This is a genomic window from Neobacillus sp. (assembly GCF_031988165.1).
Lineage (GTDB): Bacteria > Bacillota > Bacilli > Bacillales > Cytobacillaceae > Neobacillus > Neobacillus rhizosphaerae.
Genome location: NZ_DALZYO010000029.1, coordinates 1 through 57,671, shown reverse-complemented (window position 1 = coordinate 57,671; position 57,671 = coordinate 1). Strand labels below are relative to the sequence as shown.

43 protein-coding genes and 1 pseudogene (1 of these 44 running past the window's edge) are annotated in these 57,671 nt (G+C 38.4%); 31 read left to right on the top strand and 13 right to left on the bottom strand.

The window, feature by feature from the left end; genetic code table 11:
- The 3 genes from RTR43_RS17260 to RTR43_RS17250 all read left to right on the top strand — a co-directional run.
- Window positions 1-400 carry the 3' portion of a glycosyltransferase family 4 protein gene (locus tag RTR43_RS17260; RefSeq protein ID WP_312473462.1) on the top strand. 722 nt of this gene lie to the left of the window's left edge, so the window shows 400 of its 1,122 coding nt (coding positions 723-1,122); its start codon lies off the left edge, out of view; its stop codon occupies window positions 398-400.
- Entirely contained in the window at window positions 390-1,277 is an 888-nt protein-coding gene (galU, locus tag RTR43_RS17255; protein ID WP_312473461.1) for a UTP--glucose-1-phosphate uridylyltransferase GalU, read from the top strand. The genes RTR43_RS17260 and galU overlap by 11 nt, the downstream gene beginning before the upstream one ends.
- A 499-nt stretch (window positions 1,278-1,776) precedes the next feature.
- On the top strand, window positions 1,777-2,838 hold the full coding sequence (locus tag RTR43_RS17250) for a glycosyltransferase family 4 protein (RefSeq protein WP_312473460.1): 1,062 nt from the start codon (window positions 1,777-1,779) through the stop codon (window positions 2,836-2,838).
- A gap of 133 nt (window positions 2,839-2,971) precedes the next feature.
- Here the strand turns inward: RTR43_RS17250 and RTR43_RS17245 are convergent, their stop codons facing one another.
- Window positions 2,972-4,033: an LCP family protein gene (locus RTR43_RS17245; protein WP_312473459.1), complete on the bottom strand. Its 1,062-nt coding sequence runs from the start codon at window positions 4,031-4,033 to the stop codon at window positions 2,972-2,974.
- Window positions 4,034-4,413: 380 nt separating this feature from the next.
- On the opposite strand from RTR43_RS17245, the gene RTR43_RS17240 reads away from it, so the two are divergent.
- Both RTR43_RS17240 and RTR43_RS17235 read left to right on the top strand, forming a co-directional pair.
- On the top strand, window positions 4,414-8,577 hold the full coding sequence (locus tag RTR43_RS17240) for a bifunctional 2',3'-cyclic-nucleotide 2'-phosphodiesterase/3'-nucleotidase (RefSeq protein ID WP_312473458.1): 4,164 nt from the start codon (window positions 4,414-4,416) through the stop codon (window positions 8,575-8,577).
- 147 nt (window positions 8,578-8,724) lie between these two features.
- Window positions 8,725-9,789 (top strand): glycosyltransferase family 4 protein, encoded by a 1,065-nt coding sequence (locus RTR43_RS17235; RefSeq protein ID WP_312473457.1) that lies wholly within the window; start codon window positions 8,725-8,727, stop codon window positions 9,787-9,789.
- A gap of 193 nt (window positions 9,790-9,982) precedes the next feature.
- Here the strand turns inward: RTR43_RS17235 and RTR43_RS17230 are convergent, their stop codons facing one another.
- Window positions 9,983-10,621, bottom strand: a complete 639-nt coding sequence (locus tag RTR43_RS17230) for a YigZ family protein (RefSeq protein ID WP_312473456.1) — start codon at window positions 10,619-10,621, stop codon at window positions 9,983-9,985.
- A gap of 339 nt (window positions 10,622-10,960) precedes the next feature.
- Here RTR43_RS17230 and RTR43_RS17225 point away from each other — a divergent pair, with 339 nt between their 5' ends.
- The 6 genes from RTR43_RS17225 (at window position 10,961) to RTR43_RS17200 (ending at window position 16,791) form a co-directional block, all read left to right on the top strand.
- On the top strand, window positions 10,961-12,109 hold the full coding sequence (locus RTR43_RS17225) for a sensor histidine kinase (protein WP_312473455.1): 1,149 nt from the start codon (window positions 10,961-10,963) through the stop codon (window positions 12,107-12,109).
- Window positions 12,110-12,285: 176 nt separating this feature from the next.
- Window positions 12,286-12,969 carry a response regulator transcription factor gene (locus tag RTR43_RS17220; RefSeq protein ID WP_312473454.1) on the top strand — a complete coding sequence of 228 codons (684 nt, stop codon included), beginning with the start codon at window positions 12,286-12,288 and terminating at the stop codon, window positions 12,967-12,969.
- 158 nt (window positions 12,970-13,127) lie between these two features.
- Window positions 13,128-13,979: a DegV family protein gene (locus tag RTR43_RS17215; protein WP_312473478.1), complete on the top strand. Its 852-nt coding sequence runs from the start codon at window positions 13,128-13,130 to the stop codon at window positions 13,977-13,979.
- A gap of 228 nt (window positions 13,980-14,207) precedes the next feature.
- Entirely contained in the window at window positions 14,208-14,573 is a 366-nt protein-coding gene (locus RTR43_RS17210; RefSeq protein WP_312473453.1) for a hypothetical protein, read from the top strand.
- Window positions 14,558-16,042, top strand: coding sequence for an ATP-dependent helicase ComFA (locus RTR43_RS17205; RefSeq protein WP_312473452.1), 1,485 nt, complete (start codon window positions 14,558-14,560; stop codon window positions 16,040-16,042). Before RTR43_RS17210 ends, RTR43_RS17205 begins: the two co-directional genes overlap by 16 nt.
- Window positions 16,043-16,074: 32 nt before the next feature.
- Window positions 16,075-16,791 carry a ComFC family protein gene (locus tag RTR43_RS17200; RefSeq protein WP_312473451.1) on the top strand — a complete coding sequence of 239 codons (717 nt, stop codon included), beginning with the start codon at window positions 16,075-16,077 and terminating at the stop codon, window positions 16,789-16,791.
- A 62-nt stretch (window positions 16,792-16,853) separates the two neighbouring features.
- Here the strand turns inward: RTR43_RS17200 and RTR43_RS17195 are convergent, their stop codons facing one another.
- Window positions 16,854-17,351, bottom strand: coding sequence for a spore coat protein (locus RTR43_RS17195; RefSeq protein WP_312473450.1), 498 nt, complete (start codon window positions 17,349-17,351; stop codon window positions 16,854-16,856).
- Between the two features lie 269 nt (window positions 17,352-17,620).
- Between RTR43_RS17195 and hpf the strand changes: the two genes are divergently transcribed.
- Window positions 17,621-18,169 carry a ribosome hibernation-promoting factor, HPF/YfiA family gene (gene hpf / locus RTR43_RS17190; RefSeq protein WP_248737105.1) on the top strand — a complete coding sequence of 183 codons (549 nt, stop codon included), beginning with the start codon at window positions 17,621-17,623 and terminating at the stop codon, window positions 18,167-18,169.
- A 757-nt stretch (window positions 18,170-18,926) separates the two neighbouring features.
- Here the strand turns inward: hpf and secA are convergent.
- Entirely contained in the window at window positions 18,927-21,440 is a 2,514-nt protein-coding gene (gene secA / locus RTR43_RS17185) for a preprotein translocase subunit SecA (RefSeq protein WP_312473449.1), read from the bottom strand.
- A 543-nt stretch (window positions 21,441-21,983) separates the two neighbouring features.
- Between secA and RTR43_RS17180 the strand changes: the two genes are divergently transcribed.
- The 6 genes from RTR43_RS17180 to RTR43_RS17155 all read left to right on the top strand — a co-directional run bounded on the left by RTR43_RS17180 (window position 21,984) and on the right by RTR43_RS17155 (window position 30,251).
- Entirely contained in the window at window positions 21,984-23,351 is a 1,368-nt protein-coding gene (locus RTR43_RS17180; protein WP_312473448.1) for a cytochrome c3 family protein, read from the top strand.
- A gap of 28 nt (window positions 23,352-23,379) precedes the next feature.
- Window positions 23,380-24,564 (top strand): cytochrome c3 family protein, encoded by a 1,185-nt coding sequence (locus tag RTR43_RS17175; RefSeq protein WP_312473447.1) that lies wholly within the window; start codon window positions 23,380-23,382, stop codon window positions 24,562-24,564.
- Between the two features lie 27 nt (window positions 24,565-24,591).
- Window positions 24,592-25,290: a tetratricopeptide repeat protein gene (locus tag RTR43_RS17170; RefSeq protein ID WP_312473446.1), complete on the top strand. Its 699-nt coding sequence runs from the start codon at window positions 24,592-24,594 to the stop codon at window positions 25,288-25,290.
- Window positions 25,291-25,292: 2 nt separating this feature from the next.
- On the top strand, window positions 25,293-26,264 hold the full coding sequence (locus tag RTR43_RS17165; protein WP_312473445.1) for a 6-bladed beta-propeller: 972 nt from the start codon (window positions 25,293-25,295) through the stop codon (window positions 26,262-26,264).
- Window positions 26,265-26,396: 132 nt separating this feature from the next.
- Window positions 26,397-28,019 carry a cytochrome c3 family protein gene (locus tag RTR43_RS17160; RefSeq protein ID WP_312473444.1) on the top strand — a complete coding sequence of 541 codons (1,623 nt, stop codon included), beginning with the start codon at window positions 26,397-26,399 and terminating at the stop codon, window positions 28,017-28,019.
- Between the two features lie 384 nt (window positions 28,020-28,403).
- The gene (locus RTR43_RS17155) at window positions 28,404-30,251 is read left to right on the top strand and encodes an Ig-like domain-containing protein (RefSeq protein ID WP_312473443.1); all 1,848 of its coding nucleotides are present in this window, start codon (window positions 28,404-28,406) and stop codon (window positions 30,249-30,251) included.
- A 161-nt stretch (window positions 30,252-30,412) separates the two neighbouring features.
- Here the strand turns inward: RTR43_RS17155 and RTR43_RS17150 are convergent, their stop codons facing one another.
- Both RTR43_RS17150 and RTR43_RS17145 read right to left on the bottom strand, forming a co-directional pair.
- Complete coding sequence (locus tag RTR43_RS17150) at window positions 30,413-30,931, bottom strand: hypothetical protein (protein ID WP_312473442.1); 519 nt, start codon at window positions 30,929-30,931, stop codon at window positions 30,413-30,415.
- Between the two features lie 157 nt (window positions 30,932-31,088).
- On the bottom strand, window positions 31,089-32,324 hold the full coding sequence (locus RTR43_RS17145; protein WP_312473441.1) for a YecA family protein: 1,236 nt from the start codon (window positions 32,322-32,324) through the stop codon (window positions 31,089-31,091).
- Between the two features lie 328 nt (window positions 32,325-32,652).
- Here RTR43_RS17145 and prfB point away from each other — a divergent pair.
- From prfB to cccB, 3 genes are all read left to right on the top strand, one after another.
- Window positions 32,653-33,754 (top strand): peptide chain release factor 2 gene (gene prfB, locus RTR43_RS17140; RefSeq protein WP_312473440.1). Its coding sequence is split into 2 segments (ribosomal slippage): window positions 32,653-32,724 and window positions 32,726-33,754, totalling 1,101 coding nucleotides; the frame shifts between segments, so codons are not numbered across the junction.
- 311 nt (window positions 33,755-34,065) lie between these two features.
- A complete protein-coding gene (locus RTR43_RS17135) occupies window positions 34,066-34,932 on the top strand; it encodes a YitT family protein (protein WP_312473439.1) in 867 nt (288 codons plus the stop codon).
- A 49-nt stretch (window positions 34,933-34,981) separates the two neighbouring features.
- On the top strand, window positions 34,982-35,305 hold the full coding sequence (gene cccB, locus RTR43_RS17130; protein ID WP_396954595.1) for a cytochrome c551: 324 nt from the start codon (window positions 34,982-34,984) through the stop codon (window positions 35,303-35,305).
- A gap of 143 nt (window positions 35,306-35,448) precedes the next feature.
- Here cccB and RTR43_RS17125 read toward each other — a convergent pair whose 3' ends face one another.
- Window positions 35,449-36,810, bottom strand: coding sequence for an IS1182 family transposase (locus RTR43_RS17125; protein ID WP_312473438.1), 1,362 nt, complete (start codon window positions 36,808-36,810; stop codon window positions 35,449-35,451).
- 127 nt (window positions 36,811-36,937) lie between these two features.
- Here RTR43_RS17125 and RTR43_RS17120 point away from each other — a divergent pair, with 127 nt between their 5' ends.
- From RTR43_RS17120 to RTR43_RS17095, 6 genes are all read left to right on the top strand, one after another.
- On the top strand, window positions 36,938-37,168 hold the full coding sequence (locus RTR43_RS17120) for a hypothetical protein (RefSeq protein WP_312473437.1): 231 nt from the start codon (window positions 36,938-36,940) through the stop codon (window positions 37,166-37,168).
- A 166-nt stretch (window positions 37,169-37,334) separates the two neighbouring features.
- The gene (ftsE, locus tag RTR43_RS17115) at window positions 37,335-38,021 is read left to right on the top strand and encodes a cell division ATP-binding protein FtsE (protein WP_248737093.1); all 687 of its coding nucleotides are present in this window, start codon (window positions 37,335-37,337) and stop codon (window positions 38,019-38,021) included.
- Window positions 38,011-38,904, top strand: coding sequence for a permease-like cell division protein FtsX (ftsX, locus tag RTR43_RS17110; protein ID WP_312473476.1), 894 nt, complete (start codon window positions 38,011-38,013; stop codon window positions 38,902-38,904). Before ftsE ends, ftsX begins: the two co-directional genes overlap by 11 nt.
- 142 nt (window positions 38,905-39,046) lie before the next feature.
- Window positions 39,047-40,360: a murein hydrolase activator EnvC family protein gene (locus tag RTR43_RS17105; protein ID WP_312473436.1), complete on the top strand. Its 1,314-nt coding sequence runs from the start codon at window positions 39,047-39,049 to the stop codon at window positions 40,358-40,360.
- Window positions 40,361-40,702: 342 nt separating this feature from the next.
- Window positions 40,703-42,157: a S41 family peptidase gene (locus tag RTR43_RS17100; RefSeq protein ID WP_312473435.1), complete on the top strand. Its 1,455-nt coding sequence runs from the start codon at window positions 40,703-40,705 to the stop codon at window positions 42,155-42,157.
- Between the two features lie 365 nt (window positions 42,158-42,522).
- Window positions 42,523-43,788: a PDZ domain-containing protein gene (locus RTR43_RS17095; protein WP_312473434.1), complete on the top strand. Its 1,266-nt coding sequence runs from the start codon at window positions 42,523-42,525 to the stop codon at window positions 43,786-43,788.
- 635 nt (window positions 43,789-44,423) lie between these two features.
- Here RTR43_RS17095 and RTR43_RS17090 read toward each other — a convergent pair.
- Genes RTR43_RS17090 through RTR43_RS17080 form a run of 3 tightly spaced genes read right to left on the bottom strand, consistent with a single transcriptional unit; the run spans window position 44,424 to window position 48,168 of the window.
- Window positions 44,424-45,539 (bottom strand): Ger(x)C family spore germination protein, encoded by a 1,116-nt coding sequence (locus tag RTR43_RS17090; protein ID WP_312473433.1) that lies wholly within the window; start codon window positions 45,537-45,539, stop codon window positions 44,424-44,426.
- The gene (locus RTR43_RS17085) at window positions 45,536-46,636 is read right to left on the bottom strand and encodes a GerAB/ArcD/ProY family transporter (RefSeq protein ID WP_312473432.1); all 1,101 of its coding nucleotides are present in this window, start codon (window positions 46,634-46,636) and stop codon (window positions 45,536-45,538) included. The genes RTR43_RS17090 and RTR43_RS17085 overlap by 4 nt, the downstream gene beginning before the upstream one ends.
- On the bottom strand, window positions 46,633-48,168 hold the full coding sequence (locus RTR43_RS17080) for a spore germination protein (protein WP_312473431.1): 1,536 nt from the start codon (window positions 48,166-48,168) through the stop codon (window positions 46,633-46,635). Before RTR43_RS17080 ends, RTR43_RS17085 begins: the two co-directional genes overlap by 4 nt.
- Window positions 48,169-48,496: 328 nt before the next feature.
- Between RTR43_RS17080 and RTR43_RS17075 the strand changes: the two genes are divergently transcribed.
- The 3 genes and pseudogenes from RTR43_RS17075 to RTR43_RS17065 all read left to right on the top strand — a co-directional run bounded on the left by RTR43_RS17075 (window position 48,497) and on the right by RTR43_RS17065 (window position 50,894).
- Complete coding sequence (locus RTR43_RS17075) at window positions 48,497-49,648, top strand: SLC13 family permease (RefSeq protein WP_312473430.1); 1,152 nt, start codon at window positions 48,497-48,499, stop codon at window positions 49,646-49,648.
- A gap of 246 nt (window positions 49,649-49,894) precedes the next feature.
- Window positions 49,895-50,320 carry a 3-hydroxyacyl-ACP dehydratase FabZ gene (gene fabZ, locus RTR43_RS17070; protein ID WP_312473475.1) on the top strand — a complete coding sequence of 142 codons (426 nt, stop codon included), beginning with the start codon at window positions 49,895-49,897 and terminating at the stop codon, window positions 50,318-50,320.
- 65 nt (window positions 50,321-50,385) lie between these two features.
- Window positions 50,386-50,894: pseudogene (locus RTR43_RS17065) on the top strand (lysophospholipid acyltransferase family protein).
- A 1,070-nt stretch (window positions 50,895-51,964) separates the two neighbouring features.
- Here RTR43_RS17065 and tyrS read toward each other — a convergent pair.
- From tyrS to tyrP, 3 genes are all read right to left on the bottom strand, one after another.
- Entirely contained in the window at window positions 51,965-53,230 is a 1,266-nt protein-coding gene (gene tyrS, locus RTR43_RS17060; protein WP_312473429.1) for a tyrosine--tRNA ligase, read from the bottom strand.
- A gap of 106 nt (window positions 53,231-53,336) precedes the next feature.
- Window positions 53,337-55,223: a tyrosine decarboxylase gene (gene tdc, locus RTR43_RS17055; protein ID WP_312473428.1), complete on the bottom strand. Its 1,887-nt coding sequence runs from the start codon at window positions 55,221-55,223 to the stop codon at window positions 53,337-53,339.
- A gap of 137 nt (window positions 55,224-55,360) precedes the next feature.
- Window positions 55,361-56,800 carry a tyrosine-tyramine antiporter gene (tyrP, locus tag RTR43_RS17050; protein WP_312473427.1) on the bottom strand — a complete coding sequence of 480 codons (1,440 nt, stop codon included), beginning with the start codon at window positions 56,798-56,800 and terminating at the stop codon, window positions 55,361-55,363.
- A gap of 219 nt (window positions 56,801-57,019) precedes the next feature.
- Here tyrP and RTR43_RS17045 point away from each other — a divergent pair, with 219 nt between their 5' ends.
- On the top strand, window positions 57,020-57,406 hold the full coding sequence (locus RTR43_RS17045) for a DUF3888 domain-containing protein (protein WP_312473426.1): 387 nt from the start codon (window positions 57,020-57,022) through the stop codon (window positions 57,404-57,406).
- Window positions 57,407-57,671: the final 265 nt, after the last annotated feature.

The following is a 57,671-nucleotide window of genomic DNA, read 5'->3' as shown; positions in this document are numbered from 1 at the left end:
ACAGAACGACATTGTTTATTTTCCTCTCTTGCCACAGGAAAAGTTGAGCCAAATCTATAATTGCCTTGAAGTATTTTGTTTTCCAACTACCCGTAAAGGTGAAAGCTTAGGATTGGTTGGTCTTGAAGCTATGGCCTGCGGTGTTCCTGTAATTGGCAGTAAAATAGGCGGATTATTAGACTATATTCAGGATGGGGAAAATGGTTTTCTGTTTGATGTCGGTAATGATGAAGACCTTAAACAAAAGATGATTCAATTTTTTGCACTGGATGAGAGTAAAAAGGTTCAGATGCAAAAAGCTGCCTTAGAAACAGCAGAAATGTATGAAGTTGAAAAAGTAAAGCCATTATTAATTGGAATTTTTAAAGGATATCAAAGGAGTGGTAGCCATGTCGATTAGAAAAGCGGTAATTCCTGCGGCTGGTTTGGGAACAAGATTTCTTCCAGCAACTAAGGCACAGCCTAAAGAAATGCTTCCCATCGTTGATAAGCCAACGATTCAATATATTGTGGAAGAGGCGGTTGCCTCTGGTATCGAAGACATTATTATTGTAACCGGGAGAAATAAGCGAGCGATAGAGGATCATTTTGATTTTTCGATTGAACTGGAACTTGAGTTAGCCGAAAAAGATAAACAAGACCTTTTGAGCATGGTTAAAGAGATTTCCACCATGGTAAATATCCATTATATAAGACAAAAAAAACCATTAGGACTTGGGCATGCTGTACAATGTGCCAGCAGGTTTATTGGAAACGAGCCATTTGCTGTACTATTAGGCGATGATATTGTAAAAAGTGATGTTCCATGTCTAAAACAATTAATTGATGTCCATGAACAATTTGGTTGCAGTGTCATAGGGACGAAAATAATGCCCGATGAGGACCTGCATAAATATGGGGTAATTGCTCCTAGTAATGAAGGTGTGTCAGGTAAAATTGTCGAAGTAAGGGATATGATTGAAAAGCCAAGAGAAAATGCCCCGTCAAATTTTGCCATCATGGGCAGATACATTTTAAATCCAGAAATATTCTCGTATTTGGAAAAAGTAGAAATTGGCTATGGCGGTGAAATTCAGTTAACAGATGCCCTTCGGAAAATGGCAGCCAACGAAAAGGTTTTAGCCTATGCGTTCGATGGAATTCGATATGATGTCGGAGACAAATTTGGATTCCTTCAGGCTACCATTGAATTTGCATTGGAGAGAGAAGATATTCGTCACTCATTGGTCGATTATTTAAAGCAATTAGCGAAGAAAGATTACCATCCTTTTACATAAGGGTATATTAATGCAATTAGCGAATGACAGCTACCCCCAAAAAACCGAGGGTCATTCGCTAATTAGTATATTGATGTTTTGTTTGGTAAAAGGGCAGAGTAACGCAAAAACGAATCAGTTTATCCAATATGCGTGAAAAATATACACATTTTTCACGACGTATAAAGTGAAGCTGGACTACACTCATACCACCTTTATTATGTTGGGATAATTGTTCATAATTAATCCTTCTTCATGTTTGGATTTGAAGCTGAACCTATGATTGTTTCTTGTTTATAGCTAATTTAGTAACAGTTTGATAACATTATTGTTTCAATGATTATAAGCCAAGGATTTCTATTTGCTAAAAAAAACACATGTGTTATAATCCATATGGGCAAATACGTTTTTTAAATCTATAAAAATAGTATTTTTTAACAAATAAACCTAATAGTTCATATCCCTATCTTGCCTGATTAATAGAAAGAAAGTGGCAAGAAAAATATGAGGGAGGATTACAATGATTTACATCACCCTGATTTTATGCTTTATTAGTTCAATTCTGCTTACTCCATTAGTAAAAAAACTCGCCTTTAAAATTGGGGCAACAGATAAACCCAATCATAGAAAAGTTCATCAGAAAATCATGCCCCGCCTTGGCGGACTTGCGATATATTTAAGCTTTATTATCGGTATGCTGGTTCTTCGCCCTGAAGACCCCAATGCGCTGCCAATCATCGTTGGAAGTATTATCATTATTATCACCGGAATACTAGATGATATGGTAGAGCTTTCAGCAAAAATAAAATTAATCGCTCAGATCGCAGCGGCTGCCGTTGTTGTCATTTGGGGCGGCGTCCATGTTCAATTTATCAACCTGCCCTTCGGAGGCCAAATTGAATTCGGCTATTTAAGTATCCCATTAACTATTATTTGGATTGTGGGGATTACAAATGCCATCAACCTAATCGACGGACTTGACGGCCTTGCTGCTGGAGTATCTTCCATCGCATTAATTACCATCTCTGGAATGGCAATTATCATGGGGGATGATTTCGTTACAGCTGTGGCTTCCATCGTGTTAGCAAGTACGCTTGGATTTTTGCTTTATAATTTCCACCCGGCAAAGATCTTTATGGGGGATACGGGTGCGTTATTCTTAGGCTATATGATTTCCGTACTTTCACTTCTAGGCTTTAAGAACGTTACCATGATTTCCTTTATCGTACCGGTTATTATTCTCGGTGTACCGATTTCTGACACATTCTTTGCGATTATTCGTCGAATTGTCAATAAAAAACCATTATCGGCACCAGATAAATCGCACCTGCATCACTGCCTGCTCAGACTTGGATTTACTCATCGCCAGACAGTCTTGATGATATATGCGATGGCAGCCTTCTTTGGACTTGCGGCTATCATCTTTTCACAAGCAAAGCTCCTTGGTGGCTTTTTCTTCATCGTGATCCTCTTGATCATGATTGAATTGTTTGCTGAAATGATTGGGCTTGTCGGGAAGAATTACCGTCCATTAATCAAAATGATGCGCACTTTGCTCGTCACAACAGAACGGAATAGATAATATAATGAAGAACTAGAGCTTGACCCACAGCGGTCAGGCTCTTTTTAACTCCATTTCCGTTGCAAAGGGTGCCTGACACCCTAAAGCAAATATAAAAAAGCCGCATCACGTAAAGTGCTGCGGCTCCTGTCTTTTAGTTAGTGTTTGTGGATGAATTTTCATTACTACCGGTATTAGCATGTGCAGCGTTGCTGCCAGTGTTAGTAGTAGTTGAATCGGTACCAAGATGTGCTTTTAGAATTGATTTGTTTTCTTCAAGACTTTGTTTGTCAAGCTTATAATAGTAAATTTTATTAATATAGGTATCTTCACCTTTAAGGTTTAGCGTGTCAATGGTTAAGCCACTGCCGGCGAGTCCATAATCAATCAAAGATTTCATATCGTTGAACGACATATTCGTTTCCATATTGTCTCCAACCGCTTCAATCATGTTTGCATGTTTTGAAAAGGATTGAACAGACAGAGCCTTTTTAAATATCGCTTTAATAATTTCCTGCTGTCTCATGCCACGCATAACATCTGTATCCTGATGGCGCGTTCTGGCAAGAGCAAGTGCCTGCTCACCCTTTAATGTTTGGAAACCCGGTTTTAAGCGAATGGCATTATGGTGATCTTCAGAATCTTTTTCTGAAATCGCATAAGGGACATCAACATCAATTCCACCTAAGGCATTAACGACATCAATGAAGGCATAAAAGTTCACTTTTACATAATAATCAATCGGAATATCGAGTAGTTCCTGAACGGTTTCAATCGATAATTTTGCTCCCCCGTAGGCATGAGCATGATTAATTTTTGTATAAATATCCTTTTCAGGGATATGAACATAGGAATCACGAGGAATACTCAGCAGCTTTACTGATTTTTCCTTTTTGTTTAAAGTGGCAACAAGTAAGGCGTCAGATCTGACTGCATCTCCGTACTGTTTTTCTCGACTTTTACTTGCATCGACGCCAATAAGAAGGATGGAAATGTTGTCCATATCGGGGTCAACCTGGGCGGTTCGTTTTGAAGTGGCGTTTACTGGTTTATATGATTTATTAACAACTGATTCGGCTTTTTTTAATAAAAAGGTCGCATATCCTGCACCACATAAAGCAAAGAATAATATTGGTAGGAATATCCACATGAAGATGCGTTTTTTACGGCTCTTTTTCTTTCGATTTACTAGCTGAGAGCGTTGTATTTCGGACATATAATTTCTCCTTTTATATAAATATCATTAATTGACAATTTTATTAGATAAAGACCAGCTTTCATTTTACTCCTTTTTAAGCTCTTCGTAAATTGAAATTTTGTGTCGAATATTGAAAACTACCAATTTTCCTATAATGATAGCTCCAAAAACTACCTTTCCTAAAATCCTCAACCAAATAGACGATAATCTCCATGATCTGGTTACATTAATATTGTTGAAAATAGCGAAAGATTAAGAAGATTTGGCGAATATATCAAGTAAAATAAATTAATAGAAATCTAACAATTTTTTTACAAAAAGGACTATTAATCTCTAATGAAAATTAGTAGAATTAATCTTGCAATAAAAAATATTTTGTCGAAGGGTGGTTACAAAGCGTGAAGAGAAATATCAAAAGAAGCATGAAAAGCCGAATACTTAATAGTTCTTTGGCTGCTGTGTTAGCGCTTTCAGTGGTTCCGTTGAATATTCTTCCAGGCACTGCAAAAGCAGCGGGAACAGTGGATAACACAGTAAAATTTCGCCTTTTAGAAACAACAGACCTTCACTCTAATGTGATGGACTATGATTACTATCAAGATAAACCAACGATTGAGTTTGGGCTTGATAGAACAGCCAAATTAATTGAGGCAGCTCGAAGTGAGGTACATAAGGATAACTCAATGTTGTTTGATGCAGGGGATTTAGTTCAAGGGAATCCGCTTGCTGATTATGTTGCTAAGGTAAAACCTTTGGGTGAAAATGATGTCCATCCGATCTTTAAAGCAATGAAACAATTAGACTATGATGCTGGAATTGTTGGAAACCATGAATTCAACTATGGTTTAGAATACTTAGAAACAATCTTGAAAAATGCACCTTACAAAGCTGGAGTTGGTCGGGACGGGATGTTAAACGCTAACATCTATTATACAGACCAACCAGATAAAAACTACTTTACTCCTTACAAAATCATTGATAAAAAAGTTAAGGATGAAGCAGGTAACGATCAAACCATCAAGGTTGGGGTAATTGGTTTCGCGCCGCCGCAAATCATGCAGTGGGATAAAGATAATTTGGGCGGTAAAGTAATTGCAAAGGACATCGTCCAAACTGCTAAAAAGTTTATTCCTGAAATGAGAGAAAAGGGCGCAGATCTTATCGTTGCGATCGCTCATTCTGGCTGTGATATTGCGTCTGAAGGAAAAGAAGATGCAGAAAATGCTGTTTATGAATTATCAAAAGTAGCAGGTATTGATGCATTACTATTCGGACATGCTCACGTAAACTTCCCTGGTGACGGCCAATTTAATGATAAAGCTGGTATTGACAATAAAAATGGTCATATTAATGACGTTCCGGCAATGGAAGCAGGCTTCTGGGGCAACAATCTTGGAGTAATGGATCTTCAATTACAACAAGTTGACGGAAAATGGAAAGTGACTGACTCTAAAGCAGCTTTAAGACCACTAACGGTTAAGGATAAAGATGGAAAGTTAGTTTCTACTGTCGATGGTCCTGATCAAAATATCGTGGATGCTGTGAAAACAGAACATGATGCAACATTAAAATATGTTCGTAGCGAAATTGGACAAACATCTGCTCCGATGTATAGCTATTTTGCACAAGTACAAGATGATCCAACTATTCAAATTGTTAACAATGCACAAATGGATTATGTTAAAAAGCAAATTGCTGATAAACCGGAATTAAAGAATCTCCCTGTATTATCAGCAGGTGCACCATTTAAAGCTGGCGGCAGAAGTGGCCCTGCGTATTATACGAATATTCCTGCCGGACCTCTATCCATCAAGAGTGCTAATGACTTGTATTTATATCCAAATACGTTAAAAGCAGTCGAGGTTGATGGTGCAACAGTAAGAGAATGGCTGGAAATGGCTGCGGGTCAATTTAATACAGTGGACCCTAAAAATCCAAATCCGCAAAATATCATTAATGATATTTTTCCATCCTACAATTTTGATGTAATTGATGGTGTTAAGTATCAAATTGATATTACACAGCCACCGAAGTATAACAAAGATGGTGTGGTCATCAATCCTGATTCACATCGTATTATTAAGTTAACAATGCCTGACGGATCTCCTGTAGACCCTAATCAGAAGTTTATTGTAGCAACTAACAACTACCGTGCAGGCGGGGGCGGTAACTTCCCAGGCCTTAAAGGCGGAATTGGTAAAGTTGTTGTTGATTCACCAGATGAAAGTCGTCAAGTTTTAATGGACTATATTCAAGCGCAAGGAACCGTTAACCCATCAGCGGATAAAAACTGGTCGCTTGCTCCTGTCAATAATACAGTTCAAATGATATTTAATTCTGCTCCTGAAGCAAAAACATATGCTGACCAATCAGCTAATCTGAAATCTCTTGGTACAGTAACAGACAGCGATGGTAAGTTATGGGGCAAGTATCAAATTGGTAAAGAGATTCATGCTCAATTATTAGGTATCAACGATTTCCATGGTCAGCTTGACACGTGGAAAACGAATAAAGATAAAGATGGTAATGTTACTTCAATAGTAGGTGGTATTGAATACTTAGCTGCTTATATGAAGCAAAGAAAAGCAACAAATCCAGCTAATACGCTAATGATTCAAGCAGGTGACCTTGTTGGAGCTAGCCCTCCAGTATCTGCGTTATTACAGGATGAGCCAACTATTCGTTTTATGAATGAAATTGGCATTGATGTTGGTACAATCGGTAACCATGAATTTGATGAAGGCGTTACAGAGATGAAGCGTCTAATTTACGGCGGAAGCCATGAAAAAACAAAACAATATGAAGCAAAATATGGAAAATTTACTGGTGCAGATATGAAATACACTGCAGCAAACGTAGTAGATGAGAAAACAAACGAACCTATTTTACCACCATATGTCGTTAAAGAAGTAGATGGCGTTAAAATTGGCTTTATCGGTGTTGTCACAACAAGTACACCAACAATTGTTATTCCAAGTGGTGTAGCAGGTGTTAAATTTACTGATGAAGTTACCGCTATCAATAAGTATACAAAAGAATTAAAAGATCAAGGTATTAAATCTATTGTCGTTCTTGCCCATAATGCTGGTACTTCAAAAACTGACGGAACGGGTGCAACTGGTGATGTAGTTGATATCGCTAAGAAAGTCGATCCTGAAGTTGACGTAATCTTTGGTGCCCATGACCACGCGTATTTAAACGCAAAAGTGAAGGATGCAACTGGAAAGGAAAAACTACTAGTTCAAGCTTATTCATATGGTCAAGCATTCTCTGATGTAGATTTAACTATTGACCCAGTTACGAAAGACATCGTAGCTTCACAAGCAGAAATTGTAATGACTGATCATGCTAAGATTACTCCGGATGCAAAAGTCAAAGCTCAGCTTGACGGCTATCAAGAAGATATCAAACCAATCGTTAGCAAACCGGTAGGAGAAACTGCGGTTGAATTAAGCAAAACTGCTAATGAACATGGTGAATCAGTACTTGGTAACGTGATTGCTGATGGTATGCGCACGATTATGAAAACTCAATTTGGCTTTATGAATTCCGGTGGTGTACGTAACCCACTTCCAAAAGGAATCATCACTTGGGGTGATTTATTCAAGGTTCAACCATTCGGTAACGATTTAGTGACAATGACAATCACTGGTGAACAAGTAAGAACATTATTAAATCAGCAATTCCAAGCACCGCCAAGCTATAACAAGATTATGGCCATCTCGGGTCTTAAATACACTTGGAATGATAATCTTCCATTTGGAAGCAAAGTTGTAGATATTTATCTTGAAAATGGCAAAAAAATTGATCCAAAAGCTGACTACACAATAACAGTTAACAACTTTATGGCAGACGGTGGCGATGGCTTTACCGTACTTAAATCAGGTAAAAATCGTGTAACGGGCCCTGTTGATTTAGATGCTTTTGTTGATTACTTTAAAACATTATCAAAACCATTTAGTGCAGCAATTGAAGGACGTGTTCTAAAAACAGATCAAGTTCAACAGCCAGAAGTTGGTAAGGGCTGGGTTAACAAAGATGGCAAATGGTACTTCTTTAATGAAGATGGTACTAAGAAAACTGGATGGTATAAAGAAAATAACAAGTGGTATTTCCTTGACAAAGTGAACGGGGATATGAAAGTGAACTGGGCACAAGTAGATGGCAAGTGGTACTTCTTTAATAAATCCGGTGTTATGCAAACAGGTTGGTTAAAAGATGGAAAGTCTTGGTACTACTTAGATGCTAAGAATGGCGACATGAAAGTGAACTGGGCACAAGTAAATGGCAAGTGGTACTTCTTTAATAAATCCGGTGTAATGTTAACCGGCTGGGTTAAAGACGGTAAAACTTGGTACTTTCTTCAGGGTTCCGGTGCAATGCAAACAGGTTGGGTTAAAGTGAATAACAAATGGTATTTCCTTGCAAAATCTGGTGCAATGCAAACAGGCTGGGTACAAGTGAGCGGTAAATGGTACTTCCTAAACAATGATGGAAGCATGGCCGTTAACACTAAAGTCGGAAAATACAAACTAGGTAAAGACGGAGCTTGGATTAAGTAATTCGTCGTCCAAAAAGAGGTAGTTCCTTCGGGGATTGCCTCTTTTTTCTATTGCATTATATTTTTATGGATTTTCCGATTTTTACTATTGTTTTTTTGATTTCGTTTTGGCTTTAATGGACAAACTGACTAACAAGGAGGATGTTGGATGCTTTATCTTACCTTGATAGTATGTTTTGTCGTCTCCATTCTTATTACACCACTGATAAAGAAATTTGCCTTTCTGATTGGTGCAACCGACCGTCCTAACCAGCGAAAAGTCCATCAGTTGATTATGCCAAGGCTTGGAGGCTTAGCGATATTTATTAGTTTTATGGTTGGTATCATCCTATTGAGACCTGAAAGCCAATCCTCGCTTGCGATTTTGCTTGGCTGTCTTCTCATCATCACCACGGGCTTTCTTGATGATATATTTGAATTGCCGGCAAAGTATAAGCTTCTCGGACAATTAGCGGCGGCCTGTGCGGTTGTTTTTCTAGGAGACCTGCAAATGGTGTTTATTAACCTGCCATTTGGCGGTCAACTCCAATTTGGTTTTTTAAGTGTTCCTTTTACGATACTGTGGATTGTCGGTATCACCAATGCGATTAACTTAATTGACGGCCTTGACGGTTTGGCCGCAGGCGTATCTTCGATTGCTTTAATAACGATTTCAGGGATGGCGATTATTCAGGGAAATTATTATGTTGTAGCCGTTGGATTAATAGTGCTCGCTAGTACACTCGGGTTTCTGATCTATAATTTCCACCCGGCAAAGATTTTTATGGGGGATACGGGAGCACTTTTTTTGGGATTCATTATTTCGGTCCTATCGCTCCTTGGCTTTAAAAATGTAACCTTTATTTCGTTTGTCATTCCAGTAATCATTCTCGGGGTCCCGATTTCCGACACTATTTTCGCGATTATTAGAAGAATCGTTAACAAACAGCCCTTATCGGCACCTGATAAATCACATCTGCATCACTGTATGCTGCGCATGGGTTATTCTCACCAGCAAACCGTTTTAATTATTTACGCAATGGCTGCATTCTTCGGGCTAGTAGCTGTTATTTACTCTCAGGCTAGACTTGGGGGCGCAATAGTGTTAATTGGTATCGTTATCTTGTTAATTGAAATCATTGCTGAAAAAATTGGCTTGATGGGGCATAACTATCGCCCGCTGTTAAATATTGTCCGCACCCTAAAAATCACCACAGCTAAAAACCGTTCATAATAAAAAGGGACTCAATCGATGAGACCCTTTTTATTATGTTTAGCTTCAGCGCCTGCCCTATGAGGTCTAATAACCTCAAATGTGCAGCATTTCATCTGTATCTATTTGTTCGCCGGGTCTTGATTAGGCGTTTATCTTTTATTATTTTCCCAATTGTTTTCTTTTGCAGGAGCGAATATAATCATCCTTAAGATTACCTTACATAATCTTCCTCAAGATAAACAGTTTCGCCTTTTTCCATGCTGCATTGGCCATTGGTTAGGTCGACCATCCAATCCATGAAGGCTTGGATGTGGCTTTCATTAACAAAAATTTCGACTTCAACTTTATCTAAGTAATGTATTTCTTTAATCTTATACTCAGTTGCGCGCAATTCTTTTTCAATTTTCCCAAGCCAAGTGTAATCAATTTTCACATGGACAACTTGTGAGAGTTTCCTTTCGATAATACCAATTGAGTCAAGACCTTCCGAAGTTGCTTTTCCGTAGGCGCGGATGAGTCCACCTGCACCCAATTTTATCCCGCCAAAGTAGCGGGTGACAACGACGACAGTGTCCTTCAGATTCCTTTTTTTCAAAACCTCAAGCATGGGAACACCGGCAGTGCCGCTTGGTTCACCGTCGTCATTGGCCTTTTGAATCTGATCATGTTCCCCAATGAGATAGGCAGAACAGTTATGAGTAGCATTCCAATGCTGCTTCTTGATGGCTTGAATGAATTCCTGTGCTTCTATTTCCGTCTCCGCCCTTTTAATATGGGCGATAAAGCGGGACTTTTGGATGTTAATTTCATGTTCTCCCGATTGTTTCACAGTAAAATAATGGGTCAGCATAGTAGATTCCTCCCTTAGTATGCCAATTATGACTTTTTTAGTATGATTTATGAAGCAAGTTTTATTTTAAAAAATATTTGTGTAATATACCTTTAATAAAGTAGTAAAGTTCGAATGGTATAATAGGTATAATTGGATTAAGTAAGCTTTTCTATTATTAAAAAGTGTAGTTTAATAGGAAGAAAGAGATAGAAATATTACTATCATTATACTACTATTTCTCGCATTTCCGAGATTTTAGTCCTAATTCAACTAGGATTACGTTGGTAAAATGTTACAATCCAAGGTAAAATAAGTTAAAGGCCTAAAGGGAAGGGGGCCACCCCTAGAGGAAAGATTATGAAACTTAAACATCTTAACATGAAGTCAATTGATGAAATCCGCGAAGAAATGATTGAAACTGTCACCTGTAGTAAAAGTGATATATTCCAGATTGGTGAACAATGCCGGACAAACTATGAAAGTATGACCAATGAATTAGAACAAATCAAGCAAATGATGGTCAAGCTTATTGAAGAAGGCGATCAGCTGGAAGAACAAGTGCTAGAGGCGCGGCTTATGCTGACAGAGGTCAGTATGAATTTTAAGACTTATACGGAGGGAGAAGTCCGTGAAGCCTACGAAAAAGCCCATCAGCTGCAAATGGACCTTTCCATCAACTGGCAATATAAGAAGCAGCTTTTGGATAAAAGAGATGATCTCGAACAAAGATTACTTGGGTTAAATGAAACAATTGATCGGGCAGATCAGCTTATATCACAAATTTCAGTCGTGATGAATTATTTGACGAGTGATTTAAAGCACGTCGGTGAAGTTTTAGAAAATGCTAAAGCAAAACAAGACTTCGGTTTAAAGATCATTGAAGCACAGGAAGAAGAGCGCAAGCGACTTTCAAGGGAGATTCATGATGGTCCTGCACAAATGCTTGCCAACGTCATTATGCGCTCTGATATAATCGATCGGGTATATCGGGAGCAAGGGGTGGAGGCAGCTTTTTCTGAAATCACAAGCTTTAAAAAAATGGTGCGTTCCGCCCTATACGAGGTCCGGCGAATTATTTATGACCTTCGTCCAATGGCACTTGACGATTTAGGTCTTGTCCCTACCCTCAGAAAATATTTACAAACTATCGAAGAATATCATAATCACTCAAAAATTGAGTTTGTGAATATGGGCTTAGAACAACGGCTTCCTACAAAGTATGAGGTCGCACTGTTCCGAATGATTCAGGAATCCGTCCAAAATGCCCTTAAGCATGCCAATGCCTGTGAGATCAAAGTCAAATTAGAAATAACGAATGCTGCAATTACTGTTTTAATTAAGGACAACGGCGTCGGCTTTGATATAACAAAGAAGAAACCAGAATCCTTCGGTATAATCGGGATGAGAGAGCGAGTCGAACTGCTTAATGGGGAACTCACTTTCGATTCAAAAATAGGCAAAGGAACCTCTATATTAATCAGTGTTCCATTAATTAACAAAAGTTAGCTAATAGAATTGAAATTGAATAATGACTTTGAACGATGAAAATATCGACATTTGAAGGATTTTTACGATTAAAGGGAAATATCGACATATGAGGATTATTACGATTGATGAAAATATCGACATATGAGGAATATTACGATTGAATCGAAAAAATGAAGGATTAGGAGGCGTAGCAATTGACTACCAAAATTGTCATTATTGACGATCATCAACTATTCAGGGAAGGCGTTAAGAGAATACTAGAATTTGAAAAATCGTTCCAAGTGGTGGCTGAAGGTGATGACGGCAGCGAAGCATTAGGCCTCGTGCAAGAGTACCTGCCAGATGTGGTTATTATGGACATTAATATGCCGCAAAAGAACGGTGTCGAGGCAACCCGTGAGCTTATTGAAAAATATCCAAACACAAAGATTATCATTCTATCGATTCATGATGATGAAAATTATGTTACCCATGCCTTACAAACAGGTGCAAGAGGTTACTTACTAAAAGAAATGGACGCCGACGCATTGATTGAAGCTGTCCGTGTCGTGGCAGATGGAGGTTCATATTTACATCCAAAGGTCACTCACAATTTAGTCAACGAGTATCGCAAGCTAGCCGCAGGAGTCGCCCATGGTGGCCGCGGATACTTGACGGTTGAACTTCGCCGACCGCTCCATTTATTAACGCGCCGCGAATGCGAGGTACTGCAAATGCTTGCCGATGGAAAAAGCAACCGCGGTATCGGTGAGGCTTTATTTATTAGCGAAAAAACAGTCAAAAACCACGTTAGTAACATTTTGCAAAAAATGAATGTCAACGACCGTACTCAAGCCGTGGTTGTCGCAATCAAAAATGGCTGGGTAGAAGTCCGATAATTATTTTGAAAAAATAGTGAAGAGCATGCTCAGGAGCGTGCTCTTTGTTTTTATCCTAGGAAATTAGTCATCCAAAATAATGCATTTTATTTCAATTTCATATAAAATAATATACAAATAGTTTGCTGGAGAAAAAAACAAGGATGGTAAAAACATATATGAAAACGGCAATTGTCACGGATAGCACCGCGTACATACCGAAAGAATTACGAGAACACCGGAATATACATACGATCCCGTTAAATGTTATTTTTGGAAATGAGGTCTACCAAGAAGAAAGTGATATAACGTGGAGCCAATTTTACGAAGAAGTCAGGACAAAGGAGTTGCCCACCACTTCCCAGCCGCCGATTGGCCAATTTGTCGAGTTATTTGAGTGGTTATCCAAAGAGTATGATGCCGTTATAAGTATTCACCTTTCAAGCGGCATTAGCGGTACTTACCAGGGCGCCGTTACGTCCAGCACGATGGTGGAAGGGATAAAAGTTTATCCATTTGATTCGGAAATCAGCTGTATGGTTCAAGGTTTCTATGCCTTAGAAGCAGCCAAGTGGGCATCAAAGGGTGTAGATGTTGAAGTGATTATGGCCCGCCTAGAGGAGCTGAAAAAAACAGCTCGTGCGTATTTTATGGTCGATGATTTATCGCATTTACAACGGGGCGGCCGCTTATCGAGTGCCCAAGCCTTTATCGGCAGTTTACTTCAGGTCAAACCACTTTTGCATTTTGAAAACAAGGTCATTGTCCCGTTTGAAAAAATTCGCACCCGGAAAAAAGCGATGAAGCGAATAATGGATTTATTCGGTGAAGATGTTGCAAACGGGTCTGCCTACCAAGCCGTCATTATTCACGCCAACCGTGAGGAAGAAGCGGAAGAGTGGCGAAATGAGTTAGCAGCAATGTACCCCAACGTTGAATTCTCTATCGGTTACTTCGGAGCCGTCATCGGCACCCACCTCGGCGAAGGCTCGATGGGAATGGGTTGGATGAAAAAGTTGGATGTAATATAAGCTGAATTTGTATAAGTATGCAGCCATTCCGGCCTTTAGTCGGAATGGTTTTTATTATGGCGCGATAATCATTTGTAGGCTTGGCGGAATACCCACTCAAGTAAGTGGACCTGAAAAAATATTACGTCATAAAATCTTTTTTCGACAAATAAGCAGGAATTTCTCCTTTACCTGCAGAAACTTTTCAAGGTAAGAATTTTTTAAGAAAGAAAAGGAGTGATGGACTAATTGAATATGAAAGAATTAACCCCTCCACAAAGGCTATTTTCAACTGAAATCTTAAAAAGACGCCTAACATTTGGCCATAGTCAATCTCAAGAAGTTGAAAAAGATTTAGCCAAAAAATGGGCTGGATACTGGGGCGAAATTGCACTAGCTAATTATGTAAAAGAACTGCCACAAGATAAATACCTCATCTTTCACGACCTCCCACTACAATTCATAGGTAGTTCGCTGCCAATTAACATTTTAAAGGAATACAACCTTACCACTCAAAAGATTCTTCTTAGATTAAACTTTCCATCAACAGCAAAAACCAAAAATCGTTTATATCATCTATGTCCAGAGAAGGTGACAGCGTGCGTTTTATCATAAAAGATGAAATATTAATCCCAAGTAACACATTAGGTGATTCGCTCCCAATCTCGCAAATCCCAGCCATCCCCCAGCCGCCGATCCAACCAAACTACCTGTACAATCGCGAACTCCAGCAGCTCCTCACTGGTAAACAGCTCCTCCTTGATGATATCCCATTCCCTCTAAACGAAATTCAATCACATTATGAAAATGGATATATTACTTACCGTAAAGGAATTAACCATAGTGGGAAAAAGCCATTCTGTGCCCGGTGCGGTAACAAGAATCTTCAGTGGTTTGAATTCTACCCATGCGCCCGTTGCGGGGAAACCTGCCTTTATTGCCGCAAGTGCCTCATGATGGGGAGGATTAGTGGATGTACACCGCTAATCGGCTGGAATGGTCCGGTGCCTGACACCATCCTTCCAGCAAAAGTCAGTCAATGGAAAGGGACGCTATCAAAGGGGCAAATGGAAGCCTCAAACCGGGTGGTCGATGCTATTCGAGAAAATAGGGAATTGTTAGTATGGGCTGTGTGTGGGGCTGGAAAAACAGAAGTGTTATTCGCCGGAATCGAGGCAGCGCTTGCTGCTAAAAAAAGAATTTGCATCGCCACGCCCCGAACGGATGTTGTCCTTGAACTTACACCGAGATTAAAGGCAGCGTTTCCTGAAATCACGGTTGCCTCGCTTTATGGAGGAAGCGAAGACCGCCATCTATTTGCCCCGCTGACAATTGCTACGACCCACCAGCTGCTTCGTTTTTACTATGCCTTTGATGCGTTGATTTTGGACGAGGTCGATGCATTTCCATTTACAGTCGAGGAATCACTTCAGCATGCAGCCCTCCAAGCGCGGAAACACTCCTCTGCGATGATTTATCTAACAGCCACACCGAATGAAAAATGGCAGCGAGAATGCCGTACTAATAAACGCCCTTTTACCACCATCCCGGCACGATTCCATCGTCATCCGCTTCCGGTGCCCGAATTTGTTTGGTGTGGGAACTGGCAAAAACAGCTTCAAAAAGATAAGCTTCCAGCCAATATACTTAGTTGGATAAAAGAAAGAATCCTAGCGAACAAACAAGCCTTAGTTTTCTTTCCGCATATCCCTTTGATGGAAAAATCACTGCCCATCCTGCGCCTGATTGCGCCAACTATAGAAGCGGTTCATGCTGAAGACGCTGAGCGCAAAGAGAAAGTTCAGAAAATGCGAGCAAAAGAGATTCCGCTACTGTTGACGACAACCATTCTTGAACGCGGGGTAACATTTCCTAATATCGATGTAGCCGTAATAGGTGCGGAAGATGCCATTTTTACAGAAAGCGCACTTGTGCAAATCGCCGGAAGAGCTGGGAGGAGTAAGGATCATCCAGTTGGAGTGGTGACCTTCTTTCACAATGGAAAAACCGACGAGATGTTAAAGGCAAGGAGGCAAATTATTGCAATGAATCGAGAGGGAATTAAACGAGGATTACTCGATTGATAACAGTTCAAATGATAGGAGAAAAGTAAACAATGAACCCATTCCCACAAGACCACTGTTTAATCTGTCATGAAATAATTCGCCCAACCATAGGCTGGAGAGCGATATTCTCCATAGAAACAGAACATCTCATCTGCCACCCCTGTGAAAGAAAGCTTGAAAAGATTGAAGGAGAAACGTGTAGGATTTGTTGCCGTCCCTTTCGCTTAATAGATGAAAAATATCGCAAGGGGGATTTGTGCCATGATTGCTTTCGCTGGGAGGAAGACGTCGAGTGGCAAGGGTACCTCGAAAAAAACACCGCACTATTCCTCTATAATGATTTTTTAAAAGAGGTGATTGCAAAGTTTAAATTTCGTGGTGATTATGTGCTAGCGAAAGTATTTGCCCAATTTTTCACAAAAACGCTCGATCAATTAGCCCCGGCTATACTTGTGCCAATTCCGTTAAGTGAAGTGCGTCTATATGAAAGGGGGTTTAATCAAGCGGTTGCATTGCTAGTAGAATCCGGCTTTGCCCCTTCAGAAATCCTTACACGAATCCATTCGGAAAAACAATCGAAAAAATCAAGGTTGGAGCGCATCCATCTTCCACAAGTCTTCAAGGTAGACACCAAAATAACACTGGAAGGGGAAAGAATTGTCCTAATTGATGATATTTACACAACTGGATCGACGCTCCGGCATGCTGCAAAACTTTTAAAACAGGCAGGGGCTGCAAGCATTCAATCGCTGACGATTGCTAGATAGGTGACAGAAGACCCTCTTTGGTATTAAAGTGGCGACTTTACACAGTCGCCACCTTGTTAAAATTATATTTTCATCTTTAGCGCCATTTGAGCATTTTCGATATCGTGACCTAGCAAGAGACCTAAATCGTAGGCGGGATAGTACCCATGCTTGTGCATGTAAGTAAAGACTCTTTCATGGCAGTGGATGGCACCTATCAGCTGATTGGTAAAGGTTTTTCTTAACGCAGGGGTGGCTGTTTCGGTAATCGCCGCGGCCAGGCAGCGGATTAATTCCTTAGATAGACCAAGTAAGTCAGCGGCGAAAAAGCCCATGTCCTCGCGTAAATCTTCTTCGTCCCTTGGTTGGTATCCTTGGGCAGAGGGGTAAAATTTCAGAAGTTCTTTAAGGTTGCCCTCAAGGTCGTGAATACATTCTTTATATAGCTCTTTAAGCTCATGGTCAGATACTTTTTTAATGGACATTTTCAATTTCATTAGCCCGGTGGATTGGTAGGCAACCAATTCATGCAATTTCAATGTTTCATGCCAGGCTAGTAATTTTCTTTCTTCGTGGCTCATTCGAAATCCTCCATTCATTTTCACATCAATGTAACCTATTCTATGAGCATTTTAGTGGTAAATTGTCCCACCTAATATTACAATGAATGTAAACAACCATCTTGTTTGGATAATATTACCGATAAATTCCAAGGTGGTATCACATTGTCACTATTTGCCTGTTGTTTTTGTCAAAAATTCGACAAAATTTTTGTTCTGATTTAGCAGGATAATCAAAGGGTAAAATAGAAATGTTATTACATAGCCATATTAAAAGGAGGAGTTTACAAATGAAATATAACGTTCGTGGTGAAAACATTGAGGTAACTCCAGCAATTAGAGAGTATGTAGAAAAGAAAATTACTAAATTGGAGCGCTATTTTACTGAAGCACCAGATGCAAAGGTAAATGTAAATCTAAAATTCAATCAAGATAAAACTTCAAAAGTTGAAGTAACCATCCCAATGCCGCAATTAGTTTTACGTGCAGAGGAAACAAACATAGATATGTATGCGGCGATTGACTTAGTTTCTGACAAGCTTGAGCGCCAAATTCGCAAACACAAAACAAAGGTTAACCGCAAGTTCCGTGAAAAAGGCGATTTTCCAATTACATTTGCTACATCTGAAAACACAGAAGTACATGATTTGGATGAAGATGAATTAGAGCTAGTTCGTACAAAGCGTTTTGATTTGAAGCCAATGGACAGTGAAGAAGCGATCCTACAGATGAATATGCTTGGTCATAGCTTTTATGTATTCACTAACTCAGATACTAACCGTACAAACGTTGTTTATAAGCGTAAAGATGGCCGCTACGGATTAATTGAAGCCCATTAATAGGAATAAGAACGCTGCTCCGGATTTGACCGGGGCAGCGTTTTTTTTTTGTTAAGGAAAGGGCCATAGTCTTTGGAGGAATTGTTAAATTAGTATGTAAAATTAAATAATCGGCAAATAAATGTAGCGGTGATAAAAAGCAAATTTGAATGCTACTAGGAAGAAGGAAATACTCACAAAAACAGGGCGTATCTCATAAAAGGAAGCATCAGAAAGTTATCCCCATGTGGATATCTACAAATTTATGAGAGATATCTACAAATTCCCCTCACTTATCTACAATTTCGAAGAAGATATCTACAATTCCCCATACCATAACTACAAATCTAAGCGGCTTATCTATAAATCGCTATACCTTATCTACAGTTTCGAGGAAGATATCTACAATTCCCCAAACCATAACCAGCAAATCTAAGCGGCTTATCCACAAATCGCTACACCTTATCTACAATTCCACAAAATAATCCACACTACCACACAAAAAACTATCATGAGCTTCAACTCCCAGCCTTACCATGGAAATAAATTTAGAGAACAAGCCGTAGTCACCTAATAAAGGCAGTGTGTGAGCAGAGCTAGACTTCACATCTTTCGTCTAGTGAAATGGGGATATCACTTTAACTGGTTAAAGTGATTCATTTTTGCGGCGCTCCGCCCCTTTTCCACAAAAAAGAGAGCCGGACTATCCGCCAGCTCTCCAATACTTTTCCATACTTTATCGCTCACTAGCAGGCTTACGGTGAAATTTGTACAATCGTTATTTCGCAGCCCCACAGCAGTTCTTATATTTCTTGCCGCTGCCGCAGATACATGGGGCGTTACGACCAACATCAATTTGCTTCACTTTCGGTTTTTTCTTAACCGGTTCGCCATCTTCCTTCGGATTCACCGCTTGACCTTTGGCGACCTCTTCGCGCTCAAGATTGTTGCGGATCTCCGCCTTCATGATGTACATAGCAGCTTCATCTTCGATGGATTGAACCATTGCTTCAAACATTGCGAAGCCTTCATGCTGGTATTCACGAAGTGGGTCGATTTGTCCGTAAGCACGCAAATGAATTCCTTGGCGGAGTTGATCCATGGCATCAATATGGTCAGTCCACTTGGAATCAACCGCACGCAACGTAACAACCTTTTCAAATTCGCGCATTTGTTCAGGGTAAAGGATTTGCTCTTTTTCCTCGTAGCGTTCCTTCACTTTGGCAAAAATGGCATCGACAATTGCCTCTGGGTCTTTGCCCTTAAGGTCTTCTGCAGTCATGTCACCTTCATGGAGAAGGGTTGCATGCACATAATCAACAATGGCTTGTAGATTCCATTCTTCTTCATCCTCATGGCGTGATGCGTGGGCATCAACGTTACGTTGAATCGAGTTTAAAATCATTTTTTGAACAATGTCACGAAGATTTTCAGATTCTAACACTTCATCACGCTGGGTGTAAATGATTTCCCGCTGCTGACGAAGAACATCATCATATTGTAATAGCTGTTTACGAGCATCAAAGTTGTTGCCCTCGACGCGTTTCTGTGCCGATTCAACAGCCCGAGACACCATTTTACTTTGAATCGGCTGAGAATCATCCATGCCGAGCTTTTGCATCATTGCCTTCATATTATCAGAACCGAAGCGGCGCATCAGTTCATCTTCCATCGATAAATAGAACTGGGTAATACCCGGATCTCCTTGACGTCCTGAACGTCCACGAAGCTGGTTATCGATACGTCTGCTTTCATGACGCTCCGTACCAATAACCGCCAGTCCGCCCAGCTCAACCACACCTTCTCCAAGCTTAATGTCAGTACCACGGCCGGCCATGTTTGTCGCAATTGTAACCGAACCTTGGTGACCTGCTTCGGCAATGATTTCTGCTTCGCGCTCGTGGTTCTTCGCGTTCAAGACATTATGGTGAATACGCTTTTTGAATAAATAGCTGGAAATAAGCTCAGACGTTTCAATCGCCACCGTACCAACGAGAACTGGCTGCCCCTTTTGATTGCGCTCGGCAATATCCTCAACAACGGCACGGAACTTGCCGTCCATCGTTGAGTAAATTAAATCGGCTCTGTCGTCACGAGCAATTGGTCTGTTGGTAGGAATTACGATTACATTCATATTATATATGTTGCGGAATTCTTCTTCTTCCGTTTTCGCTGTACCGGTCATACCAGCCAATTTTTCATACATACGGAAGTAGTTTTGGAACGTAATCGTTGCCATCGTCATGCTTTCATTTTGGACTTCCAGACCTTCTTTGGCCTCAATGGCTTGGTGCAAACCTTCGCTATAGCGTCGGCCCTTCATCAAACGGCCGGTGAACTGGTCAACGATAATAATTTCGCCTTCTTGTACGACATAATCAACATCAAGGTGCATGCTAACATTCGCTCTTAATGCCTGATTAATATGATGGTTTAACGTAACATGTGACATGTCAAACAGGTTATCAATTCCAAATGCTTTTTCGGCTTTACTGATTCCCTCTTCTGTTAGCATTACGCCTTTTGTTTTTTCATCATAGGTATAATCTGTGTCCTTTGTAAGCATTCGAACAAAGCCATTGGCTTGCACATAAAGGACAGCAGACTTTTGCGCCGATCCTGAAATAATCAATGGGGTACGTGCTTCGTCGATTAAAATCGAGTCAACTTCGTCAATGACCCCAAAATAAAGGGGACGTTGTACCTTTTGTTCCTTATAAAGGACCATGTTATCACGTAGATAATCGAAGCCAAATTCGTTATTTGTACCATAAGTAATATCGCGGGCATAAGCAGCCTGCTTTTCGTCTTTGTCCATGCTGTTTAAATTTAAGCCGACCGTTAGACCTAAAAATTGATACAGCTCGCCCATTTCGGTGGCGTCACGGCTTGCCAAGTATTCGTTGACAGTGACAACGTGAACTCCTTTTCCAGAAAGAGCATTCAAGTAAACGGGCATTGTCGCCGTTAACGTTTTACCTTCACCCGTTTTCATCTCGGAAATATTTCCTTCATGAAGAGAAATACCTCCCATTAATTGAACATGATATGGATACAGACCTAGCACACGGCGGGCACCTTCGCGGACCACCGCAAATGCTTCGACAAGCAAATCGTCAAGTGTTTCGCCTTTTTGATAACGGAGCTTGAACTCTTCCGTTTTTTCACGAAGCTGGTCGTCCGTTAATTTTTCCGTTTCAGCCGCAAGTGCGCCAATTTTCACTGCGAGCTTATCTAACCGCTTCAGCTCACGTTTGTTCAGATCAAATACTTTATTTAAAATCCCCATCATCTGATGAACGCTCCTTTTTATCGAGACTCAAAATCCACTTTTTTTTTAAAAAATCAATGTCTAATATATTCGATAATTTCCCTTTATATCTTACCACTTCCGCTATGGAGTGACAACAATGTTGGTAGGGAAGCAATAATTGACCTGCTAATAGTATATAAAAGCAGCTTTTAAATTTCTAATCCACATGTATCGAAAATTCGATTTTTCGTCAAATATGACAGAGTGATGGCATTTAATTGAGAATACATTTCAACTCGGGAAACGCTCTTTCAATTTTAGTTAATAAATGAATAAACACCCTGAAAATTGCATAAATATAAATTTTTGCGTTTGTTTTCACTACGGAAATAGTGCTAACCTAAGCTTATGATAACAACGTTCCCATGTTGTTTTTAGGGTAAAAAACTACATTCGATTGTATGGGGAAATATTCACAAATTGTACATTGGAATATACTCTTACAATGTTAGATACTACCTTTAGAGAGGTTATTATGGAAAATAGATAGATAAAGAATCCAACATGGGAAGGGTGAGAAAAATGGCCATTTGGGGGAAAAAGACAAATAAAGAGACAGATCCCGAAACAAGAGAAAATAAAAAGAAAGTTGGCCTAATCCGCAGACTTTGGCAAAAGTTCCGAAGTATAGATTGGAAGAATCCAGTGAACAGATGGAAATTACTATTTGTGTCACTGGTAGGATGTATCGTTGTGTTTGGTGGAGGGTATGGAGTGCTTACCTTTACCAACTCTCCGTCATTTTGCTCAAGCTGTCACGAAATGGCACCAGAGTATTCAACATATACAGCGAGTGCCCACAATAATATCTCCTGTGTTCAGTGTCATATTAAGCCTGGGTTTACGAACATGATTACGCACAAAGTGAAATCAATGAAAGAAGTTTACTATCATGTAACGGGCGTACCTAAACAGATCGTACAAACGGAAGAAGAAGCGATTTCAAACGAGAACTGTTTACAATGTCATTCCAAGAACCGTCTGGTCACCGCATCGGGTGACTTAAAGGTCAACCATAAAGGACATATTGAAAAGGATGTTCCATGTATTACCTGTCATGCCGGAGTTGTTCATGCGAAAATCGCTGCACGTGGTATTAATACCGAGGAAGTTCGTGGACATTGGACAAAAGAAAATGCTGAAAAGTTAATGGAAGAGAAATACTTGAGACCAAACATGGGAACCTGTATTGATTGCCATGATAAAGTCAACAACGGTGAAAAGCCATGGAAAGATGTTGCCTATAATGTTCCACCCAATCCCGAAGAGGTAGAGAAAAAACTCGAAGAAAAAACAAAAGCATCTGGTGAAGCAACCAAGGAAGGCGAAAGCAAAGAAGCTGAAGCAGCGCATGATGGAAAAACACAAGAAATCATCTTACAAGCCATTGGAAAACAACAGAAAGACGTTAAGATTTCAATGGAATGTGAAACCTGCCATAAAAAGGTAAAAGTTCCTAAGAACCACAAAGTAGCAGGTTGGAATGGAAACCATGGCGGAACAGCTATCCAAGAGTTAGATAAATGCGTGAACTGTCATCAGGATTCAAAATGGGCCAAAGAAATACCAAAAGAAGACATTATCTCACTACTTAAGATGAAAGAGACAAAAACAAAATATGTACCAAATATTACTGTTGTAAAAGATCAATCACGAATCAATAAATTCTGTAGCGCTTGTCACGGTAACCGTCCAGTTGGACACCTTGAAAGTGATCAATGGTTAACTGCCCATGCTGCTAAAGCAAATACACCTGATCAAAAAGCAGAATGCTTCGTCTGCCATGATCGTGATAAACCAAAAGAAGGTTCAACAGATATAAAAGCACCAACAGATGTTTATTGCCAGTACTGTCACAGAACCGGCTTTAAATCAGATGGGAAAAAATAAGCAAATCTTAAACTGGAGGGACGCTATTATGGATAACGACCAAAAGCAAGATCTGCCAGCCCCTCCCCGTTTTCGCTATAAGTTAATCAAAATTGCGACTTTAACATTGTTGTTTCTAGTCATCCTATTCTTTGGGGGATTCTTCGGGCTAGAAACAACCTCAAGCTCGAAGTTTTGCTCATCCTGTCATGAGATGAAGCCTCAGTACTATACTTGGAAAGCATCATCTCATAGTGAGGTAGATTGCATTAACTGTCATATTGAACCAGGAGCAAAGAATTACGCAAAAGCGAAAGGAAACGGTCTCGTAGAACTTTATAAAAAACAAACGGACAAATATATTGCACCTATAAAGATGCCGAACCTTATACCGGACGAAGCTTGTGAAAGTTGTCACAATATGAAAAATCGAGCCGTCACTCCTTCTGGGGATATCATCATCCCACACAATAAACATAAGACAGAAGGTATTAAGTGTGTGCAGTGTCATAGTGGTACTGCTCACGGGAAAGTTTCGGATCGAAAAGTGACCTATAAGAGTGATTATGGAAAATGGAATGAAAAACTAGGGACATCTCTTATGAGTAATAAGAAGTTTACCAGTCCGCAAATGGACACTTGTATGGAATGTCATGAAGCAAGAAAGGCACCAACGGAGTGTAAGACCTGTCACGAAGCAACGATGGTTCCAAAAAATCATAAAACAGAAGAGTTCAAAGCTGGTGGACACGGTAAGATTCAGCCCTCTGAACTGAAAAAATGTGAGCAATGCCATTCATATATGTCTAAAGAAAAGTATGATCTATTTAAAGAAGATTCCAGTTACATTAATTTTTTGAAAAAGGACAATACAGCTTCTGCCAATAGAAATGATTCAAATAATGTTTCCGTTGCTCAATATGCAAAAACAAATACTTTTTGTAAAGACTGTCACGGACAGAAACCAACGAGTCATAAACAGGCAACATTTATTACGGATCATGGACATTTATCGAAGAATACGCAAAAGTGCTTCATTTGCCACGACAATCGGATTGTAAGTGATTCACCTGTAACAAAGGTTCAATGTGCGTCATGTCATCCAAGTTCACACAATCGTCCGTGGAAAGAGCATCATCCAGTTAAATTAGCAGTAAATCAAAAGTTTAATAAAACATGCTTAAGATGTCATGTTAAAGCAACTTGTACCAAGTGTCACAGAACTAATAGCTAAACGATAGATTCCGAGAGGGGAATAGAAATGGAAGCAGAAAAAGCACCTCAAGAGATAGAGGAAAAAGTTGTTAAGAAGCAGCCAAAAACGTTTACAAAGAAAACCAGTATCCTGTTGCTAACCCTTACCTTATTAATTTCAGTAGGGACAGGATATGCTCTCGGACACTTTTATTTTTGGAACGATATTGATATGAAAAGAGTGAATGAGCAGCTTGATTATTACAAGGAAGCGGTTAGAAAAGATCCAGCAAATCTGGAAAACCGAATCGTGCTTGGCTATACCTATTTCTTAAAAGGAAATAATGATGAGGCGATTAAACAGTTTGATAGTGTTTTAGAACAGGATAAAAATTATTTTGCTGCCCGTTACAATCTTAGTTTAGTTTATATAAAGGAAGAAAGGTATAATGAGGCACTGATTGAGAGTGAAAAAGCTGTAAAAATAGCTCCAAAAGACTTTAAAGGCTATGTGCAATTGGGAATCGCCTATCGAGGTTTAAAAGAGTATGATAAGGCAACAAAGGCACTAGAGGAAGCCAACAAACTGGCTCCAACCAATTCCGATATCATTTATCAAATTGGCATGGTAGCTGAGTCACAGGGTAAATATGGAGACGCCATTGCTATTTACAAAGATGCACTTCAATACGATCCATTGTTTAAGGATGCAGTGGATGCACTTGATAGACTTAAAGATAAAGACACAAAGGCTGAAGGTGAATAACAATGAAAAGACGTAATGTGTATATCGGTATGGCGCTCATTGCTATTGCGACGGCAGCGGTATTTACCTTTCTTTTTCTAAATCAAACTAAAGCAGTCGATAGCGGATTGCTGAAGGTTTTGAACTCAAATGGGGCTCCCAGCTACAGCAGCTCAATTACCGGCGACTTTAGTAAGCCATTTGCGAAGCCGATGGACGTCACTACAAATAGTTCATTTACTTATGTATCGGATACGAAAAATAACCGCGTCGTGGCATTTGATGTTGGCGGCAACCTTCTCTACTCGTTTGGCGAGGAAGGAACAGGCAAAGGGCAATTTAAATTCCCGTATGGAATTGCAACGGATGATAAAGGAAGAGTATTCGTTGCAGATTTATTCAATGGAAATATTTCGATTTTTAATGAAAAAGGCAAATTTATCGATTACTTTGCCCAGAAAACATTAACTGATAAAAAGATTTCAACACCGGCAGCATTAAGGATTATCGATAAGAAGGTTTACATTACCGATATTAAAACCAACAAAGCATATGTGTTTGATTTAAACGGCAAGCTTCTTCTTGAAGTAGGCAAACCGGGCACGAAGGATGGCGAGTTTAACGCACCTAACGGCATTACTGCTGATGATGAAGGCAAGATTTATGTAGTTGATACTGGCAACCAGCGTGTACAGATTTTCGATAAGACAGGAAAGTTTGTAAAAATCATTAATGGATCCAAAAACGGCAAAGGTGAATCGATATTTGTCAACCCAAGAGGAATTGGCATCGATAAGCGCGGCATCATGTATGTCGTCAGCAACCTGACCCACCTTGTTTATGGCTTTGACAAGGATGGCAAAAAGGTATTCCAATTTGGCAGTATAGGCCAAAACAACGGTCAGTTCTTTTTGCCAAACGGATTGTTTGTTGACCAAAACGACAATGTGTTTATTACCGATACGATGAACCTCAGGGTACAAGTTTTCAAATAATCACATACAATCGGTAATATCCGTTCCATTAAAGGGGGTGGTATTGAAAAGGCAGCCTCAGATGGTTTTTTTATAAAATATAAAAACAAAAAAAGAGAGAAAAAAAGAGAGATTATTTGGGAGGTTTCAAGAATGAGAAAGTTTAGCTTTAGCTTACTTTTTGCAATCATGCTATTAGGCATGTTTGCTGCTGGTGCATCTGCTGCAGATCATGGCAATAATCCAAATGGTATGCCTTCAGGGGCAGCTGGAAAAGTCAACCTTAACGCAAACGAAACTGGTCAAGGTGTTGACGATCCAGGCGTCAACCATTCTGTAGTAAAAGCTTTGACTGGCCAACACGTGCATTCTTCTTATCAAAATAACACAAACTCTTGTGCAAGCTGCCACCAGGTGCATACTGCACAAGGCGATAGCTTACTTTTCGCAGATACTGTTTATAACACATGTACTGCATGCCATGATGGTACTTTAGGTTACTTAAACGTATTCACTGATGGTTCACTATCTGCTGATGCTACTAAAGCTATGAGTGGTGCCGGAACATTCGGCGGTACTCACGGTTCATCTCAGCACATGTCTAATGATAGCCTGCAAATCAGTGCAGCTCCTGGAGGAAATCCAACATCAACTAGTAAAGAATATGGATCTCAATGGGGCGAAAGCTTCAACTGTGCAAGCTGTCACGCACCGCACGGATCTTACTCTGACCGTTTACTTGCATACAATCCAAACGGAATTGCTGCAATGCCAGTTTCTAAAGGTGGTAACCAATTAGAGAACGTTCCTGTAGTAGATACTCTTACTGCACAAACTGCGGCTGTAGTATTACTTCGTTCAACAGATGTTGATGGTAAAGTAACTGTGGCACAATACAATAAAAACGGAGCTACTTATACAAAATCCGAAGCTCCATGGGTATATGGCTATGTAGGCCGTACAGACGGTCTATCTTACTATTCACGTTTACAATATGTAAAATTAGGAGATAACCCAGCAACAAAGGATGTAGTTGAAACAGAATATGATTTTCCTGTCTATGGTTCAACTTCTGGTGTTTATTTCGACTATGAAAAAGCCCAAGTATATTCTACTTCTGCAGCAGGTGCTACAGAACTAAAAGCAGCTACAATAGGTTTCATTGCTCGTCCTATAGTAGTTAAAATGGCTAAGAGCGGCTACGATGTAATCCAAAAAGCTTACTTTAGCGGTGCTCCTCTTAAAGATTTTGGAAATGGAAAGGTAACCGAACAACAAATGAAAGACTTTGGCTACAAAGTTGGAACTGATGCTGATAAAACCGTTACAAACGTCGGGGTTAAAATGTCTCAATTCTGTGCAGCTTGTCACACTGACTACTTGCAAAGTTCAAGTGATAGTACAGCAGAAAAGCAAAAGTTAGGCAAAAATACTCACTTTGCTGATGGAGTTTCTTCATACCGTCACAGCACAAACAGCGACGGCTACACTTGCGTACGCTGCCACTACGGTCACGGTACTGACGCTTACATCATGAAGGATGCTCTTGGACGCACAATTAAAGACTTAACAGACGAAACTAAAATGGGTACTGGCAAAGCAATGACTGAACCTGATGCATTAAACTACATGCAAGACAATAACGCTTCTTCTGCTCTTAAGAAGTTCACTAACATGTCAGTATGTTGGGCTTGCCATAACAGTTCACACGCTGAAGTAATCAAGAACGCTGAGCGTCCAGCTGATCATCCAAATGGAATGCCTACTGGCTATTAATAAAATAAGCTAACAATTAGCTGCAACTAATTGCAAGTAAAAGAAATAATTTTTTAAATAAGGGGTTATGCTTTGGCATAACCTCTTATTTTATTATAATCTATTCTACCTGCATACCTAATTGCATATCAAATAACTTTTCCTATTTACAAGAAGGTTACAGTAAATACTGAAAGTTAACTGTTAACTTCCTCACAAAATGAATATAATAAAAAAATTAATTAATATTAGGAGTTCCTCACCATCTTTTAAAATACATATTAACCATTTATATATGAATATTTATTGAATAATATCTCTAACCACTAGTACCTACACCATAATAGATTTAAAATAGATTTGTAGTGAAATTAATACTTTTAAAGCAGAGACGAGGGGGACTAAATGAAACAAAGCGGATCCCTGCATAAAACCAAGTTGCAAGTACTAATCCTTTTAGTTTTATGTTTTCAATTTTTAGGGTCGATTAGATTTTTTCCTGTACTAACTGTTCAAGGAGAAGAATTAAATGGAACTGAACCAGCAGTTACTATTACTACACCTAAAACTGGTGATATTCTAAACGCGAAAACCATTACGATTTCTGGAACAATTGAGAATTTCGCTGCAGGAGTATCCGTGGATCTTTATAATGGAACTGAGAAAATTGGTACAACAAATGATATTGTTGGAAATAGTTGGACTATAAACGTTGTTTTGCCAGACGGCACTTACGGGATTTATGCTAAAGCAACAGATTCTGAAGGAAAAACAGCAATAACTAATACCATCAATCTTTCAATAGATACAACTCCACCCAATATTACGTTAACCAAACCAATTGTTTTATCAGAGATTTATCCATCCCAAGACATGACACAGGTTTCATTAAATACTACTATTAAAATTAAGGTATTAGATGTAAATGGATTAAACGAACAAAAAATAAATGATAGTATCCATCTTTCTACAAATGGTACAAATGTTCCAGGAACATTTTATTATGATTCTAAAACCAAAGAAATTATCTTTACTCCGGAAACACCTTTAACACCTAATACGAAATATAATGTAATTATTAGTCCCTTAGGGGTGATGGATGTTGCCGGGAATATGGCCTTTCCTAAAGTATGGTCGTTTACTACTGTTAGTACTCCATTAAAAACACATCAGAATCCACATGGCAATTATGGTAATAATGTGAATATTTGTGGAAATTGCCATAGTACCCATGAAGCAAACGATCCAAATTTACTGTCAGCAAAAACGACAACGGATGCTGGTCAAAATGAGAAAGTAGCAGTTGATAATTATTGTATGGCTTGTCATGACGGAACTGTTGCACCAATGCCGGAGAATAGTCAAAGTACACATACCCATAAGGCTGCGGTAAAGATTGATGGGAAACCAAGTGGAAGCTCCTGTTCAAGCTGTCATAATCCGCATTTGGATTGGTCAGAAAAAAACCCTAACTTGTTACAAGATCATATAACATATAAGCACTTACCTCCGGATTCGTCTGATCCTGATCAGGTTAAACCAACTGGGGAAATTAGCAGTAAGGAACAACTGTGTGAATCCTGTCATGAATCAGATAGTGCTGAAAAAATAGCCAATCCTGCCGTGGAATATCGGTTATTCCAGTATAATAAATCGAATACTGCAGTCGGAATATATGAAGATTATGAGCTCTGCCTCCGCTGTCATAATTCAAATTTCCAAAAGAAATATGAGCAAACTCCAGACATAGCAAGTTATTATAATAATTTAACGGAAGAAATTAAGAAGCAATATGAAAATGATAATGGGCAATCGTCCTTCTCAAATCGGGAGATTTCAGCAGAAGAGAAGAATTTTTCAGGTCATATCATAAAAGCCCAAGATGGAAGTCCTCTTGCTGGACATATTCCATGTGCTGAATGTCATGATACACATGGTTCCGATAATATAAAAAATTTAAAAACACAGTTAGGTCATGAAAACCCAACAGCTTTTGAAGCTAAAACAGGTGAATGGGACTTAACGAAGGAACGCGCTTTCTGTGTAACCTGTCATAATGGTAAAACTGCGATTTATGGCGTGACAGGTAAGGCCATTTACGATGAAACAACAGGAATGGCAATAGATGATCCAACAAATACGGGTCATAATAAAAATAGTGATAAAGCATGTTCAAAATGTCATAGTGACAGTGCAGATGAAAACAAAGCATTTATCGAGGCAGCACATGGACCTAAAAAAGGTAAAAATTGATAAAAAGTCGAGAGGAAACCTCTCGACTTTTTTGTGTGAATGCTTGGCTATAGACGGAAGTCAACTCCGTATATATTTGAGAAACAATTTTTATCATCATATTATTTAAGTAATTCCCTGATTCCCTTATTTCTTCCCAGAGAATTTTGCTGAAGGAACCTTTAATTTTCCGCTATTATTTTTTTAAATTCCTCAATTTGTTTCATTTTCTCATCCTCATTATCCAAAAGCATACTGCCATATTTCGGCATCATTTTATAATAACCCTTGTTCGTTGCAGAAACAGCGAATAAATACATTTCACTCTTTTTTAGTAGTGGAGACTTTTCGTAGGAAAGAAGATATAATTCTCCTTTTTCTTTAAAATACCCTCCTTCTTGATTGACCGTAATGTCACCAAGTAGAGCCCCTTTAATATTTTGTGTAATCCGCACTAAAAATTGGGTATTGGGATTTCCAGAGTACTGCTCATTCCCAACTTCCCTAATGACCTCGCCAATAAAAATATTATCAACTGCTTTAGTTAATTTTTGTTTATCTTGATAATCATCCGTAAAAGGATAATGTTTATTAACAATAATGGCTGACTCCTTTGAATCCAATAATGTCGTAAAATATTTTATGGGGATAATCCCAATTCCTAAAAGAAACAAACCCAAAACGATAGCAATTTTTTTCATGAATACAAACTCCCTTCCATTAATATAGCTGATGTTAATTATATCTCTACCGTTAAGGGAATTTACGATGTCTTCGTGAATCTTTAAGGAACATATTTTCAATTTCAAATTTCGAAAAAAAATCGAAAGGTCAAGGTGACCTCTCGATTTTTAAAGATTATGTTTCGGGCCGATCTTCATCATGTTTCGAAACCTTTTGAATCATTTTTTTGTCATTGTTTTTCACAGCTTTAGGACCCGAAAGAGTTTTCTTCTTAATTGTTTCAACATCCACCGGTCCGCGTTTATTAGGAAACTCAATTACTGCTGCTTTTTCAAATGGCGGTATGGAAGAAGCGTCATCCACAACATAAAACAACCCATTCAGCTCAGCAATTTCCTGAGATAATACCGATTCCATTTCTGATACGATTGAGGAAACCCCCCCCGGGGAAACACCGTAAGCCAGAGCCAAATCCTTTTGTGTGACCATTTCTCCCAGCGGAACAATGGTAGACAGTAAATAATGGAGGGCGGCGGCATAAAGATTCGGATTTTGAATCCGCTTTTTCTTTTTTTCGCAAAAATTAAACCAAAGGATTATGCCTGTATCTACAATCGGAGGGGGTAACTCAGATTGCAGCTTCGCCTTGACAATATCTGCGACTTCTTTATAAATTGGTTCCGGCCATTCCATTTCTTCTATTTCCAGCAAACCACCGACCATTGGCAGTTCACTCAAGACCTCCATGAAAAAATCAGTCAAATATTCTTGCGGTGTTTCGTAGTCGGCATCGAGACTACTATCTTTGATATAAGAAAAGGCATGTTCAGGTTTTAAGTCAGGCAAATCAAATGGTGATGGAAAGAAGAGATAATTTTGCTCGTAAGGCACCATTATTCCGATGAAGAAAGAACCCTCTTCAATCGTGACAGTAACATTCGCAACAATGGTATCTAGTTGTTCAGAGGTTAAGCCATCCTCAACGGTAAGCTTGTTGTTTTCAGTGCGGATGACTTTTCCGGCAATCACCCTAGCTTCTGTCCATGATTGTAAAATTTGCCGTAGCTTAGGGCGTTTTATTTTTCCAGCTTCCGCCACAATATATTTCTCAATAATCCTTTCTCCGTCATCTAATTCTTCAAAAAGGGTAAACCATATTGCATGGATCAGTTCATAAAATTCGCGTTCCTGTTCATGTTCGATGTCTATGAATTCTTCTAAATCCTCAAAATCCTCTTGGATTTCATTCCCAAAGTGAAAGTAAGCAAATTGAAGAATTTGTTTTTGTAACTCATCCATTTCATTTTCAATAATCTGGGTGATGGAAATGGCTTCGCTCACTCCGCAGCACTTTTTATATTTTTTCCCACTGCCGCATGGGCAAAGATCATTTCGGTTAATCTTTTCCATCTCACTCCGCTCCTTCTATTTCTCTATTTTGTTAGCTATTCTTCTTAAAGCCTTGTTAAAAGGGTCTTCTTATTAATTATGTAACGAATTGTTGATTGAATAGGCTCATTTCAGTACTCTATCTTATTTAATAGTACCATTTTTGACATGTTGGTATATAAAAATACTATTTAAATAAGTGGCATTTTGGAGTAGTTTGAGCCTATTTCCCTTCAGACTTTGTATTTTGAGCGGTTATCACGCTATAATGGTTAAGGAACTGAATAGACCTTTTCAGAATAACCTACCAAATAGGACGTAATTTTTATTTTTTATAGAGGTGACGAAAATGGAATTAGCAGAAATTCGGAATGAACTTGAAAAAACAGCTAAGAAATTAGTGGACTTTAGGGGGTCTCTTTGACCTTGAGAACAAGGAAGCGAGAATCGCTGAGCTAGACGATGTTATGCTCCAGCCCGATTTTTGGAACGATCAGCAAACAGCACAAACGGTCATTAGCGAGGCCAATGGCTTAAAGGATCAGGTGAATGAGTTCAATGAATTAAATGACTCGTTTGAAAATCTGGAATTGACCTATGAGTTGGTGAAAGAAGAAAATGATGAAGAACTACGGGTGGAGCTGGAAGCGGAGCTTCAGCAGTTAACCAGCCGTTTGAGTCAATTTGAGCTGCAGCTTCTCTTGAGTGAGGAGTACGATAAAAATAATGCGATTTTGGAGCTTCATCCGGGTGCAGGCGGAACGGAATCACAGGACTGGGGCTCGATGCTGCTCCGGATGTATACCCGCTGGGCTGAAAAGAAGGGTTTTAAGGTGGAGACGCTGGATTATCTGCCTGGTGATGAAGCGGGAATTAAGAGTGTAACGCTTGCCATCAAAGGCCATAATGCCTACGGTTACTTAAAGGCAGAAAAAGGGGTTCACCGGCTTGTAAGGATTTCACCGTTTGACGCCTCTGGCCGCCGCCATACGTCGTTCGTCTCCTGTGAAGTCATGCCTGAACTGAATGATGATATTCAAATTGAAGTTCGGACAGAAGATTTAAAAATTGATACCTATCGTGCAACTGGGGCGGGTGGACAACATATCAATACCACTGATTCGGCGATCCGGATTACCCACCTGCCAACGGGTGTGGTCGTTACCTGTCAAGCAGAACGTTCGCAAATTAAAAACCGCGAGGCTGCGCTGAAAATGCTAAAAGCCAAGCTTTATCAATTGGAAATCGAGCGGCAGGAACAAGAGCTTTTAGAAATTCGTGGCGAGCAGAAGGAAATTGGCTGGGGAAGCCAAATCCGCTCCTACGTTTTTCATCCGTATTCAATGGTTAAAGACCATCGAACAAACACTGAAAGCGGAAATGTTCAGGCTGTAATGGACGGGGATTTAGATCAGTTTATTAATGCTTATCTGCGTTCAAGAATTTCTTAAATAGTTAATGATTAAAGCAATCGAGTTCAATATTTAACCTCAAAGGCCTTTGTCGACCATTTCGACAAAGGTTTTTTTTATGATGTTCCGGATTATTCTTGGAATTTTCGGAAAATCACTTCCTTCTAAGTGAAAATTATCCTTTTTTCGAGTCTCTTATGAAAACCACTTTATTAGCAAATGCTAATGAAAATTTTAATCCTTTATCACGTCAATTTAATGCCGTTTACACGATATTTAAGCCATGCTATACTCACTTTCGGTTACTAGAAAAAATGATTGTGGAATGCATTATAGAGAGGAATATCGGTATGAATATTTTAAGCAATCTTACACATACATATCCAAAAATGAGAATCGTTATAGATTATCTTTTTGTGCTAATTGGATCAGCCATCATTGCCATGGCATTTAACGTTTTTTTATTGCCAAACCAAGTGGCTTCGGGCGGAGTAAGCGGAATTAGTACGATTTTAAAAACAGTACTTGGCTGGGAGCCTGCCTATGTCCAATGGGCGTTTAATATTCCATTATTTATCGCTGGCGTCATTTTATTAGGAAAACAATTTGGTGCGAAAACACTTGCCGGGACCATTTTTCTGCCATTGGTTGTTATTTTAACAAAAAATTTCGAGCCATGGACGCATGACGCTTTACTCGGGTCTTTGTTCGGAGGAATTGGCGTTGGGCTTGGACTTGGGATTGTGTTTAGGGGAAAAGCATCAACTGGGGGGACTGACCTAGCCGCTCAAATCATCAATAAATATACAGGCTTTACACTTGGCAGATGTGTCGTCATGATCGATGGATTAATCGTCCTTACCGCCGCCATTGTCTTTGACATTGAAAAAGGTTTGTATGCCCTGATTGCTTTATATGTGACAAGCAAAACGATTGATTTGGTTCAGGTGGGGTTTGGGCGGTCAAAAATGGCGATGATTATTACCAGTAAACAAGACGAAGTTCGTGAAGGAATATTGAATAAAATTGACCGTGGTGTGACAAAACTATCAGCATATGGTGGTTTTACAGACCATGAACGGCCAGTTCTGATGTGCGTGGTTGATCAAACGGAGTTCACGAAATTGAAACAATTGGTCGAAACCCTTGATCCATCTGCATTTGTAGTCGTTATGGACGCGGCTGAGGTTTTAGGTGAGGGTTTCAAACGCGCGTAGGATTGGTATAATAGTACATTGATGGTATTATTTTCAGAAGGGGGTAGTAATGATGAAGAAAAAGCTACTAACATTGTTGTTGGGGACGTCCCTTGTAATGGGTCTTGCTGCCTGTGGCGGCGGTACTAGTGATAAAGGTACTGATACGGCAAGCGGCGGAGATGCAGCAAAGATTTTCGATCAAAAATGCTCTAGCTGTCATGGCGGAGATTTAAAGGGTGGCATGGGTCCGAACTTGACAAAGATTGGATCAACGCTGTCGAAGGATGAAATTTTGAATACGATTAAAAATGGTAAAGGCGCAATGCCGAAAGATGTTATTCAAGGCGATGACGCTAACAAAGTTGCTGACTGGCTTGCTGCTAAAAAGTAGAAATAATCAAAAACAAAAACGTTCTGCACATCGCAGAACGTTTCAGATTGTAGACAAAAGGCATTCGAATGACCCCATTCGGATGCCTTTTTGTTGGGTTTTTGCTCGTAAGAGCAAAATTTAGACCTTTTCTATGCCTATTATTACGCCATTTCTGGACCTTTCCAGGTCCAGCTGGCCATCTTTTTCAAGTTCATGGCAGCAAAAGTAAGCATCGCTTGCATGGACAATTTTTTTAGGCCTCTTAAGGTTGTCCAACGCATACCATGCTTTTCCTTAGCATCCGCAAAGACACGTTCAATCGTTTCTTTACGTCTAGCGTATATGCTTTTATTCTCTGGTGTGTGACGAAGATGATCGGCTTCTTCTATGTAATGTTCCCAAACATGTCGCTCAATTAATTTTTTGTGTTCTTTACTCTGCGTGCATTCTGAAAGCAAAGGACAATTTTGGCACTCAAGCGGATTAGAGAAGTATTGACGCTTTCCATTCTTCGTCGTCGTTGCATATTTCAGTATTTGTCCTTGCGGACAGATATAACAATCGTAGTATTCATCATAAATATACTCATGTTTTTTCATATAACCCTCCTTCGTACGAGGGCGTGTATATGGTAATGCTGGAGTCATATCATTTTCAAATACGAATTGAGCAATAGCAGGTGTTTTGTATCCTGCATCAGCAGCAACAGCTTCAGGTTTCCCGTGTTTTTCAATGACCTTCTCAAGTAGTGGCTCGAAAACGACGCTATCATGGATATTCCCTGGAGTTACAATTGTACCCAAAACAAAACCATTTCGATCCGAGGCCGCATGAAATGAGTATGCGAACTGTTTCGTTCGCTCATCCTTTACGTAATAACCACTTTCTGGGTCAGTGGTACTTTCTTTAATTTCCTTTAATTCTTCTTTTTCAAATTTATCCGGAGGAAATGGCTTTTTTCCATGATCTTCACGGTCTTTATTAATCTCTTCTTGTAGACGAGTTTCATACGCCTTCGATTCCTTTCGAACTACTTTCTTCTCAAATTTTCGCTTATTTGCACTAGCTTTAACATGTGTAGAATCAATAAATACGTGATCGCTAATAATCAATTTCTTTTCTGAGGCTTCCTTTAAAATACGAAAGAAAATCTGTTCAAATAAATCAGTATCCTTAAAGCGTCGCTCGTAGTTTTTACCAAACGTTGAAAAGTGTGGAACCTTATCATAAAAACCAAAGCCGAGAAACCAGCGATATGCCATATTCGTTTCGATTTCTGCAATGGTTTGACGCATTGAGCGAATACCGAAGGTATATTGAATGAAAGCCATCTTAATCAATACCACAGGGTCAATACTCGGACGTCCCCGTTCAGATGAATACATATCTTGAACAAGTGAATAGATAAATGAAAAATCAATAGCAGCTTCTATCTTGCGAACCAAATGGTTCGCGGGTACAAGTTGTTCTAAAGCTATCATTTCTATTTGATCACGATTCATCTGTGTATTTTTAGTAAGCATTTCATCCACCTCATTTAATTCACTGTACCTAAATTATACAAAAGACTGTGTTAATGTACATTATTGATTTATACACACTGTTGATTGGAGTGGAAGGCGCGAAGACTCCTGCGGGAGGACGGGACAGGTGAGACCCCGCAGGCGCTGGAAGCGCCGAGGAGGCTCACCGAACCGCCCGCGGAAAGCGAAGCGCCTGGAACGGAAATCAACAGCCAAGTTTAATGTAGCAAAACAAAAAAGACTGTCGGTAAACCCGAAATTCTTCGAATTTGTCGACAGTCTGAAACGTTCTGCACATCGCAGAACGTTTTTTATTATTCAAAAGATAGAGAATCCTGTCAGCTTTTGTATTGTTTGAAAAGAAACTGTAATATATTTTCCGCTTTTATTAGCGATTTATGATGTTATAATAAAACTATGCGAAATTATGCACATATTTTTTGTTATTTTAGTCCATTTTGCAAATAAATAAAGATTTGTGTCGAATCCACGATTCGAACTATCTTTTAATAAAGGTGATATGAATGATAGAGATGCAAGAAGTATATAAAAAGTACCCGAATGGTGTGACTGCCATTAATGGGATAGATGTCAAGATTAACCAGGGAGAATTTGTTTATGTCGTTGGGCCGAGTGGTGCTGGGAAATCGACATTCATCAAAATGATGTATCGTGAGGAAGTACCGACTACTGGAACGATCACAATGAATGGCGTGAATCTTGCCAAATTAAAGATGAAAAAGGTTCCGCTTTTCAGAAGAAATCTTGGCGTCGTCTTTCAGGACTTTAAGCTGCTTCCGACCTTGACTGTCTATGAAAACGTGGCCTTTGCGCTAGAAGTAATTGAAGCTCAGCCTAAGTACATTCGAAAACGGGTTATGGAGGTTCTCGACCTAGTTAACTTAAAGCATAAAATAAAAATGCTTCCAACGGAGCTTTCCGGCGGTGAGCAACAGCGTGTGTCCATTGCACGCTCAATAGTCAACTCACCGAAGGTTGTGATTGCGGACGAGCCTACCGGTAACCTTGACCCTGAGACTTCATGGGAAATCATGAACATTTTTGAAGAAATTAATACAAGAGGAACAACGATTGTTATGGCTACTCATAACAGAGAGATTGTCAATACATTGAAGCATCGCGTGATTGCCATTGAAGGCGGCAGGATTGCGCGCGATGAACAAAGAGGTGATTACGGTTATGAAAATTAGAACCGTTGGCCGTCACGCCCGTGAAAGTTTAAAGAGTATTAGCCGGAATGGCTGGATGACGTTTGCATCCGTTAGTGCCGTTACTGTTACGCTTATTTTAGTCGGTGTCTTTTTCGTAATTATGATGAATCTAAACAGAGTGGCACAAACCATTGAAGATGATGTGCAAATTCGCGTACACATCGATGTTGCTGCGAACAAACAAGATCAGCAATCATTAAAAAGTGAGATTGAAAGAATTCCGGAAGTGCAAAGTGTTACATTTTCACCAAAAAAGAAAGAACTAGATAATTTAGTGAATAGTCTTGGTGAGGATGGAAAGGCCTTTAAACTTTTTGAACAGGATAATCCGCTAAACGACGTATTTGTCGTAAAAACGAAAAAGCCAACCGATACGATGGTAGTTGCTAAAAAAGCTGAAAAGCTAAATTATGTATCGAAGGTTAGATATGGAGAAGGCAAGGTTGAAAAATTATTTAAGTTTATTAAGGCGAGCCGCGACGTCGGAGTCGTCCTCATTATCGGCTTGTTCTTTACAGCGATTTTCTTAATTTCTAATACGATTAAAATTACGATAATTGCAAGACGAAGAGAAATTAAGATTATGAGATTAGTAGGGGCGACAAATAACTTTATTCGCTGGCCGTTCTTTTTGGAAGGTTTATGGCTTGGGATTCTTGGTGCGATTTTACCAATTATCCTGATTTCGATTGCCTACTACCGTGCCTATGATTATATTGGTCCAAAGCTTGAAGGGACGTTTATCAAAGTGCTGCCATTTGACCCATTTGTTTATCAGGTTTCCGGCATTCTAATTTTAATGGGAGCCGTGATTGGAGTATGGGGCAGCGTGATGTCTGTAAGGAAATTCTTAAAGGTGTAATTTTTTGTCAGGAGGGACGGACTGTCATGTCCTTCCTGGTTTAATAAAATCGTAATGCTACTTAATACAATAAAGTTCGATTTACATAGATTAAAAGACGTTTTACTTAAACATTGAGATAGATGGAGGGGAGTAATTGGAAATGAAGAAAACAGTTATTACGCTTGCCATGGCAGTGACGGTTGGTCTGGGGACTATTTTTGGAGCGATTCCTACAAAAATAGAGGCCGCATCAATCTCAAAACTAAAAGATGAACAAAATAAAATACACGAGCAGCGCTCTGATATAAAATCAGATATTAATCAAGCAAACGATAAAATTAGTAATCTTCAAGGTCAGCAGGCAGATGTGAAAAGTGAAATGAAGCGGCTTGATTTTGCGATTAGTGATGCGACGGCAAAAATTGATGATAAAACAGCTAAAATTGAAGAGACAAAAACTCAGATTGCAAAGCTTGAGGAAGAAACAAAAATCCTCAAGGAGCGAATTGCGAAGCGTAATTTGCTGTTAAAGGACCGTGCCCGAAGTTATCAGGAAACGGGTGGAATGGTCAATTACTTGGATGTGTTAATGGGGTCAACCAGCTTTAGCGATTTCATTGACCGTGCGAATGCTGTAGCAACGATTATGCAGGCTGACCAGGATATTATAAAGCTGCATGAAGCAGATAAAACCGAGCTTGAGAAGAAACAAACTCAAGTTGAAAAGGACTTGGCCAGCTTAAAAAAAATGCTGGCAGACTTGGAAAGTATGAATCAGCGTTTGTCTGCCCAAAAAGCTGAAAAGGATAAACTATTAGGAAGTCTAAAAAGTCAAGAAAATGAAATCCATGAAGGTGTGATGGATTTAAAAGAGCAGGAACAAATTCTCGGATCTCAAGAGGCAGCGATTCAAAAGGCCATCAAGCTGGAGCAAGAGGCACAAGCTAGAGCTGCGGCAGAGGCGGCAAAGGCGGCAGAGGCGGCAAAAAATAACTCAGCAAACGGCGGAAGTGGCGGAAGTGGCGGAAGTGGCGGAAGTGGCGGCAGTTCCGGAGCAACACCAGGAGTTTCAAGTGGTTTCTGGACCCAGCCGGCTCAAGGCCACCGCAGTTCCGGTTTCGGCGGCCGTGGTGACGGAATGCACTATGGAGTAGATATTGCCAATCGGACGATGGTACCGATTTTGGCTGCTGCTGACGGTGTCGTCATTCAATCCTATTATTCTAGCAGTTATGGAAACTGTATCTTTATTTCCCACTCCTACAATGGACAGGTTTTTACAACTGTTTATGCCCATATGAGTTCTCGCATGGTTGGCGATGGGGCAGTGGTGAGAAAAGGTCAGCAGATTGGTGTCATGGGTAATACCGGCGCTTCAGAAGGCCAACATTTACATTTTGAACTTCATAATGGTCCGTGGACACAGGATAAGCGTAATGCTATCAATCCTGTCGGTATTGTACCGCTACCTTAATTAGAATGAGGAGAAGCCTGAGAGCTTCTTCTTTTTTTGTGGAAAAAGGGTTTGAAAATCTGAATCAGTTAACTATGTCTTAATGAAAAAAATATATGTATCACTTTGAATGAAGTAAACCTTAGCTCTTCTCCCATAGCCAGCCTTTATTATGTTGGTGTCCCCTCGCATTCCATTCATTTCCATGATTAGGTTGGGAGCTGAAACTCATGGTAGTTTTGTAAATTTCATCATTCACTCATAACTCGTCCATTCCTCACATATAAGTTAATAATTGGGCAGGAATTCGGTGCCTTTTTATTAAATTAATATGACAGGTATTTAACTTGAGGAGGATTCTGGATGAATCGAAAATGGATTGCCCTGTTGATGACGGGTTCGCTTTTATTCGGAGCAGGGGGCACCTATGCTGGAATGCAGTTTTTAGAGAAAAAAGAAGGAAACATGAAGCAGGAGCAAACGCTGACCCCAAAAGATCCTACAGTAAATTCTGAAACCAATACAAAAGATCTTGAAAAAGTCGAGCAGGCCTATGATCTCATTTTAAGCCGCTATGTGGAAAAAGTGGACGAGGATAAGCTAGTGGAAGGTGCGATTCAAGGAATGCTTTCCGTGTTAAAGGATCCTTACTCAGTTTATATGGACAAGGAAACGGCCAAGCAATTCACCCAAACCTTGGAATCATCCTTTGAAGGCATTGGTGCCGAGGTCGGGATGGTCGATGGAAAAATTGTCATCGTGTCGCCATTTAAAAATTCTCCTGCTGAGAAAGCAGGCATTAAGCCTAATGACCAGATTTTGAAGGTTGACGGTAAAAGTGTTGAAGGGCTTGACCTCAATAAAGCTACATTAAAAATTCGCGGGAAAAAAGGCACGTTGGTAACTTTAGAGATTGCCCGAAAAGGTCTGAAGGAACCACTCTCTATTGATGTAAAGCGTGATGAAATTCCACTTGAGACTGTCCATTCTTCCATTAAGAAGCATGATGGCAAAAAAATAGGCTATATTGAATTAACTTCCTTCTCTCAAGATACTGCAGCTGATTTTAAAAAGGATTTAAAGGCGCTAGAAAACGACCAAATAAAAGGGCTAATCATTGATGTGCGGGGGAACCCAGGCGGACTGCTGGACAGTGTCGGAGAGATTTTAAAGGAATTTATCCCGAAGGATAAGCCATATGTTCAAATCGAGCAGCGGAACGGGAAAAAAAATCGTTATTTTTCCACTATTTCCGCGAAAAAGGATTATCCCGTGCTTGTCCTAGTGAACAAAGGCAGTGCCTCCGCTTCGGAAATTTTAGCAGGCTCACTGCAGGAAGCTGTAGGATACCAACTCGTCGGGGAAACGACATTTGGTAAAGGAACCGTTCAGCAGGCGGTCCCAATGGGGGATGGCAGCAATATTAAATTAACCCTATTTAAATGGTTGACCCCAGATGGAAATTGGATTCATAAAAAAGGGATTAAACCGGATGTTGCCGTCAAACAGCCAGCTATATTCGCAACCCACCCTATTCAAGTAGAGAAGCCGTTAGTCGAGGACATGAACAATGAGCAGATCAAGAATGCCCAAGAAATTTTAGCCGGTCTGGGCTTTGCGCCTGGCCGATCTGACGGATATTATAGCGACAAAACCACGATTGCCGTTAAAGGCTTCCAGCAGGAATATGATTTACAGCCGACTGGAAAAATTGATGCCAAAACTGCTTCCAAGCTCGAAGCGGCTGCGATTAAGGAAATGAAAAAAGAAAAGAATGATCTTCAGCTGCAAACGGCATTGAAGTTGATTACGAAATAAACCCAACAGAGGCTCTGGTCTCTGTTTTTTTTTGGCCCTTTAAGTGTGTTGATTTTGCTTTTGTTATGCTGTTTGGAGGAATTATCGGGAATTTCCGCGGAAATAGTAGTTTGATTGCGAAATTAAGCGATAATATCGCAGAATTCCAACAAAAGTTGACTGAATCCGCGTTTTTACTCCACAGAACAACAAATCCAAACTACCAGAGTCCCATCTCATTCACCTCAAAATTAGATTGTTACGATATTTTTCTGTTTTTCTAAAAATTAGCAATATGTTTTATGACTGCAATTTGGTAAAATAATCTTTAGGGGAATTTTACATACTAAATTAATAGAAATTTTAATAGAGGCAGGTGGCAGGAAATGGTACAAATATGGCTTGTGGAGCTTCTTAAAGGGACAGGCAAGTTATTTCTTCATCCTGTTTTATACTATCTTGTTTTCCTTTCAGGGATTTTAGGAGTTATCAGGGTAAAACGTGAGCGAAAAAATTTTCATATTCGGGCGCATGATGCTTATTTCGAACTCCGGCAGTTATTTCCGTCTGGACTTCTTATTGGGCTTATACTTTCCATTATTGTTGTTGCAACAGGTATCGTCGTTCCTTTCGCTGCCATTCTTCTTATTGCTGGATTTACCTTATTGTGGTCACTGACGACAAATGTCCGATGGATGTCGCCGGCCTATACGATTGGGGCAGCCTTTTTTACCATCATTTTAATCGCTGAAAATAATTGGTCAATCCCACTCTTTTCGAAATTATTTCATTCGATTGGTGACAAGGTTTACCCTTCTGTTGTCGTGATTATCGGGCTTTTGTTAATTGCTGAAGGACTCCTAATTGTTAAAAATGGAAGCAAAGGAACCTCTCCTAAACTAGCAAAAAGCAAGCGTGGTCAAAGTGTTGGTGTCCATGAAGTGAAGCGCCTCTGGATGCTGCCGCTGTTCATGCTTATTCCTGGAGACGCGCTCCAGCTGCCATTTGATTGGTGGCCGGTATTCCATTTGGGAGCAAAAGAGTACTCACTTATACTTGTACCTTTTGCAATTGGTTTTCATCAGCAAATCAAAGGGATGCTTCCTAAAGATGCGATCCAACTTCACGGCCGGCAGGTGATGGTGCTAGGGGTATTCATCACACTTCTCTCAGTAGTGGGGTATTGGTATCCGCTCATCTCGATCGTAACAACTGCGCTTGCTGTAATTGGCCGCGAATCTTTAACATTAATTGCGTCTCTAAGGGACGAAAATAGACCATTTTATTTTTCAAGAAAAAATCAAGGCTTGATGATTATCGGTATTATCCCGGAATCACCTGCAAGTAAAATGGGGTTGCAGGTGGGTGAAATTATCGCAAAAACCAATGGAGTATTGGTTCGTGATGAAAAAACCCTTTACGAGGCCTTACAAAAAAATCGCGCCCATTGCAAACTCGATGTCCTCGATACAAATGGTGAGATCCGCTTCGTTCAACGTGCCCTTTATGAAGGCGATCACCACGAGCTAGGGATATTATTTGTTCCGGATGAACGGAAGTATGATGAGAAAATCGGGAAGTGTGTAAAACACCAAAATAATCAGGATTTCGTTCAAAAATTACCGGATTACCACAAAAAAAGTCCGGATTAAGAAATCAAAATTAAACGAATTACCACTCAGAAAAAGCGGACTAAATGACGGATTAAATCTAAAATACATCCTATCTCTAGGATTCAGTGATAATTTGAAATGGGTATCATAAACAGTTGAAAAGATACCATCATTTGACGGAATAGCTTTTGATTAATAAATAGGATTTACTATAAAACGCAGTAATATGAGAGGGTATATAAAAGTGTAATTTTCAAAATAATTCTCATAATTAATTGGGAATATTAGATAGTATTGAGATTTCATATTCAAGTAGAATGGTTTTTCATAATTATTTGGAATGAATTCTAAGTTATTAGAGAAGTTGATGCTTCTCTCAGATTGTAGACAAAAGGCATCCGAATGGGGTCATTCGAATGCCTTTTGTCTACAATCTGTAAAACCCTGTATTAGGGTTTTTCTTTTTACCCTTAAACTCTGGGGGCATTGTTCATTAAAGGGCCATATTCTTAAAGAATGATGGTGACTCCAAATAATTCTGGTATAAAATGAATCCGAGCTTAATACTATCATGGTTAGCAATAAGATTGCTTTCAAGTATTGCACTTTAATTATTATCCAGAGGGCTTTTCGTCTCTTCCTCCTTAAAAGAATGTAAACTCCATTCTCTTTGTTTATTTGATAGCCCCTATGGATCGTGTTGTTACTTCTGCAGAAGTATTGATAGATGCTTCACCTAGGGCTCTGCCCCAACGGTCCTGTACTTGCTCATAATGCTTATTTTGATAGGCTCTGGCATATACTCCTAAGCCAATTGGGTCAATTTCATGTTTTAGGATTTTCTTAATTAATTGGTCAAATTGCGTTTTTAGTTGTTCTTCTACCATTTTTTCTAGTTTGTCATTATTATGACTCATATTAATTGGAGATAGACGCTCCGTTAATTCCATGATCATTTTTACGTGAATGTCGAATGTAAATTTACCATGACTATACCCCGTATGAATTTTTGTTTTTGCGTTACGTGCATTAAAGCTTAACATATTTCTGTATATTGTGTTCTCCTTTTTACCATTTACAATAGGGAGGGTAAAGCTAAAATCAACATTGTCTCCTTTTAATATTTGTAACAAGGTTGTTTCTTGAGGATTAAGCGAAGTACTATACCCTCCTTTCTCGTTTAGTAATGTACTGCCTGTTATTGTGATTTCTTTCTTCAGTTTTATGTTAGGGATGCTGGGAGTGAGACCTTTTTCAAAAATCTGCCGATGCAGATCCTGGAGCGTTGTTTTTATTGTTTCACCCTTTTCATTTGAAGTATCGATCATGGACTTTAAATATATTGGGGTGATTGGTTTGTCTTTAGCTTTAAAATTCATAATCTCTGAAACAGGGCCATCTACTATTATTATTCTTGGATTGACTGTAGCTTTAGTATCGCGAAAAAAAACATCTAGTAAGGAAAGCCAATTTGGATTTTGGAGCAATTTTTTCCCAATAAGTAGAACCTCAAGTTTTGATTCAACAGAGACACCAGCGCCGCGAACGTCGAATTCCTTTCTAGATTGCCGGATCGTTTTTGCTCTGACTTCAACTATTTCTTCTTTTTCTTTTGCTTCTTTACTGAATACAGGACTTGATTCATAAAATTCCAAATCATTTTCTTTATTCAAATCTATGCCAAACGCTAAGTGAAACATTGTATCCTCCATGTATGGTGGTTGTACCAATCCTGATGGAAGGATGATTAGGGAGAATAGTAATAGAAAAAGTCCAAACAACCTCTTCATTTGGTAACTCTCCCTCGAATTCGATCATGGATACTTAAGTAAATCCACAAAAACAATGGAATGATATATATGAAGGGAAATGCAATATTCGCACTCAAGCTTTGCAACAAGTCATTTTGATTAAAAGTAGGAATAACAAAATATATGATCATCACCATCAACAGTAATAATAGAAGTAAGTGTTTGCTATGATCATGTTTCCCGAACAGCCAACTTGTACAGAAAACAGCACCATAGATATAAGGCATCCAAGCCCTAGAAAGAACCAATAAGTAAAACGCGAGAAAAATAATTTCCATTCTCTCTAAAAATCGAAATTCCACTACTTTTAATATACTTAAAGTAGGTTCATTAAATAGAGTAATTTCATCGGGACTAAAAAAGACAAAACATGCAAGAGTTATGAATAAAAATACGAGCATTGATAATGAGTTGGCGATTATAATGCCTACGGAAGCCTTTTCCTTATTTTGTAAGAATGGGTATAACAAAAACACGATTTCAAAGCCAAAAAAAGAATATGCAGTAGATTGAGTAGCTAATAGCACCTTCTTCATATCTTTGAACAGAGGGAGAAGGTGAATCCAGTGATGGTTTCCCCACAAGGCAAACCAGTAGAAGAAAGGCATCCATAATACGAGGAAAAAAACGAGTTCCGCGTAACGACCGATGATACGAATTCCACTACGAGCAATAGTATATGTAGGGATGGCGAATAAAATCATAAGGACATAACCAGTTACTCCAGGCAAAATCCATATTTGAATAAATAGGATTGAACGCTGAAAAATGAGAAACGCACTATAAGCGAAATACAGAGCAATGAAAAGGGCAATAGCTTTTCCTGCCCACTTTCCAAAATACTTTGTAAATAAATCAATTAGTGTTCCTTCCGGATATTTCTTCATTATTTGAATAATGATTAGACTTGCTACAATAGATGCTATCCAGCCAAAGATGATAATGATCCAACCATCCATACCTGCCTTTTCTGCCAAGATTCGTGGGAGTTGCAGTACCCCGATGCCCAATTGTGCGCCATGTATTAAAAAAATATATTGCGTTAATGTAATCTCATTGTAAGCATACTTTTTCATTTTCCACCCTCCCGAGGATCATTGGAGCCTTGTTTCACTGCCTGAATTGCTCTTGTGCTCAAAGGACGACGGTTCATTTTCCAGAGTGGAACACGTAAAAAACTATCCTTCCAATCGGATAAATAGATTGGAGTAAATGGACTGCTGTATGGAGTGCCCAGTGATTCCAAAGAAATAAGATGTCCAATCAAAGTGATTAAACCAATCACAATACCTACAATTCCAAACAAAGATGCAAGAAACATCATAGGAAATCGCAATAACCGAATGGCTGAGCTCATATCATAATTAGGTATAATAAATGAAGCAATAGCGGTAGAGGCTACAACTATAATCATCATGTTGCTGACTATCCCCGCTTGTACAGAAGCTTGACCGATTACAATAGCCCCTACAATCCCTACTGTTTGCCCTATGGGAGCAGGAAGACGTATCCCTGCCTCACGAAGCATTTCAAGAGCAATCTCCATAATAAGTGCTTCAATCAGCGGAGGAAAAGGCACCTCAGCGCGATATTTTCCTATGTTGAGCAACAATTTTACAGGAATTAACTCATAATTAAACGAAATCAAAGATATATAAAGTGCAGGGAAAAAAATAGTTACGAAAAAGGCCAATAACCTCAGTAACCGTATAAAATTTGCCGTTAGGAAACGTGATCCATAGTCATCCACATTGTGAAAAAAAGATATTAGTGATACTGGTGCGACCAATGCTGCGGGTGATCCATCTACTATGACAACAAATCTACCCTGTAAAATATGAGAGGCAGCAGCATCTGGCCGTTCCGTTGAGATAAGTTGCGGAAATGGGGAAAAGGAATTATCCTCAATGAATTCCTCTAACTCTCCTGCATTAAGAATCGCGTCGACATCTAATTGGCGGATACGATCCTCCAGCTCTCGCAATACCTCTGGGTGTGCAACATCTTCTAAGTACAAAATCGAAACTTTGCTCTTACTTCGGCGTCCAACTGTTATCTCTTTGATTTTTAGCTCGCGGTTAGAAATATAACGGCGGATTAATCCGATATTTTTACTGCTTGTCTCCCCAAACCCTTGATGTGCCCCTTTTAAAGAGGTTTCGAGCTGTGGATCTTCAATTGCTCTTTGTGGCCAACCTTGGGTGTCGAAGATCAGTGCATCGTTTCGTCCTTCTACTAACAATGCACTTTTACCTTGTAGAATACTGTTCTCAAGCTCTGTCCAATGATTTATTGAGCCTAAGTGACCAATCGATACAGCTAAGTTAGGATTCTTCTTATCTTCAACGTCATTTATTAAAGGACGAAGGATATGATCATGGACGGAGTCTGTATTAGTTAGACCCGCAAGGTAAATAAGGACCGCTTTCTCACCACTCATCTTAATATCCAAGTGTCGTACAATTAAATCAGGGGTATAAGTGAAAAGTGTATACAAATCTACAAGATTTTCGGATAGGGTTGTGCTTATCTTTTTATTTTGAATTTCGTTTGCTTGTTTTTGAGGCTCATTTAATTTTTTTCTTGGTTTATTATGAAAAATCTTCATTTTACCATCACCAATACGAAGGAAATTATTTTTATAGTTAACTACGTATGCTAATATTATTCAAATACAGTTAAATTCAAACAGCCTCCAATTCATTTATGAAGCTTCCCCGCCAATGGTAATTATCTTCAATTGTAGGTTTGGAATAAAGTTTGATCATTTGATGATACCTATACCATTAAGTGTCCTTTTCTTGAATAAACTCAATAAGTAAATTGGCCATTAAAATTAGAAACCATTGGTGAACTTCTTTCCTTTGCATCATTCCATTAGGGTAAGAATTACTCTTCCGTTTCTTTCTATTAAAATAGATTACAGGTGGTGCATTGTGAAAAAATTAATATTCGTCCAAAATAAAAAAAGAATCCTTATGAAATTTGATTTTTTAAAAAAGGACATAGTGCTTACCATTTCACTGATACTGGCAGTTGTAAGCTGTTTTATACATCCGCCAAGGCTCGAATATATTAACTTTAATGTGCTGGTCAGTTTATTTAATCTAATGGTGGCCATTAAGGCCTTTGAAGAGCTAAAGTTATTAGACAAATTTGCCGTTGCTATATTAAATAAATGCAATAACAGCAGGACCATATCAGTTATTCTGATTTTGTTATGCTTTATTTGCTCGATGTTTGTAACGAATGATGTGGCTTTGCTCACTTTTGTACCAATAACGCTTGTCATTAGTAAAAAGACACAAATAAATATGATGGATACGATCATCCTGCAGACAATTGCGGCAAATATCGGAAGCAGCCTAACGCCTATGGGGAATCCGCAAAATTTGTACATCTATTCTTACTATGGCATTAAGCCCATCCCATTTTTTGGTTCAATCCTGTTATTAGCTATGCTTGGCATCAGTTCGTTGTTTATATTTACTAAAAAACTTCATAAAACAGAATTAAAAATAGAACTTCCTGTCATTACCATAGAGGATCGAAAAAAAGCTGCAGTCTGGAGCCTGATACTTGCCATTATTATCGTGTCTATTTTTGGAGTCATCAATTATTACATTGCGCTAATAATCACATTGATGACAGTATTTATTTTGAATAGAAAATTACTATTTAAGATTGATTATTTTCTTCTGATAACCTTTGTCTGTTTTTTTATTTTTATTGGAAATATATCAAACTTGAATGCAATGAAAACATTTGCTCACGCCAATTTAAGAGGAGGCACATCGATCTTTTTTAGTTCCATATTTTTGAGTCAATTGATCAGCAATGTGCCTGCTTCAATCCTCCTGTCAAACTTTACTTCTGATTGGAAACCCTTATTATTAGGAGTAAATATTGGAGGACTTGGAACAATTATCGCGTCTTTAGCCAGTGTAATCTCCTATAAACTATTCATTCAATCCAACCGTAAAGAGAGTAAAAAGTATTTAATCAAATTCAGTATTTACAACTTTTCATTTTTAGCCATACTTGCATGTATACAATACTTCATCTTTAAATATTTAAAAATCTTTTAAAAAAATGATTTGCGATGGGAGTTTAAAAACCTATAGTGTTCTTCTTCCACAATCGGGCGCTTTTCTGTAATAAGGAACAGTGTTTTTTTTCCATTAAAGGGCCATATAATTGAACAACATCTTTAGAGAAAATTGGATACTTTTAGTGGAAAGATAATCAAAATTTAGTATCAACTATTAGCACCAAGTGTTAGAATTAAAGTAAATGTAGAGTGAAATAAAAATTATTGTATGGGGGCTTTTATGGTGTTAGATATTCAAAACATTAAAGAAGTTATTAGACACCGTTATCCATTTCTTTTAGTGGATAGGATTTTGGAATTGGAAGAAGGAAAAAGAGCAGTTGGTATTAAAAATGTGACAGTAAATGAAGATTTTTTTAATGGACACTTCCCCGATTATCCGGTAATGCCAGGTGTACTAATTATTGAAGCATTAGCCCAAGTTAGCGCAGTTGTGATGTTAACTAAAGAAGGAAATCAAGGACGATTAGGGCTTTTAGCGGGAATAGATAAATGCCATTTTAAACATCAAGTAAAACCGGGAGACCAACTCCGTCTTGAGGTTGAAATCACTCGATTAAAAGGTCCTATTGGAAAAGGAACAGGAATTGCAACTGTTGAGGGAGAAATAGTTTGTGAAACGGAATTGATATTTGCATTTGGCGATTAATTTTATAATTTTTCTTTTCTACATGATAAATAATCGTATGTTTAAGGTTAACGGAGGAAGAAATTGTGTATCAAATTGCAGCCTATTCTTTGAAATGTATCTTGCGTGTATTTGGAAAACTTCACGTTTACGACAAAACAGAACATCCCAAAAGAGGGTGCTTATGTTATTGCTTGTACTCATACAGGTTGGGTTGATGTTTTGTATTTGGGCATAACTTTATTGCCAAACAAAATTCATTTCATGGAAAAGAAACAACTATTTACTAATAAATTAATAGGTTGGTTTTTGCGCAAACTTAGTGCTTTTCCTGTGGATCGTGCTAACCCTGGTCCAAGTGGAACAAGAATTGAAGAGCAAACGGCATTAAAACAAGGAGCATGCTCAGCATTCAAAAGTACCTATCATACCCGCAGCATATGTGGGTCCAAATAGTTTTAAGGAATTGTTCATTAAGAGGGATGCATTTCTTATATTGGGTGAACCAATACATATTTCTAATTTGAAAGAACAGCGAGCCAATTTTACAAACTTGTTAGAAGAAAAAATGAATACTCTTGTGCAGAAGATCTAAGTCAAAAAATAGACGATAATGTGTAAAGACAAATAAATCTTCTTGTTCAACAAACGGGCGCGATTATGGAATAAAACTTAGATCTTTAAACGACATTTTTGTTATATTTTTAAGTACAGTGAAGTATCTTACATCAAAGATTAAACAACTATATTTTAACCCCGTCCTAAATTTGTGAACGGGGTTATGCTTGTTTGAGGTTTTAAAATTAAATAACTTTATTGTCAGTTTACTTAGGGATACCAATACCATATAACGAGACATAGAGTTATTTATAAGTAATGGGCTCCAATTATTTAATTTTTAGTATCTCAGTAGCTGGTGGAATATTGTTCTTTTCATTTTAGAGTATTAATTAACTGGATAGAAATACTCTTATAAGCAGAAAGGAATAAGGAATTATTAGTTCTGAAAAACAAGTTAATTTTGAATAATAATGTTGTTAAAATAATACGGTTAATTATGATTTATTCTAGAAATGTTTATAAAAAAATAATCCGGTTAAATATAATTTCTTCTCTTTGTTATTCAAATTATAAATTTAAAAATCCGGGAATTTATGATTTCATTATCGGACTAAAACCTTGATTTAATAAGACCTATATCCGATTAATTTTGGAGTTTAACAGGTAGTGTTAAATCCCTTATGTAAATAACGCATGCGTTAGTTCAACAAGAGGAAGTCTGTCTATTTAAAGTTAGCCGTTCCATTAGGAGGAAAATCCAATTTACTTTCTAATTATGGATTATTTATGGAGTAGAAAATGAAGTGATAAATGTGGTCATAAATCACATTTACACAATTACCTTAATCTTATAAATTATATTTTGTTAAACAAATTAAAAAAGACATTGGTATTCTAAATCCAATGCCTTTTTCATTTAGTTTATATTACAGATTAGAGTGCTTTTTTATATATAAGAACTTGTTTTGGCCTACTATCTATATGAAAACATATTCTCTTAATGCATCCTTTCTTGAAAAAGAAATATTTCGCCTAATAGGAGAGAATACCATAAAAAAGAGTTTCTATGACATAAGCATATTTAATCCTCTGCATTAAACTACCCTATTCTTCTTTCAGTTTTATTAAACTGTAATTCTTTTTCCCTTTACGAATAATAATAAATCTTTCATCAAATGAGTTTTCCACTGTAACATCTGCGTTCACATCATTTATTCGTTCACCATTCATAAAAATAGCTCCATTGTTTATATCTTCTCTTGCTTGACGTTTTGAAGGTTCAATTCCTAAATCAACTAACCACTCTACAATGTTTTTTGTATCTTTTGAAGCATAAAAAGTAGGCATATCTTTAAATCCTTGCTCAATTTCATCAGCCGTTAAGTATTTAATATCTCCACTAAATAATGCTTCTGTAATTTTCACCGCTTGACTATATGCTTTTTCACTATGAACAAATTTTGTCATTTCTTCCGCTAAAGCTTTTTGTGCATCGCGCTTATGAGGTTCTGTCTTAATTTTTATCTCCAATTCATCGATCTTATCTTTTGTTAAAAATGTAAAGAATTTTAAGTATTTAATCACATCACGATCATCTGTATTTATCCAAAATTGATAAAATTCAAATGGAGTGGTTTTTTCTGGATCTAACCAAATCGCTCCTCCTGCTGTTTTACCAAACTTTGTGCCGTCTGCTTTTAACAGTAAGGGTATTGTTAATCCAAATGCTTTTGCCTCTGGCCCTTCTAATTTACGTATTAAATCTAACCCACTTGTTATATTGCCCCATTGGTCACTACCACCAATTTGTAGTTGCACTCCTTCGTTTTTGTATAAATGATGAAAGTCCATGGCTTGAAGAATTTGATATGAAAATTCGGTAAATGAAATTCCGCCCTCTAATCGACTTGCTACAATGTCTTTTGCTAACATCGTATTCACACTAAAATTCTTACCGTAAACACGTAAAAATTCAATAATGTTTATCTGATGTGTCCAGTCATAGTTATTTACCATTTTTACATTTCCATCACCACCAAAGCCAAATAACTTTTTCATTTGTTCCGTCAATGCTTCAACATTAGATTGCACTTGTTCTAATGTCTGTAATTGGCGTTCTGTTTGACGTCCACTAGGATCACCGATTGTTCCAGTAGCTCCTCCAATTAAAATGACTGGATGATGCCCTTCTAATTGAAAACGTTTCATCATCATAAATGGGATTAAGTGTCCGATATGCATACTATCACCCGTTGGATCTACCCCACAGTACAATGAAATTTTTTTCTCTTCTACTAATTCACGTAGCCCATCTGCATCTGTTTGTTGGTTGATCGCATTCCGCCATTCTAATTCGTCAATGATGTTCATGCTTTTCTAACCCCTTTCAATTTTAAGATTTTCCTTTTTTAGTTTGTCTAAAAACAAAAGTCCCTATGTCTAAAAAAACATAAGGGCCTTAATCGTATTCTGCATCTTAAACAGTTGTCTCATCATCACTTTCATTTTTCACATTGTAAATAGTTTCAAGTTTTTCTTGAATTGCGCTTTCAATTTTACTTGTGTATTCATCGAATACAACTTTATCATGAGCGTACGGAGATAATGCACAAGCTCGTAGTATTGTTACTTTTCTTTCCTTATCCCATTCCTCTTCGCTAAATCCAAGACTTTTCACATATGGAAGTGGGCTGTTTCCATAGTCAGGGACGGCAAAATCTGTATGAGAAGTGATAAATTCATTGTGATATATATTCCCTTTAACGTAAGAAGCTTCACCAAAGAAATCATGATTTAATTTGTTCATTTTTGCTAAATCTGTGTTTCCTTCTTCATTAAACACATAGTCAACCATATTAAAGTCAGGTTTTGTTAATGGATAAACATGAATGGTTTTATCTCCAACTTTAAATTGTTTATCCTGTAAAAAATGATAAAAACGGTAAGCTCCTTCAATACTTGCACCAAGTAATTTGCCATAACCAGTCACGTTTAATGGTAATACTTTATGGGCTGTCCAAACTGAGGCAGCAGTTGCCCCTGCTTTAGAACCTTCAAGCATATATGCACCAAGTAATGCAGGAATATCGGCTCCTTTTTCAAACACATATGTTGCGAAGTAAGAAATTACGTCACGCATTCTAATATCTTTTACAACAATCCCACCAGCAGAGTATGGTATATATCCCATTTTATGTGGATCAATCGTAACCGTTTCAACGTGCATAATTGCTTTGAAAGAATTGTAAATATCTTCTGTCAGCCATTCATTTTTCTCATTGAAAATACTATATTTTTCATATACTTCATCAATTTTTTCATACTCAATAAATTCGTTGTTTTCATCTAGGAATATAGATCGAGCATACCCACCATAAGCAGCATCTATATGAATGTAAAAATAAATACCCTCTTTTGCTAATTTTTCACGCAGTTCAACAATTTTATCAATCCGATCTACTTGTCCTTCTTCTGTTGTACCGATAACGCCTACCACACCCAGAATAGGTATTTTTTCTGCAACCAATTCTCGGATTTTCTCTTCAAGTTTGCCAATGTCCATTCGATAGTTATGATCAACATTAATTGCTTCCACATTATCAAGGCCTATACCAATAATATCCGCTGATTTTAGCCAAGAATAGTGTTTTGTTTGTGGAATCAACCATTTACCCAGCTCTTGTAGATGCTCACCACTACGCGCAGAATGTGCTTTTATGTCATCAATTTTTTCAGGAATTTTTTCTATAATATCTAATATCTCTTCTGTAGTCATGTTTAATAATTCCCAATCTGATTTATCTTCAACTAATTGAGGAGCTACTTCTTTAACCGCTAAAGGAAGAGATTTCATGTTTCTTGCATACCAAAGGCCTTCTAGATTAGCAATCGAACCATCAGCACAAATATGCCCCCAGCTCTCACCTTTTTTATAGCTCATAAGAGCAGCAAATTCATGTCCTACTTCTTCTTCCATTTGAGAAGTGGCAGGGGAAGATTCATATGCCACGTTATTCCCATTCCATAACATTGCAGCTGTATACCCAATAATAGCTGGCATTAATGTTTCGGAATTCATATGTCCCCAAAACCGTCCTGCCGAATGCCATGGTAATGAATTGGTACGAAGTTTTGAAGATAATAAATCCATTACACTGCGAATATGATCTGCAGTTTCTTCAAAACTTTGTGAACTTTTATCCTGCGGAGTAATAACTGGTAGATCTTGCGGTTGATAATTTTGACGCCAACCTACATGTTCATCTACCATTTTGATTAACAGCTCTTTAAATAAATCTGCATTTTCACCTTTATCACCTAAGAATAGTGCTTTTAAATTAATATCCGGCATTTCATAGTTCATTTTTCATTTCCTCCAAATTATCTCAAATATTTCCCTAAGCAACTTCGATACAAAATACGTTCTTATTTTTAGGTAAAAATTCAAACATAAATTATTATTTGTCATCAAAAACAGCACAGCAATTTTTCATGTGGTCTTTAACTTGATTGCTTTATATCATCCGGTGAGTTATTATCTTTCTTCCACTCTGGCTTTTTAAATTTGTAGATGATAAGTGCTATAGCAATCATTACTACTGTAGCGACAATTTGATAAATTACATATCCAGTATATTGACTTGGCTTTAAAATAGATGGCGGGATAATACTTACAATAATCGTAAAAATAATACTGATCAGTGAAAGAATAGAGACCGTCCACATTAATCCATTCCCTTTACTTCCTAATCTGAATGGTCTATCAAAGTCTGGCATCTTATAGCGTAAACGAATAGCTGAAATAGCGATTAAAATATACACAACACAATACAAAATCGTTGTTGTAATTGTTATAATTAAGAAGGCACTGTTAACATCTGGAACGACTATATATAAGATCGATACTAACGAAATGACAATTGCTTGAATCATTACAAAAGTGATTGGAATATCTTTCTCTGTTCTCTTTTGGAAGAACTTCGGTAAATTCCCTTCATCTGCCACTTTAATCATGGATTTACTTGGTCCAAGTACCCAAGCACTCAGCTGCACTAGAACACCTATTAAAATCATTAAAGAAATGATGTTAACAACGATAGATGGAATCCCTAAATTTTTACAGAAAATCATATATGGCTGTGTAATATTGGCAAGCTCCAATTTACCTTTTGGAACCGCATTTGAAACAGTTAAACCAGCAATGATATTAAAAATTGCTAATAAAATAACAGAAGTAATAACAGCAATTGGATAGTTACGTTTTGGATTGTCAATATTATTCGCATGTACAGAAGAAATTTCTACTCCTGCAAAAATAAAGATAATTCCTGATAAATAAGTTAAACTTCCTAAGTCCTTAAAATTAGGAACAAGATCACTTGTTTTAAAGCCCCCTAAATAACTATTAGATTGAATCCCGTTTTTAATCAGATAAATCACACCTAGAACAACAAGAATGACAAACGGAATGTACACACCTATAACGGCGCCCCAGTTACCCGCAACTTTTACCATATCAAACTTAAGGTTTAATAAAGTCACACCCCAGTATGAAATTAAGATTACGGCAAAAATAAAGTAATTGTTTGAAGATAAATGTGGTTTATTAATAACGTAACCAAGTAGAATACCAACAGTTGACGCAACCATTACCATCCCGAAAAACATTTGAACCCATAATAACCATGAGGTAACAAATCCCCATTTCTCACTTAAACCATTTTTCACCCAAACTTGAGGCCCACCTTCCTCAGGGTAAGCCGTTGAAAGCTCAGCTGACATTAGCGCAATAGGTAGTGCAAATGCAAATGCAGCGATCACCATATAGAAGATTTGGGTCCAACCAGTAATCGCAAGAGTCGGCACACTTCGTACCGTTCCAAAAAAAGCCATTGTAATTCCAATTAACCCAAATAGTGTTAATTTTTTTGTTTTACCCATAAAAAATTCCTTCTTTCCCATATTTAAAGTAATAATCTATAAATAGGATGCATCCTTTTTAAAATAGACATATTACTTAATAATTATGTAAAATAAGGATTTGGTGAATTTTAACATATGAATCAATTTCATAATTACGAGCCCTTGTATACCAGGCTTTAAAAGGCAGGTTAGTCATAGAGCAACCTCTTTGGGAACACTTAAAAAGAGGTGATTAGTTTGAAAAAAAAAGTGTTTCTGTTAATGGTATTACTATTTTTATTTAGCGGTAATAAAGTATTTTACGCAAAGACCATAAATGAAGCTGATACAGAATTATGCGAAACGGTTAAAGCGGCACTCATAAGTAGCAATAGAGAGCCAGTAGATAAAGCAATTTCTGAAATTTATAAGAATGACAAAAAAGCACCAAAAGATCTTACTTGGGCTTCTTGGGAAACTGAAATCCTAAAGATAAAGCAGGTATATGGAATTGGTGGATTATATGAGATAACGTTGAAAGTGTACCCTTACTATGGTGCTCATAATGGATATGGAGAAGATGAAGTTGTGATAAATACAGAGGGTGAATTAATAAGTTTTAAACATTTGAAAACATATCATTGAATTAGCTCTTATGCAACTAACTGGATTTAATAAGACCTATGTTGATTCTCCCTTCTCTTTCCTTCCCAGTACAGTAATCAACCAATACCTCGTGAAGCAATACTTACCACACAGACAAAAATATACCCAGTGTTAGCTGAGGCTGCTTATCCCTATGAGACAATATCACGAAGTGACACCGGGAAACGGTCTAATAGAAGAGCACTATAGGACAATATCACGAAGTGACACCGGGAAACGGTCTAATAGAAGAGCACTATAGGAC

Bases quoted from the DNA above. Each gene is read 5' to 3' on its own strand.
- RTR43_RS17090 (WP_312473433.1), bottom strand. From the start codon at position 45,539: ATGAAGAGGTTGTTTGGACTTTTTCTATTACTATTCTCCCTAATCATC.
- RTR43_RS17105 (WP_312473436.1), top strand. From the start codon at position 39,047: ATGAAGAAAACAGTTATTACGCTTGCCATGGCAGTGACGGTTGGTCTG.
- RTR43_RS17225 (WP_312473455.1), top strand. From the start codon at position 10,961: ATGAAACTTAAACATCTTAACATGAAGTCAATTGATGAAATCCGCGAA.
- galU (WP_312473461.1), top strand. From the start codon at position 390: ATGTCGATTAGAAAAGCGGTAATTCCTGCGGCTGGTTTGGGAACAAGA.
- ftsX (WP_312473476.1), top strand. From the start codon at position 38,011: ATGAAAATTAGAACCGTTGGCCGTCACGCCCGTGAAAGTTTAAAGAGT.
- RTR43_RS17215 (WP_312473478.1), top strand. From the start codon at position 13,128: ATGAAAACGGCAATTGTCACGGATAGCACCGCGTACATACCGAAAGAA.
- ftsE (WP_248737093.1), top strand. From the start codon at position 37,335: ATGATAGAGATGCAAGAAGTATATAAAAAGTACCCGAATGGTGTGACT.
- RTR43_RS17175 (WP_312473447.1), top strand. From the start codon at position 23,380: ATGGATAACGACCAAAAGCAAGATCTGCCAGCCCCTCCCCGTTTTCGC.
- cccB (WP_396954595.1), top strand. From the start codon at position 34,982: ATGATGAAGAAAAAGCTACTAACATTGTTGTTGGGGACGTCCCTTGTA.
- RTR43_RS17230 (WP_312473456.1), bottom strand. From the start codon at position 10,621: ATGCTGACCCATTATTTTACTGTGAAACAATCGGGAGAACATGAAATT.
- RTR43_RS17155 (WP_312473443.1), top strand. From the start codon at position 28,404: ATGAAACAAAGCGGATCCCTGCATAAAACCAAGTTGCAAGTACTAATC.
- RTR43_RS17145 (WP_312473441.1), bottom strand. From the start codon at position 32,324: ATGGAAAAGATTAACCGAAATGATCTTTGCCCATGCGGCAGTGGGAAA.
- RTR43_RS17085 (WP_312473432.1), bottom strand. From the start codon at position 46,636: ATGAAAAAGTATGCTTACAATGAGATTACATTAACGCAATATATTTTT.
- RTR43_RS17125 (WP_312473438.1), bottom strand. From the start codon at position 36,810: ATGCTTACTAAAAATACACAGATGAATCGTGATCAAATAGAAATGATA.
- secA (WP_312473449.1), bottom strand. From the start codon at position 21,440: ATGATGGGGATTTTAAATAAAGTATTTGATCTGAACAAACGTGAGCTG.
- RTR43_RS17250 (WP_312473460.1), top strand. From the start codon at position 1,777: ATGATTTACATCACCCTGATTTTATGCTTTATTAGTTCAATTCTGCTT.
- RTR43_RS17135 (WP_312473439.1), top strand. From the start codon at position 34,066: ATGAATATTTTAAGCAATCTTACACATACATATCCAAAAATGAGAATC.
- RTR43_RS17235 (WP_312473457.1), top strand. From the start codon at position 8,725: ATGCTTTATCTTACCTTGATAGTATGTTTTGTCGTCTCCATTCTTATT.
- tdc (WP_312473428.1), bottom strand. From the start codon at position 55,223: ATGAACTATGAAATGCCGGATATTAATTTAAAAGCACTATTCTTAGGT.
- RTR43_RS17095 (WP_312473434.1), top strand. From the start codon at position 42,523: ATGGTACAAATATGGCTTGTGGAGCTTCTTAAAGGGACAGGCAAGTTA.
- RTR43_RS17195 (WP_312473450.1), bottom strand. From the start codon at position 17,351: ATGAGCCACGAAGAAAGAAAATTACTAGCCTGGCATGAAACATTGAAA.
- tyrP (WP_312473427.1), bottom strand. From the start codon at position 56,800: ATGGGTAAAACAAAAAAATTAACACTATTTGGGTTAATTGGAATTACA.
- RTR43_RS17165 (WP_312473445.1), top strand. From the start codon at position 25,293: ATGAAAAGACGTAATGTGTATATCGGTATGGCGCTCATTGCTATTGCG.
- RTR43_RS17170 (WP_312473446.1), top strand. From the start codon at position 24,592: ATGGAAGCAGAAAAAGCACCTCAAGAGATAGAGGAAAAAGTTGTTAAG.
- RTR43_RS17150 (WP_312473442.1), bottom strand. From the start codon at position 30,931: ATGAAAAAAATTGCTATCGTTTTGGGTTTGTTTCTTTTAGGAATTGGG.
- RTR43_RS17200 (WP_312473451.1), top strand. From the start codon at position 16,075: ATGAACCCATTCCCACAAGACCACTGTTTAATCTGTCATGAAATAATT.
- RTR43_RS17080 (WP_312473431.1), bottom strand. From the start codon at position 48,168: ATGAAGATTTTTCATAATAAACCAAGAAAAAAATTAAATGAGCCTCAA.
- RTR43_RS17180 (WP_312473448.1), top strand. From the start codon at position 21,984: ATGGCCATTTGGGGGAAAAAGACAAATAAAGAGACAGATCCCGAAACA.
- RTR43_RS17160 (WP_312473444.1), top strand. From the start codon at position 26,397: ATGAGAAAGTTTAGCTTTAGCTTACTTTTTGCAATCATGCTATTAGGC.
- hpf (WP_248737105.1), top strand. From the start codon at position 17,621: ATGAAATATAACGTTCGTGGTGAAAACATTGAGGTAACTCCAGCAATT.
- RTR43_RS17245 (WP_312473459.1), bottom strand. From the start codon at position 4,033: ATGTCCGAAATACAACGCTCTCAGCTAGTAAATCGAAAGAAAAAGAGC.
- tyrS (WP_312473429.1), bottom strand. From the start codon at position 53,230: ATGAACATCATTGACGAATTAGAATGGCGGAATGCGATCAACCAACAA.
- RTR43_RS17100 (WP_312473435.1), top strand. From the start codon at position 40,703: ATGAATCGAAAATGGATTGCCCTGTTGATGACGGGTTCGCTTTTATTC.